General features: G+C 31.2%; 33 protein-coding genes. 8 read left to right on the forward strand and 25 right to left on the reverse strand.

The features are described 5' to 3' along the window. The 3 genes from IU405_RS15355 to IU405_RS15365 all read left to right on the forward strand — a co-directional run. Positions 1–484: T9SS type A sorting domain-containing protein (locus tag IU405_RS15355; protein ID WP_231749791.1), on the forward strand; the 484-nt coding region annotated here is incomplete at its 5' end. Between the two features lie 139 nt (positions 485–623). Further along, positions 624–3,458, forward strand: coding sequence for a TonB-dependent receptor (locus tag IU405_RS15360; protein WP_197439501.1), 2,835 nt, complete (start codon positions 624–626; stop codon positions 3,456–3,458). Positions 3,459–3,598: 140 nt separating this feature from the next. Further along, positions 3,599–5,851, forward strand: a complete 2,253-nt coding sequence (locus IU405_RS15365; protein ID WP_197439502.1) for an inorganic phosphate transporter — start codon at positions 3,599–3,601, stop codon at positions 5,849–5,851. 10 nt (positions 5,852–5,861) lie between these two features. Here IU405_RS15365 and IU405_RS15370 read toward each other — a convergent pair whose 3' ends face one another. The 8 genes from IU405_RS15370 to IU405_RS15405 form a co-directional block, all read right to left on the reverse strand. Continuing rightward, a complete protein-coding gene (locus IU405_RS15370) occupies positions 5,862–8,060 on the reverse strand; it encodes a patatin-like phospholipase family protein (protein WP_197439503.1) in 2,199 nt (732 codons plus the stop codon). Beyond that, complete coding sequence (uvrC, locus tag IU405_RS15375; RefSeq protein WP_231749793.1) at positions 8,057–9,862, reverse strand: excinuclease ABC subunit UvrC; 1,806 nt, start codon at positions 9,860–9,862, stop codon at positions 8,057–8,059. The genes IU405_RS15370 and uvrC overlap by 4 nt, the downstream gene beginning before the upstream one ends. A gap of 154 nt (positions 9,863–10,016) precedes the next feature. After that, entirely contained in the window at positions 10,017–10,616 is a 600-nt protein-coding gene (locus IU405_RS15380) for a lipoprotein signal peptidase (protein ID WP_197439504.1), read from the reverse strand. A gap of 43 nt (positions 10,617–10,659) precedes the next feature. Continuing rightward, the gene (locus tag IU405_RS15385) at positions 10,660–11,304 is read right to left on the reverse strand and encodes a hypothetical protein (protein ID WP_197439505.1); all 645 of its coding nucleotides are present in this window, start codon (positions 11,302–11,304) and stop codon (positions 10,660–10,662) included. 26 nt (positions 11,305–11,330) lie between these two features. Further along, entirely contained in the window at positions 11,331–15,377 is a 4,047-nt protein-coding gene (locus IU405_RS15390; RefSeq protein WP_197439506.1) for a T9SS type A sorting domain-containing protein, read from the reverse strand. Positions 15,378–15,481: 104 nt separating this feature from the next. Next, positions 15,482–15,859: a TraR/DksA family transcriptional regulator gene (locus IU405_RS15395; protein WP_105047338.1), complete on the reverse strand. Its 378-nt coding sequence runs from the start codon at positions 15,857–15,859 to the stop codon at positions 15,482–15,484. Between the two features lie 4 nt (positions 15,860–15,863). Further along, complete coding sequence (ileS, locus tag IU405_RS15400) at positions 15,864–19,319, reverse strand: isoleucine--tRNA ligase (RefSeq protein WP_197439507.1); 3,456 nt, start codon at positions 19,317–19,319, stop codon at positions 15,864–15,866. Positions 19,320–19,548: 229 nt separating this feature from the next. Further along, entirely contained in the window at positions 19,549–20,298 is a 750-nt protein-coding gene (locus IU405_RS15405; RefSeq protein ID WP_197439508.1) for a TerB family tellurite resistance protein, read from the reverse strand. Between the two features lie 153 nt (positions 20,299–20,451). On the opposite strand from IU405_RS15405, the gene IU405_RS15410 reads away from it, so the two are divergent. Both IU405_RS15410 and IU405_RS15415 read left to right on the forward strand, forming a co-directional pair. Continuing rightward, complete coding sequence (locus IU405_RS15410) at positions 20,452–20,862, forward strand: BrxA/BrxB family bacilliredoxin (RefSeq protein WP_197439528.1); 411 nt, start codon at positions 20,452–20,454, stop codon at positions 20,860–20,862. Between the two features lie 95 nt (positions 20,863–20,957). Beyond that, positions 20,958–21,617 carry an HD domain-containing protein gene (locus IU405_RS15415; RefSeq protein ID WP_197439509.1) on the forward strand — a complete coding sequence of 220 codons (660 nt, stop codon included), beginning with the start codon at positions 20,958–20,960 and terminating at the stop codon, positions 21,615–21,617. A 3-nt stretch (positions 21,618–21,620) separates the two neighbouring features. On the opposite strand, the gene IU405_RS15420 is transcribed toward IU405_RS15415, so the two are convergent. Then, the gene (locus IU405_RS15420) at positions 21,621–21,794 is read right to left on the reverse strand and encodes a hypothetical protein (RefSeq protein ID WP_197439510.1); all 174 of its coding nucleotides are present in this window, start codon (positions 21,792–21,794) and stop codon (positions 21,621–21,623) included. A 7-nt stretch (positions 21,795–21,801) separates the two neighbouring features. Beyond that, the gene (locus IU405_RS15425; RefSeq protein ID WP_197439511.1) at positions 21,802–22,674 is read right to left on the reverse strand and encodes a helix-turn-helix domain-containing protein; all 873 of its coding nucleotides are present in this window, start codon (positions 22,672–22,674) and stop codon (positions 21,802–21,804) included. A 412-nt stretch (positions 22,675–23,086) separates the two neighbouring features. Here IU405_RS15425 and IU405_RS15430 point away from each other — a divergent pair, with 412 nt between their 5' ends. Continuing rightward, positions 23,087–23,662, forward strand: coding sequence for a hypothetical protein (locus IU405_RS15430; protein WP_197439512.1), 576 nt, complete (start codon positions 23,087–23,089; stop codon positions 23,660–23,662). Positions 23,663–23,748: 86 nt separating this feature from the next. Here the strand turns inward: IU405_RS15430 and IU405_RS15435 are convergent, their stop codons facing one another. Next, positions 23,749–24,531 carry an enoyl-CoA hydratase/isomerase family protein gene (locus IU405_RS15435; RefSeq protein WP_197439513.1) on the reverse strand — a complete coding sequence of 261 codons (783 nt, stop codon included), beginning with the start codon at positions 24,529–24,531 and terminating at the stop codon, positions 23,749–23,751. Between the two features lie 20 nt (positions 24,532–24,551). Next, on the reverse strand, positions 24,552–25,961 hold the full coding sequence (locus IU405_RS15440; protein ID WP_197439514.1) for a sensor histidine kinase: 1,410 nt from the start codon (positions 25,959–25,961) through the stop codon (positions 24,552–24,554). Positions 25,962–26,073: 112 nt separating this feature from the next. Here IU405_RS15440 and IU405_RS15445 point away from each other — a divergent pair, with 112 nt between their 5' ends. Beyond that, the gene (locus IU405_RS15445; RefSeq protein ID WP_317193383.1) at positions 26,074–26,958 is read left to right on the forward strand and encodes a universal stress protein; all 885 of its coding nucleotides are present in this window, start codon (positions 26,074–26,076) and stop codon (positions 26,956–26,958) included. Here IU405_RS15445 and IU405_RS15450 read toward each other — a convergent pair whose 3' ends face one another. Further along, positions 26,959–29,697, reverse strand: a complete 2,739-nt coding sequence (locus tag IU405_RS15450) for a PD-(D/E)XK nuclease family protein (protein ID WP_197439515.1) — start codon at positions 29,695–29,697, stop codon at positions 26,959–26,961. An 80-nt stretch (positions 29,698–29,777) separates the two neighbouring features. On the opposite strand from IU405_RS15450, the gene IU405_RS15455 reads away from it, so the two are divergent. Then, positions 29,778–30,560, forward strand: a complete 783-nt coding sequence (locus IU405_RS15455) for an amidohydrolase (protein ID WP_197439530.1) — start codon at positions 29,778–29,780, stop codon at positions 30,558–30,560. Between the two features lie 59 nt (positions 30,561–30,619). On the opposite strand, the gene IU405_RS15460 is transcribed toward IU405_RS15455, so the two are convergent. The 12 genes from IU405_RS15460 to IU405_RS15515 form a co-directional block, all read right to left on the reverse strand. Next, on the reverse strand, positions 30,620–31,603 hold the full coding sequence (locus IU405_RS15460; RefSeq protein ID WP_197439516.1) for an acyl-ACP desaturase: 984 nt from the start codon (positions 31,601–31,603) through the stop codon (positions 30,620–30,622). Next, entirely contained in the window at positions 31,604–32,332 is a 729-nt protein-coding gene (locus IU405_RS15465; RefSeq protein ID WP_197439517.1) for a lysophospholipid acyltransferase family protein, read from the reverse strand. A 94-nt stretch (positions 32,333–32,426) separates the two neighbouring features. Beyond that, positions 32,427–32,852, reverse strand: a complete 426-nt coding sequence (locus tag IU405_RS15470) for a hypothetical protein (protein WP_197439518.1) — start codon at positions 32,850–32,852, stop codon at positions 32,427–32,429. Positions 32,853–32,950: 98 nt separating this feature from the next. After that, on the reverse strand, positions 32,951–35,566 hold the full coding sequence (locus IU405_RS15475; protein ID WP_197439519.1) for a TonB-dependent receptor: 2,616 nt from the start codon (positions 35,564–35,566) through the stop codon (positions 32,951–32,953). Between the two features lie 218 nt (positions 35,567–35,784). Continuing rightward, entirely contained in the window at positions 35,785–37,353 is a 1,569-nt protein-coding gene (gene pgi, locus IU405_RS15480; RefSeq protein WP_197439520.1) for a glucose-6-phosphate isomerase, read from the reverse strand. Positions 37,354–37,356: 3 nt separating this feature from the next. Next, positions 37,357–38,625, reverse strand: coding sequence for a M23 family metallopeptidase (locus IU405_RS15485; protein WP_197439521.1), 1,269 nt, complete (start codon positions 38,623–38,625; stop codon positions 37,357–37,359). A gap of 104 nt (positions 38,626–38,729) precedes the next feature. Continuing rightward, positions 38,730–39,494, reverse strand: coding sequence for a DUF3108 domain-containing protein (locus IU405_RS15490; RefSeq protein WP_197439522.1), 765 nt, complete (start codon positions 39,492–39,494; stop codon positions 38,730–38,732). A 103-nt stretch (positions 39,495–39,597) separates the two neighbouring features. Continuing rightward, positions 39,598–40,515, reverse strand: a complete 918-nt coding sequence (locus IU405_RS15495) for a tryptophan 2,3-dioxygenase family protein (protein WP_197439523.1) — start codon at positions 40,513–40,515, stop codon at positions 39,598–39,600. A gap of 99 nt (positions 40,516–40,614) precedes the next feature. Beyond that, positions 40,615–41,775: a 4-hydroxyphenylpyruvate dioxygenase gene (hppD, locus tag IU405_RS15500; protein ID WP_197439524.1), complete on the reverse strand. Its 1,161-nt coding sequence runs from the start codon at positions 41,773–41,775 to the stop codon at positions 40,615–40,617. A gap of 47 nt (positions 41,776–41,822) precedes the next feature. Next, on the reverse strand, positions 41,823–42,182 hold the full coding sequence (locus IU405_RS15505; protein ID WP_197439531.1) for a four helix bundle protein: 360 nt from the start codon (positions 42,180–42,182) through the stop codon (positions 41,823–41,825). 65 nt (positions 42,183–42,247) lie between these two features. Continuing rightward, positions 42,248–43,402 (reverse strand): homogentisate 1,2-dioxygenase, encoded by a 1,155-nt coding sequence (locus IU405_RS15510; protein ID WP_197439525.1) that lies wholly within the window; start codon positions 43,400–43,402, stop codon positions 42,248–42,250. 292 nt (positions 43,403–43,694) lie between these two features. Then, positions 43,695–44,372 (reverse strand): NAD(P)/FAD-dependent oxidoreductase (locus IU405_RS15515; protein ID WP_197439526.1); only part of this gene is annotated, 678 nt, incomplete at its 5' end.

Genomic DNA, 44,372 nt, shown 5'->3' on the forward strand with positions numbered 1-44,372 from the left:
TATCGTTTTCAAAGGCTTTAAAGTGGGTAGTAAAGTAAAAGGTATTGATGCTGACACTTTTGGAACTACACTTACTTTCTCTAACTTAGATTTCGTAACTACTGATGCTCTTTCAACTATTTCTACTCAATTAACAAGTACTCATGCTGAAATACTATCTGCTCAAGCTACAGGAACAGGCGCAACAGAAGATGTTTTTTATGATTGGACAGCATATTTTTCAGGTGGAAAAGGTACTTTGAGTGTTGAAGATAATATAGTTAAAACTGAGTTTTCTGTATATCCAAATCCATTTAACAATGACTTAAATGTATCAAGTCAAATTAAAGTTGAAAGCTTAAGACTGTATAATATTTCTGGCCAACTTGTAAAACAAGTTAAAAATTCTAATTCAATGAATGTATCTGAATTGGCAAAAGGAATTTATATTTTAGAAGTGACTGCAGATGCTACAAGAGAAATTAGAAAAGTTATAAAAAACTAATTATCAATAAATTATAATCTTTTAATAGAAAGAGCTTTAGTTAACTAAAGCTCTTTTTTGTTTACATTAACTTAACGTTCAATATATTGAATAATAATACTTTTGTAGCTTAATTTTTAAAAATCATAAATTTATAATTATGAAATATATTTCTATTTTATTCTTTTTAATTAGTTTTAATATGTTCTCACAATCTATAACAGGAATTGTTTTGGATGGTGATTATAATGAACCCTTGCCTTTTGCCAATGTCTCAATAAAAGGAACAAAAACCGGAGCAACTACTGATATTGATGGTAAGTTTGAAATCAAAGTTGCACCTGGAACTTATACTGTTATTTTCTCTTTTATTGGATATACAACAATTCAATTGAGTGAAGTTATTGTAAAATCAAATAAAGAAACATTTTTACAAGTAACTCTTAAACCTGAGTCAAATCAATTAGAAGATATTGTTATCACAACAACTTCAAAGAAAAATTCAGAAGCATCACTTTTAAATCTGCAGAAAAAATCTATAAGCTTAGTGGATGGTTTGTCAATACAATCCATTAAAAAAGCCGGAGATAGTGATGTTGCAGGAGCTATCAAAAGAGTACCTGGAATTTCAGTTCAAGGAGGTAAATATATATATGTTCGTGGATTGGGAGATCGCTATTCAAAAACTACCTTAAATGGAATGGAACTACCTGGTTTAGACCCAGATAGAAACACGATTCCTATGGATATTTTCCCTACCAATCTTATTGAAAATATTTTAGTTAAAAAATCAGCTTCCTCTGAAATAGGTGCAGATTTTACTGGGGGTACTGTTGATATCAATTTAAAAGACTTTTCATTTAGCCCAGAATACACAATTAATTTTACTGCAGGATACAACCCAGATATGCATTTTAACAGCAATTTTATTGCAGATGTAAAAAGTAGTAGTGATTGGAGAGGAAAAGATGATGGATTAAGAGATATACCATTTGATCAAAGCATTTCATTTGTAAGAGTTAATCCAAGTATTTCAGCCGAAGATGCAAATAACTTAACTGAAAGCACTAGAAAATTAACAAAAACATTAAAACCAATTCAACAAAGAAGTGATTTAAACTATAATTTTGGTTTTTCTGCTTCTAATGGATATAAATTTAAGAAAGATGGGGAATCAACCATAGGGTACATTGCGGCTATTGGTTACAAATCAGAAACATCATTTTTAAATGATTTTTATAGAGCAAACGTAATTAGAACACCTAATGACGGTGTGCAAAATGAATTGGTAAAAGAGGGTATTTTTGGAACTATTAACACTTATTTAAGCACATTATTAGGTGTAACATATAAAGATAGTAAAAATAAAATTGCCGTTAACTTTATTGATTTACAGAACGGAGAATCAAACGCATTAGAATTAGAAAGTCAAGGATTTATTGAAAATGTGTATTGGGGAGAGGAAAGTACAATAACATATACTGAAAGAAATTTAAGAAGCATTCCTATAAATGGAAAACATACTATTGGAGATAATTTATTTACGGTTGATTGGAAATTTGCATCTTCAAAATCTACTTTACAAGATAAAGATTTTAGGACTACAATATTCGAAACGGATGCTGATAAAACGTTTTATTTGATTGGCCCAAACCCTATTGCCTCTCCATCAAGATTGTGGAGAGATTTGGATGAAACGAGCATTGTAGGTAAATTGGATATAGAAATCCCTATTCAAGCTTCTAGTTTTAGTGGTAAAATAAGTTTAGGAGCATCAAAAATTTCAAAAGAACGTGATTTCAATTCTAGAAAATTTGATTTAATCTACCACCCAAGAGATACAGGAATATTTGGAGGTGATCCAAACGCAATTCTTGCTGAAGAAAACATTTGGGTTCAATTACCAGGCACAAATCCAAACAGTAACAGAGGAACATATATTACAGGAGGTCCTGAAAGAACAAATGTCTACAACTCAAAATCAGAAAATGACGCTTTCTATTTATCATCCGAATTAAAGTTATCAGAAATGTTTAAGGCTGTAATTGGAGTTCGATTTGAAAATTATCAATTAAGATATACTGGTGAAGACTTAGAAGGTAATACCTTTGATAATGAATTATTTATTGATGATAAAGATTTGTTTACTAACATCAACCTCATTTTTTCACCCAATGAAAAAAGTAATGTAAGAGCTTCCTATTACAAAACTACTGCTAGACCAAGTTTTAGAGAAGCTTCAGCATCTTATTTAATTGATCCTGTTACACAAACATTTTTCCTTGGAAATCCAGAAATACGATCTGCCTATATAAATAATTACGACTTAAGATATGAATTCTTTGGAGAAAAAAATGAAATGTTCGCCTTAAGTTTGTTCTCAAAAAGCTTTAAAGATCCCATAGAAATTGCTGTTGTTAGCGATGATACTCCTAATGATTTTACCGCTAGAAATAATGATAAAGCGACTGTAAGAGGAGTAGAATTTGAATTGAGAAAAAATTTGTTGACTTTAAATAACTTAACATTCAACGTTAATAGTAATGTTTCATTTATTAGTGCCAAGCAAACTATGAACGAAGATGAATATCAAGCTAGATTAGAGTTGGCAAAAGAAGCTGGTGTAGAAATTAGCAGAGAAAGAGAATTACAAGGACAATCACCTTATATGATAAATATAGGTTTATTAGCTGTTGAAAGTGAAAAAGAAATAGAAGCAGGACTTTACTACAATGTGCAAGGACCAACATTAGAATTTGTTGGTGCAGGTGGGGTTCCTGACATATACTCTGAACCTTTTCACAATCTTGATTTTTCAGCTTCAAAGGTTTTTAATGGCAAAAAGTTAACAAAGAAAATTTCATTTAGAGCAAAAAATATCTTGCAAGATAATACAGAAAGTTATTTCATATTTCACAAAGAAAAAACTAATTTATTTAGAAGTTTTTCGCCAGGAATAACATTCTCTTTAGGAGTAAGTTTAACTTTTAAATAAATTGATATTTTTTAGATTTATCTAGTTCAAAATAAAATTGATATTTTTAAACATTTGAAAAAACTATTTTTTATATATATAAAATATACCATTGTCCACAATTGTGATAATTACTTTTGTGACTTTAAATTCTTTTAAAAATGAGTGATCCATATATTTTAATGCTTGTTGCCTTAGGCATTTTAGCTATCGTTGATTTGATAGTTGGAGTAAGTAATGATGCTGTGAATTTTTTAAACTCTGCCATTGGTTCAAAAGCGATTTCTATTAGAAATATTATGATCATTGCCAGTATTGGAGTTTTTGTGGGTGCTGTAACTTCAAGCGGAATGATGGAAGTTGCCCGAAAAGGAATTTTCAATCCTGATATGTTTGTTTTTCAGGATGTAATGATGATTTTTATGGCAGTCATGATTACAGACATTCTTTTATTGGATGTTTTTAATTCATTGGGAATGCCAACCTCAACTACAGTTTCTGTTATTTTCGAATTGTTAGGAGCTGCGTTTGTGATTGCTGTTATAAAAATAACAAATAGTACTACAGAAAATTTATCTTCAATTTGGAATTACATCAATTATGAAACGGCTACTGAAATTGTGGTAGGAATATTACTTTCTGTTGTAGTTGCTTTTACTGTGGGAGCTGTTGTTCAGTATTTTTCAAGATTGATTTATACCTTCAATTTTGAAACCAGACCCGCATATATTCACTCTTTATTTGGAGGTTTTGCCATCACTGCAATCACTTATTTTATAGTCATAAAAGGATTACAAGGTACCGAATTTTACAGCACTATAAAAGGATTTTTATCAGAAAACAACACCTTAATTATTCTTGGAAATTTTGTTTTCTGGACACTATTTTCTTACTTTTTCGTTGGCATACTTAAAAAAAATATTCTTGTTTTGATCATTGGAGTAGGAACATTTTCACTAGCAATGGCATTTTCAGGAAACGATTTGGTAAACTTTATTGGTGTTCCAATTGCAGCTTTAAACTCATATCAAGCTTGGCAAGTTTCTGGAGTTGCTCCAAACGCTTTTTACATGAACAGTTTGGCAGAAGAAGTTCCTTCCAACTTATGGTTTCTATTAATTGCTGGAACAGTAATGGTTGTCACTTTATGGACTTCCTCAAAAGCGAAATCAGTAATCGAAACAGGTGTTAATTTATCAAGACAAGGAGAAGGTCATGAAAAATTTCAACCTAATAATTTATCAAGAGTTGTGGTTCGTTTTTCAATGTATATCAACAGCGGAATTAATTATGTCATTCCTTTAAAAACGCAAGAATATCTTAATTCTAAATTTGAAAAACCAATTGTAAAATTGCCTAAAGATAAAACCTATGAAATGCCTGCATTTGATATGGTGAGAGCCTCTGTAAATTTGGTAATGGCAAGTGCTTTGATTTCAATTGCAACTTCCATGAAATTGCCACTTTCTACAACCTATGTAACATTTATGGTGGCTATGGGATCTTCTTTGGCTGATAGAGCTTGGGGACGTGAAAGTGCTGTGTATAGAGTTGCAGGTGTTTTAAACGTTATTGGCGGATGGTTTTTAACGGCAATAATTGCTTTTGTAGCGGCTTCAATAGTGGCTTATTTTATTCAATTAAATATGGCTTTTATCCCTGTTTTATTGATTATTGTAATTATTCTTTTGACGAAAAATACGATTGCACACAGAAAAAAATCGAAAGAAATTCAACGAAGAACTTATATTGAGCGCTCAGAATTGATTACCATCAATGGTGTTATCGAAGAAAGTTCAGACCATATATCAGAAGTAGCTATTCGAATCAATAAATTATACACCAATGTGGTGGATGATTTGGCAAAACATGATCTAAATAAATTGCGAAAAACCGATAAATTCGTATCAAAATTGAATGATGAGATAGACGATTTGAAAGACAATGTGTTTTATTTTATCAAATCTTTGGATGAAACTTCTGTACAAGCAAGTAAGTTTTACATCATGGTTTTAGGCTATTTGCAAGATGCAGCTCAGTCAATCAGCTACGTTTCTAGAGCTAGTTTTAAGCATGTAAATAACAATCACAAAAACTTAAAAAGAGGTCAAATCAAGGATTTAAAAGAAATTAATATTCAATTAACTTCTATTTTAGGAAAAGTAAGCACTGTTTTCAAAAAGAGAGATTTTGATAATTTGAACGATATCATCAAAGAAAAAAATCAATTGTTGTTGGATGTTTCTACCTCAGTTGAAAAGCAAGTTGCCAGAATTAGAACTGATGAAACAAGTGCTAAAAACACCACGTTGTATTTTAGTATTTTATTAGAAACTAAGGATTTAATCAAAGCGTTGATGAGTCTTTTAGAAACTTATGAAGAGTTTCATTTGAGTGCTAAAGAGATTAAATAACTAGTAGATTTTAAAACCAAAAGCCTAGATTAAACAACCAATACCGTTGTTTGGTATCTGGAGACCAACTGTATTTTAGTTCAATCGGACCTAAAATACTGTTGTAACTATAGCCAATTGCATACCCAGAAAGTATATTTTTAAATACATCAATATCATTAAAAACATTGCTATCTAAACGTGCATAATTTGCAATGAATGATGTGTAATGATTTTCAAAAAATCGATATCTGAAAGTCAATTCTGATTTTAGGAAAGATTTATCTGACAATTCTGCAAAGTCATATCCATACATAGTTACAAAAGTGTTGACATAATTTTGATTATAACCTCCCAAATAAAAATCAAAAACTTCTGATGTTGGGTTGTTGAAAGAAAAACCTGCTTCATTATTCATTTGAAATGTAAACCGTTCTCCAAAAGTTTTCGCAAATCCAAGAGTTCCTTTTGCTTGTGCAAACTGCTTGAAATCTTGATTGAAATCAGAAGAAGATGCGAACCATTTCAAATTAAAATCAGCAAAATAACCCTCAGTTACAAAATATTTTTGATCATACGTATCCAATTTTAAATAGGCAAACGCACTGAAATAATTGCTTTTATCAATTATAAAATCGTTATCACCATCACTAATTGTTTGTGTACTAACATTGATAAACTTGTGTTCAACACCCAATCCTAAAGCGAATTTGCGATCAAAAGTAGTTTGAATAAACAATTGATTGGTAATATCGGTATAATTCAAATCAATCGCATTTAAGGTTGGAAGCTGAGAAACTATGGGATTGAATTTAGAATTTGCTCTAAAATGATCATATCTTGAACGAAATCCATAACTGATATAAAAACCATTATCCACAAAATAGTTCAAATTGTATCTCAAATTATCCCCTAAAACAGCATCAAAAGAAATCAAATCGTTTTTTAATAAAATATTTTTTTGTTTATAATTTAGTAAAAATCCTGACTTGTATAGCAAATCATAATGCGCTCCTAAACTTACAGTGGCATTGTCATTTGATTCTTTTACTTCAAAACTAAGTTGATACGTATTTGAAAATATATTTTGCATTGAATATGTAATTCTATCATAGTTTTTAGTAGCGTATAAAAGTTGAATTTTTTCAGATATTTTATCTCTTGTCAAGCTATCTCCTTCTCTAATATTCAGTTTTCCAAGCACATAAGCCCTTGTGTATTTTTTAGATCCTTGCAAATCAATTTTAGAAATTATCTTATAATCTTGATGAATGTCTATGTTTTTTCGTTCTTTTTTGATTACTTGCTTTTTCGCAATTTCTTTAAAAATATCGCTATATTTTTCAGCTTCAATTCTTCCTTTTTCTAAAATTTCTTCTTTTCTATCAAAATCAACCACATTAAACTCAAAAATATCTGGATGAATATAAACATCCACTTTTTCTTTCTGTTTTTGCGTTTTGTGATACATCTGATAAATCACAATTTGATTTAAAATAGCAACAACCGAATTCAATTTTTCTTTATCAACCAAGCGTCCTTCAACATCAACACCAATAATAATGTCCATTCCTTTTGATTTCATAATGTCAACAGGAAAATTATTGGCAACACCTCCATCAATTAATAATTCATCTTCAAAATTAACAGGATTTAGCAACGTTGGAAAAGAACCGCTTGCTCTTAAAGCTAAAGGAAGAGAACCATTTTCAATGATAATTTCATTGCCATTTTCAACATCAGTAGCAATACAAAAAAACGGAATTGGCAATGCTGAAAAATCTGTAATATGCTCTGTTTTGTCAAACAATTCAAACAATAGGTTTAGCACATTTTGGCCTTTAGAAATGGCTTTGGGCAATCCAATAGACCAATTATTTACTGGCAAAGTAATGCTTGATTTTTCCTCAAATTCTTTCTCAAAAAAAGTGGCTGTTTTTCTTGGTAATTGATCTCTCATTAATGTCATGAAATCAATTTTTAAAACCATTTCTTCTATTTGATTTGCAGAATAACCAGCCGCATACAAACCTCCAATTATGGCGCCCATACTTGTACCTCCAATATAATCTAGCTGAATTCCGGCTTTGTCAATTTCTTTTAAAACGGCAATATGCGCAAACCCTTTTGCACCTCCTCCACTCAAAACCAATCCTACTTTTGGTTGGTTTTGCTGTCCAAACAAAAAACAAGGAATGACTAGAAAAAGGTAAAAAAAAGTTGGTTTCACATAGACTCTTTTGGATGATAAAAATGATATACTTTTGTGGCTCTTGCGTTTCCAATTACTTCCTGAATTTCTTCAAAAGTTGCTTCTTTAACGCGTTTTGCGGACTTAAATGTACGCAATAAAGTTGTAATTGTTTGTGTGCCAATATCAGGAATTTGTTCAAGCTCTGATTGAATGGCACTTTTACTTCGTTTGTTTCTGTGAAAAGTGATGCCAAATCTGTGTGCTTCATTTCGCAAAAACTGAATAATTTTCAATGTTTCCGATTTTTTATCCAAATACATTGGAATGGAATCTCCTGGATAATAAATTTCTTCCAAGCGTTTTGCAATGCCAATAATCGCAATTTTTCCTCGTAAACCTAATGCATCTAAACTTTTTAAAGCAGAGGATAATTGTCCTTTTCCACCATCAATTACAATCAATTGTGGTAATGATTCATTTTCAGAAAGCAATCTGCTATAACGTCTGTACACAACTTCTTCCATGGATGCAAAATCATCTGGACCTTCTACAGTTTTGATATTGTAATGTCTGTAGTCTTTTTTGCTGGGTTTTCCGTCTTTAAAAACCACGCATGCAGCTACAGGATTTGTGCCTTGAATGTTCGAATTGTCAAAACATTCTATGTGTTTTGGCTCTTCAGAAAGACGTAAATCTTTCTTCATTTGCGCCATAATTCGATTGACGTGTCTTTCAGGATCTACAATTTTTATTTGCTTGAATTGCTCCTGTCTATAGTATTTTGCATTTCGTTCCGAAAGTTCTACAATGCGTTTTTTATCTCCCAATTTCGGAATGGTAACTTTGATATCTTCGCCCAAATCCACTTCAAAAGGAACATAAATTTCAGGAGATTGCGAATTGAAACGCTGTCTGATTTCAATGATAAAAAGTTCCAACAATTCTTTGTCTGATTCTTCTAATTTTTTCTTGATTTCTGTAGTGTGAGATTGAATAATGGAACCGTTTGAAATCTTTAAAAAATTGGCATAACCATGTGTTTCATCAGAAATGATGGAAAAAACATCTACATTATTGATGGACGGATTTACAATCGTACTTTTTGCTTGATAATTGCTTAATAAATTTAACTTTTCTTTGATTTTTTGAGCTTCTTCAAACTCCATTTTTGTAGCAAAATCAAGCATTTTTTCTTGAAACTTCTCTAAACTTTCTTTGAAATTTCCTTTTACAATATTCCGAATTTCTTTGATAGATTCGTTGTAATTTTGTTCAGTTTCCAAACCTTCGCAAGCACCTTTACAGTTTTTTAAATGATACTCTAAACACACTTTGTATTTGCCTTCTTCAATGTTTTTTTCAGACAAATCAAAACTGCAATTTCGTAATGGATATAAGTCTTTGATCAAATCTAGCAACACTCTAACTGTTTTTACTGAAGTATAAGGTCCAAAATATTCTGAGCCATCTTTGATGACATTTCGAGTCATAAAAACTCTTGGAAAACGCTCTTTTTTGATGCAAATCCAAGGATAACTTTTGTCATCTTTCAACAACACATTGTAACGTGGTTTGTGCTTTTTGATCAGATTATTTTCCAATAAAAGTGCATCCGTTTCTGTGTTGACCACAATGTGTTTTATATGAACAATTTTTTTTACTAAAACCCGAGTTTTGCCATTTTCTTGAGTTTTTGTAAAATAGGAAGTCACTCTTTTTTTTAAATCTTTGGCTTTGCCAACATAAATAATTTTGTTGTCTTTATCAAAATATTGATACACACCTGGAGCATTTGGCAACGTTTTTAGTTGAAGTTCTATGGATTCAGAAATGCTCATTGATCAAAAAATTACAATCGTAAAATTGATGATTTTTTATGAATTTTCCTAACCGAAAGGAAATTAAAGAAAGGTATTCTATTGCCGAATTCAAACACAAATTTCACAAATTTTTCGTGTAATTTTTGAAATTCGTGTCTTAATTTATTGCTATTTAATCCTTTGGAAAAGCTTGTTTGCTAAAAATAAAAAGAATGGCCACACCAACAGTGATAAAAGCATCAGCTGGATTGAAAATATATTGAAAAAAAGTATAGGGTTCACCACCCACAAATGGAAACCAACTAGGCAAATTCCCAGACCAAATGGGAAAATAAAACATGTCAACTACTTTGCCATAAAATAATTTTCCATAAGGTTCCTCAGCAAAAAGTGTGGCTACTTTGTGCGAAGAATCGTCAAAAATAACTCCATAAAAAACAGAATCAATAATATTGCCAACAGCTCCTGAAAAAATGAGTGAAATGGCAATAATTACAGCATTGTGAATCTTACTTTTTATAGTGGTATACAACCAATATACGATTCCACAAACTGCCACCAAACGAAATAAGGTTAGAAACAATTTTCCAGTTTCGCCACCAAATTCAAATCCCATTGCCATGCCATTATTTTCGGTAAAATGAATGCGAAACCAATCAAAAACAACAACTTCTTCACCCAATATAAAATTGGTTTTGATATAAATTTTTACAATTTGGTCTATTATAATAGCGCTAAGTATTGTAGCAATTGCAAGATTCTTTTTTGACATGCTTTTTTGATTTCTGTTTGCAAAAATAAGAATTATATTGAGTTTATTGGGTGCTTATAAAAATTATCCCTTTTATGGTATTTATGGACAATAATTGGGATGTATCTGATATCTTTTTCTGAAAATCTTTTTGATACATAACATTGTCAACAGTAATATTTCCAATATTTGAATGCAGCGTTATATTTTTGTTTTTTGCAGTGGCATAAATGGTTCCTGCATACATTTTGACAACAGTATTTGACTGAATGGTATTGAGTTTTACAATGCCTTTTTCGATATAAATGGTCAAATCTCCCCAAAAATTTTTTGATTCAATACTATGATTTTCTCCATAAATAGTGAGGTTTTTACCTTTAGGAATTTTTACAATAGCATATGCTCTTTGCAATCTTTTGGTAATGAATTTCCGAAAAACAGTTTCTTCAATAATCAAACTATCCAATTGAAATTGGATGGAAACTCTATTATTTTCTTCGGAAATGATGATTTCTTGTTCGTGCATATTTTCGGCAAACAAAATCACTTCAACGAATTTTGAGTTGGAATTTTCTATCACAAAATCATCCAAACCAACTGTTGAAATCTCAATTTCTTTTTGAGAAGTTTCCAAATCTTTCTCTACTTTTTTCTGACTAAAAAAATGAGTTGAAAAACATAAAAAAAAGAGAAAAAGACTACTTTTCATAAAATTGAATTCTTATTTATTTCTCTTTAATGAAAAATCATTTTCTTTTGAAGTGTTCCTTTTTCTGTCAAAATATGAACAATATAAGCAGCTTTAGGCCTTTTATCAACAGAAATAAAACTTTGCAAAGTTATCTTTTCATCAATCAAAAGCTTACCTAAAATATCATAAACTTTGATTGTTTTTTTTCCAGAAGGTAATCCTGAAAAATAAATTTTTGCATCCTTATAATAAATGCTACTATTGGATACATTATTTTTAGTTGTGCCTAACGTTTCTGATGATGTATGTATAAAAAATCGTCCTGAACCATGAAGGTTTTTTCCGCTTTTAAAAGTATATTTTTTTTGAAAATCATTCATCAAAGTATAAATTCCTAGTGCTCTATCCTCTAAATAGACTTTTATATTTTCATCCATATTTTTTGATTCAAAACGAATACTAATTGACTTATTTGCTGGGGCATTTATACCAATTGGAATCACCGTAAAATAATCTTTTGGGATGGATTGAATAGACAAATTACTATTTTGATTTTGACCAACTATTTTAGTGTAGATTTCAAGATTGCTTGCAATTCCTGAATATAAAGTGCTGTCAAAACCATTATCAAAATCGATTGTTGCGTTACTTATATAAAATATATCTGTTTGTTTTTCAATGGTTCCATCACTAAGAAATACCTTGATTGCTGGTTTTGTTTGTTGTTTTAAAAAATTAAATGTTTGATGACTTTGCATCAATTTTGAAAACAACACATTTCCTCCTTCTGGTTTTGATTTCACAAAAAACCCTTGTCCTGGCGCAATAAATACAGCATTTGAAGCGTGATTTATAGCATTGTATGAAGTTCCATTCCATAACCAAATAGTGATTTCGTCCAATAAATTGGCATTTGTTGTTAAAAAATTATGGATTCCATCAGCATCAATATTTAAAGGAATAAAGGAAGTATATACGTTTCCTAACAAATTGAAAGCATTGTTGGTTCCTTTAGAAATGGATTTAGTTGTATTTGTTGTTACAATTGCTCCTGAAAAACGCAAATTTCCTTGAGATGTTCTTAATGTAGAATATCCTTCTCCCTGCAAAAAAGTGGCTGTATTTCCTGACATCATATACTGCCAACTTCCAGTGTTATTATTGTAAATTGCGATTCCTTTTTGAGTTGGATTGATAGTTCCTGATGCAATGAAATTTTCAGAAACCCAATCATTATTATAAACCTGATTGATTACTGGCGAACTTGTTAAATGCCAATTTGTAGTTACATATCTATTATATGTGATATTTCCACTGGCTGTTCCTTCTACTATGAAACTCCCTGAATTTGATACACTAGAATTTATGATTAAATTTCCATTATTGGTAACATTTTCCTTTACTGTTACTGATGCTTGAGGTGTTAATGTTACTGTTGCATTGGTTTCAATGGATAAATTTGCAACAATAACTAATGAATTAATAACTGGTGAATTTACAGTATTTGGGATTTTTGCATCAATTGTATTTGAGGGCAAACCATTTGACCAATTTCCAGATTTTTGCCAATCACTATCAATAGTTCCTGTCCAAGTTGTTAAAGGATTTGCAGTAAATTTTCCTGTGTAAAGTCCTCTTCCATAACTAGATGCTAAAATGGTGTAATCTGCAGTTCGTAAACTTAATGATGTTACTGCAACATTTGACATTCCGTTGTAAGATTGATGCCAATTTGGAGAATCATCTTTAAAATTTTTCGTGTTCCAAATACCCAATTCAGTTCCAATAATCACTTCATCGTTATTTAACGGATTCATTAAAATGCATTTCACAGGAAAATCTGGTAAATCTCCTTCTTTGTTTGTCCAATTATCTCCTCCATCTTCAGAAAACCAAATACTTGTAACTCCAAAATTGTGAAAAGTTACCAAAATTTCGTTTTCATTAGTTCCAAATTCTATGGATGAAATACTTCCTAAAAAAGAATCTCCAGAGATATTTGTAATTGTTTGAGTTGCCGTATTTGCATTTTCGACTTTTGCTAAAATTCCAGTTTTAGTGCCCACAAAAACAGTAGAAGAATTAGTGGTAAAAGGCGAAACTTTGATAGCGCTGATATTTGTTAAAAGTGCATTTGAAATAGTTGTTCTTGTAGGAGAATTTGTTGTAATATTCGAAAAACGAGCCAAATGTGTTGTTCCATTTGTATATAAAATATCTAAATTTTCATCCAAATCCATTACATTCACAAAATCTCCAGTATTGCTATCTTTAGAAATTGTAAACTGACTTCCACTTGTATAAGGTAAATTGAAACGAACAATTCTATTATACAAATACGTTGCAATCATATAAGTTCCTTCTTTATCAATAAAACTATAGGTGCCATCACCACCAAAAATTCCATTAGAATTGTTTATTCCAATAGTAGGATTGTCAAAAAACTGTGTTCCATTATCTTGAGTTCCTCCTAAAAAATTTTCAGTATCAATACTTGCACCAATTGCACTATGATAAAATTGAGTAATATTATACTCTTTATTTCTCTCGGTAATTGAAGCTGGATTTGAGGACGCTGTTGATAAAGAAGTTGCATAATAAACGCCTCCATCATTACCAATAATAGCTTTGTTTGCATCTGTTGGATGAAAAACCAACGTGTGTTGATCTGCATGTACCAAAGGAACATTCAACGCATTTAAATTATTGTTATTTGACCATTTAGTAATTTGTGTCCAAGAAGTTCCACTATCTGTGGTCCTAAAAAAATCGATTCCTCCAACATAAGCAATTTCATCATTTGTTGGGTCAATTTCAACTGTTAAATTATAAAAAGCTTGCCCTCTTGTAAAATCATTTGGAGGAATATTTAAATCAGCATCATCAGGCAATGCTAAAATTGTTGGTGAAGTTTCGAAAGCATTTGTCGTTTTTAAAATTGAAACAAAAGGATCTATAAATGCAGTTTGTGCTTCATTAAAAGTAGCAACTCTTGCTAAGACATAAAGGGTATTTGCGTTTTGTTTAGATACTGCAATTTCTGTTCTTCGTGCATTTGGAATCGAATGTTTCAATGTAAACGTATTTCCATCAGAACTACTATAAATACGACCCCCTCCAAGCCCAAAAACATTTCTTCTTGTCGCTAGCCATAAAGTATTATCTATTCCTATTTCAAAATCATTTGGAGCAACAGTAGTTCCATCAACATCTAAAGTAATTTTGTTCCAATTATTGCCATTATTTGTAGACTTATAAATTCCATATTCGTTGAATCCTAAATAAGTATCAATGGGATTTCTACTATATCCTGCAGCACCAATAGCCGCAAAAACTTCAGAGTCGTGAGTTGTTGCCGAGTTTCCATCAGCATCTCTTACTATAATATCATTTACATAATATGTTCCTGGCACAAAACCTTCAGTTGTAACACCTCTAACTTTATATACATTTGTCCAAGTATTTCCTCCGTCTATAGATTTCCAAATTCCATTTCCTAAAGCTTGGTCAGGAGTATGCACTTCTCCTGTTCCTAAATACATTATTTGAGAATTGTTTGGGTCAACTGCCATACAAGTAACTGAAAGATTTTCATCAATACCAACTCTTGTCCAAGAAGAATTTTCGTCAGTAATATCATTATTTACCCATAATCCACCACTAACTCCGCCTGCAAAAACACGTTTGTGAGTAACATCATTTGGATCAAATAGTACCATTCGTGTTCTACCACCAACATTATTTGGACCTCTTTCTATCCATGAATTATCTATTCCATCTCCAGGAGTTCTTTGTTGTAATTTTCTAAGCTCTTTTAAATCTTGTTGAACCTTGTATATATTTTCAGGATGTGTTCTGCCTGTTTTTGGATTGATTTCCAACAAATATTTTTCTTCAAAATATTTATTAGGTGGAATTCCTAGAGCCAATCTTTCTTCTTTAGAAAGTTGTAAGGTATTTTGTAAAGGATGATTTTTAATAAGTGCTAAATGCTTTTCTTGTAGATTTTGATGGTTGTTTTTTGTGGATGTTATTTTATATAAAACAACACTTAAAACAATGAATATTAAAATAATAGTAGTCTTTTTCATACTATCAAAGATAATACACTTCTCTATTTTATGAAACAAAAAAAAAGTCGCCATTCAAAAAAAGTTTTTTGACTGGCGACTTAAAATAATTTTAAATGCTATTTTTACTGACGTCTTTTCGCTTCAATGCTCAATGTAGCATGAGGCACTAATTTTAAACGCTCTTTTTGGATTAATTTTCCTGTAACTCTACAAACTCCATACGTACCATTTTCGATTCTTTGCAACGCATTTTTCAAATCTCTAATGAATTTTTCTTGTCTGATAGCCAATTGTACATTCGCTTCTTTGTTCATCACATCTGAACCTTCGTCAAAAGATTTGAATGATGGTGAAGTATCATCAGTACCATTATCCGCATCGTTTTTATAAGCACTTTTCAAGATATCTAAATCTTCTTGCGCTCTTTTTATTTTCTTTTCAATAATTTGTCTGAACTCTTTTAAGTCCTCTTCTGAATATTTTAATTTTACATCTGACATAATCTTACATTTTTTCAATTACTATTTTACTTACAATACTATCAAATTCAATAGGTGTTCCTAATGTTAATTCATCCACAAAAACCAATTCTTGCGTCAATGTTTCGCTCATGATATAGGTTTTATTTTCTGAAATTGCTTCTTGCAAATTCTCAAAGTTTAATACTGTTAATTTTATTTTATCTGTAACTTCTAAACCTGAATCTTTTCGGGCATTTTGAATTCTATTAACCAATTCTCTTGCAATCCCTTCTTTTCGCAAATCTTCAGTGATGGTAACATCTAACGCAACTGTATAAGAACCTTCGTTCGCAACTAACCAACCTTCAATGTCTTTGGATGTAATTTCAACATCTTCAAGTCCTAAATTTATGTTTTTTCCTTGAATGTCAATGGAAATGTTTCCTGATTTTTCAATTTTGTTAATATCTTCTTTTGAGAAATTTTGTATTTCATTCGCAATCAATCTCATATCTTTTCCAAACTTTGGTCCTAAGGTTTTAAAATTCGGTTTTATTTGCTTGATGAGTATGTCTGATGCGTCTTCTAGTAATTCAATTTCTTTGATATTTACTTCGTGTTTTATCAAATTTGATACCGCTAAAATGGCTTCTTTTTGTTGAAAACTATCCACAGGTATCATGATTTTTTGCAATGGCTGACGCACTTTTATTTTCTCTTTTGCGCGTAAAGAAAGTACTAAAGATGAAATTTTTTGTGCACTTTCCATTTTTTGTTCCAAATTTTTATCCACAAAAGCAGCATCAAAAGTTGGAAAATGTGCTAAATGAATACTTTCAAAAGCTTCTTTTTGAGTCACAGAATTCAAATCTTGATACAATTTATCCATGAAAAAAGGGGCAATTGGTGCGCCTAATTTGGCAATCGTCATCATGCAAGTGTACAAAGTTTGGTAGGCAGAAATTTTATCTGTTTCATAATCGCCTTTCCAAAAACGTCTTCTGCTTAATCGCACATACCAATTGCTCAGATATTCTTGCGTAAAATCGGAAATGGCTCTTGCCGCTTTTGTGGGTTCATATTCTGCGTAAAATTGATCTACATTTTGAATTAAAGTGTGTAATTCTGACAAAATCCATCTGTCTAATTCTGGTCTTTCATTTAATGGAACATCAACTTCTTTGTATGAAAATCCGTCAATATTTGTGTATAAAGAAAAGAAAGAATACGTATTGTAAAGCGTACCAAAAAACTTGCGTTTTACTTCTTCAATGCCTTCTAAATCAAATTTTAAATTGTCCCAAGGATTTGCATTTGCAATCATGTACCAACGAGTAGCATCTGCTCCAAAAGTTGATAATGTGGTAAAAGGATCAACAGCATTTCCCAAACGTTTAGACATTTTTTGTCCGTTTTTGTCCAAAACCAAGCCATTTGAAACTACGTTTTTATACGCAACTGAATCAAAAACCATGGTTGCAATGGCATGCAATGTATAAAACCAACCACGAGTTTGGTCAACTCCTTCTGCAATAAAATCTGCTGGGAAAGCTTCATTTTTATCGATAAAATCTTTATTTTCAAATGGATAATGCCACTGAGCGTAAGGCATTGCACCAGAATCAAACCAAACATCAATCAAATCACTTTCGCGTTTCATCGATTTTCCTGATGCGGAAACCAAGATAATTTCATCAACAATATTTTTGTGCAAATCTATTTTTGCATAATTTTCTTCGGAATTGTTTCCAATTTCAAACTCTTCAAAAATATCTTTAGTTAACAATCCTGCATTAACGGCTTTTGCCATTTCATTTTTTAATTCTTCCACAGAACCAATACAAATTTCTTCTTTGCCATCTTCTGTTCGCCAAATTGGCAAAGGAATTCCCCAATAACGAGATCGTGATAAGTTCCAATCATTGGCATTTGCCAACCAATTTCCAAAACGTCCTGTTCCTGTTGATTCTGGTTTCCAGTTGATTGTCTTGTTCAATTCATGCATTCGCTCTTTTACTTGAGTTGCTTTGATGAACCAAGAATCTAATGGATAATATAAAATTGGTTTGTCTGTTCGCCAACAATTTGGATAACTGTGTTTGTATTTTTCTACTTTGAACGCTTTGTTTTCAAATTTCAGTTTGATGGCAATTTCAACATCCACTGATTTTTCAGGAGCTTCTCCATCAGGATAATATTCGTTTTTCACATATTTCCCTGCGAAATCTGTTACTTCTGGTCTGAATTTTCCTTGCAAATCAACCAAAGGAACCAAATTACTATGTTCGTCTTTTACCAACATTGGCGGAATTTCTGGAATGGCTTGTTTGGCAACAAAAGCATCATCAGCGCCAAAAGTAGGAGCAGTGTGCACAATTCCTGTTCCATCTTCTGTGGTTACAAAATCGCCAGAAATTACTCTGAAAGCATTTTCTGGATGGTCATTTGGTAAGACATAGTCCATTAATTGCTCATATTTGATGCCAACCAAATCTTTTCCAACGCATGTTGCCATGATTTTAAAAGGAATCAATTTGTCTGATTCTTTAAATGCTTCTAATTCAGATTGATGTTCAACTTCTTTGAATTTCCCAGCAAATTGTTTGGAAACCAAATTTTTAGCCAACACAACTTTTGTTCGTTCAAACGTGTATTGATTAAAAGTATCCACTAAAACATAGTCAATTTTTGGACCAACAGTCAAAGCTGTATTGGAAGGCAACGTCCAAGGAGTAGTTGTCCAAGCTAAAAAATAAGCCCATCCTAAATCCTTCCCTAAGGGAAGGACTTCAGATTCGTTATCTAATTTAAATGCATTTAAAAACGCATTCCTGTTACCCCCTTTGGGGGAAAGGGGGAATTGCGCAACAACAGTAGTATCAGTCACATCCTGATAGGTTCCTGGTTGATTTAATTCGTGCGAACTCAACCCTGTTCCCGCTTTTGGAGAATAAGGCTGAATTGTATAGCCTTTGTATAATAAATTTTTAGTGTAAATCTGTTTTAATAACCACCAAACAGATTCCATATATTTAGGTTCGTAAGTGATGTATGGATCTTCCATATCAACCCAATACCCCATTTTTTGCGTTAAATCGTTCCAAATATCTGTGTAACGCATCACCGCTTTTCGGCAAGCTGCATTGTAATCTTCTACCGAAATTTTTTTGCCAATATCTTCTTTGGTAATCCCTAATTCTTTCTCAACACCTAATTCTATTGGCAATCCATGCGTATCCCATCCAGCTTTTCTTTTTACTTGAAAACCTTTCATGGTTTTATATCGAGGAAAAATATCTTTGATAGCTCTTGCTAAAACGTGATGAACTCCAGGCAAACCGTTGGCAGATGGAGGTCCTTCAAAAAAAACAAATGGCGTTGCATTTTCTCTGGAAGTAACACTTTTATAAAAAATGTTATTTTCTTCCCAATACTGTAAAATTTCTTCCGCTATTTTTGGTAAGTCAAGTGCTTTATATTCAGGAAATTTCGCTTTCATTTTGTCTCTTTTCTTATAAGGTTGCGAAATTAAGGAATTTCTGTAAAATGAAAGGCTTTAAGTGTAAAAAATAGGCAGACACAAATTTCACGAAATTTCACGTATTCATCTCGTTATGATTTGATTAAAATTTTTGAGAAATTATAACTGTTTTATTAGAGATTGAAAATAATCCGTTTTGTCGGATTTTAGATTTGTGCAAATTTGTGAAATTGGTGTCTTAAAAAAATTAAAACCCTCTTTCTTTCTTAATTTTTTCATAGGCAGCCTGAATACTTTGGAATTTTTCTTGTGCGCCTTTTAAATGTTCTTCGCCCAAATCTTGCAATTTATCAGGATGATGTTTTTTTGCCAAAGTTCTGTACGCTTTTTTCACTTCCTCATCAGAAGCTGTTTTTTCGATTTCCAAAATTTTATAAGAATTTTCTGATGCATCATAAAACATGGCTTTTATAGATTCAAAATCATGTTGATTGATGTATAAATAACCTGCAATTTTTCTGATTTCATCAATTTCTTTTTCGATAACAAATTCGTCAGCTTTGGCAATTCCGAACAAAAAATGAATCAGTTGCAAACGTGAAGCATGAGGCATGTGTTCGCGAATTTGGAAACAAACTTGTCGTGCAGAAATTTCTTTTTTGATGACTCCTTTAAACAATTTAAATGCATTATTAGCGCGTTGTTCACCATACATCGCATAAAATTGACTTCTTACAAAATTCAATTCACGCTGATCAATTTTCCCATCAGATTTGATGACAATGGATGCCAAAACTAGCAAACTGATTTCAAAATCGCCAGATTGTGTATTTATTTGTTGCGATGAATTTTGTTGATATTCTCTTTGTTCGGTAATAATATCATCGGAAGTTATTCCATCAACAAAACTTCCAATGGCAAAACCAATTGCAGCTCCAATTGGACCTCCTAACGTAAATCCCAAACCTGCTCCTAACCATTTTGTAAAATTTCCCATACTTTTTTTACCTATTTTAAAGACCTCAAAGAAAGTAAAAAAATGAAGCATAACATCAATTTTTTTGATGTATCTATCAAAAAATCTATTCAAAATGAACTTGAATGCTTTTATTTTTATAAGTATATTTGCAATTCAAAAAATGAAGAAATTATGTATCCAGAAGAATTAGTAAAACCAATGCGTGATGAGTTAATCAACGCTGGTTTTGAAGCATTATATACAGCAGCAGACGTTGAAAACGCAATAGCAAAAAAAGGAACAACTTTGGTTATGGTGAATTCAGTGTGTGGTTGTGCAGCAGGAACAGCAAGACCAGGAGCGATTGCTTCTTTGAGAGCTGATAAAACTCCTGACAATTTAACGACTGTTTTTGCAGGTGTAGAAAAAGAATCTACGCAAAAAGCAAGAGAATTCATGGTACCATTTCCTCCATCTTCTCCAGCAATTGCGCTATTTAAAGATGGAAATTTGGTGCACATGTTAGAGCGTCATCATATTGAAGGAAGATCTGCACAAATGATTGCTCAAAATTTAGCAGCTGCTTACGAAGAGCATTGTTAATTTTTAAGAAATAAGATTTTAGAATCAAGAAACAAGATAAAAATCCACGAAAAATTCGTGGATTTTTATATTTTACATCATCAGAAAATCTAAAAATGAAACCAGAAAAAATCATAGAGAATACTATCAAATTTGTAAAAAATGAACTAAAAAATGCTGAAGGTGGTCATGATTGGTTTCATATTGAACGCGTTTTTAAGAATGCCATTTTAATTTCAAAAGAAGAATCTGTGGATGTTTTTGTGGTTTCATTAGCAGCATTATTGCATGATATTGCAGACCCAAAATTTCACAATGGTGATGAAACTATAGGTCCTAAAAAAGCAGCAAAGTTTCTTGAAAATCAAAAAGTTGATTTAAAAACTAGTGAACATGTTGTAAGTATTATCAAACATGTTTCTTTTAAAAATTCTTTAGATAAAAAAGCGCCAAAATTTAGCTCAAAAGAATTGGAAGTTGTGCAAGATGCTGATCGATTGGATGCCATTGGTGCTATCGGAATTGCACGTTGTTTTCATTATGGAGGTTTTAAAAATAGGCAAATTTATAATCCTGAGATTATTCCAAATTTGAACTTATCAAAAGAAGCCTATAAAAATTCGGATGCACCAACAATCAATCATTTTTATGAAAAATTATTGCTTTTGAAAGACAAAATGAATACCAAAACTGGTAAAAAAATAGCATCAGAAAGACATCGTTATATGGAATTGTTTTTAGAGCAATTTTATAACGAATGGAATGGAAAGTTGTAATAGTTAACTTGCTTTTGCAACTTCTAAAGCTGTTATTTTATACTCTAAAATTGCCAATTCTTGTCCATTTTCTATAATTTCATCCACTGTCAAATTGTTACTTGTGTTGATGTGATCGAGTATTTTTTTGCTTTTAAACGTATAATACTCAATGGCTTTGTCGATTTTGGTTGCCATAATTTGCTTATTGAATTAAGTTTTTCATTTCGCTTCGATATTTTGAAGCGCTTTTTCCAGTAATAGCATTGAATAATTTGTTGAAATGTGAAAAATTATTAAATCCACATTCAAAACAAATATCAGAAATACTCATTGTGCTTTCCGCCAATAATTTTGTGGCATGCACCACTCTGTATTCATTGACCAATTGCGTAAACGTTTTTCCTGTTGATTTTTTAAAATACCTACAAAAAGCAGGTACTGTCATGCTTACAAGTTCCGCAATTTCATCTAAACTGATGTGTTCTTGGAAATGTTCATTGATATGTTTGTAAATAATTTCGATTTTATTGCTGTCTTGAGGAATGGTTTCAAAAGCAAAACCATTGGCATTCAACAACGTATAATCATCAGTGTTCGCTAAATCTTTTAAAATATTTAAAAAAGCTATGATTCTTTCAGCTCCATCAATTTCAACCAATTGTTCAATTTTTGCGCCAATTCGTTGTTTGATATCAATATTAAAACGAACTCCTTTTTTTGCTCTTTCAAAAAGTGCCTCAATAGGCAACATTTCTGGAATTTTAAAAAAATGTTCTCCTAAAAAATCGGGTTTGAACTGAATTAATGTTTCAGAACCATTAGTTGTCAATCTATCAATATAACCAACATGAGGAAGATTTGAACCAATTAAAACCAATTGACTATTGTTAAAATAACTAATATGATTGCCAATATGTCTTTTTCCACGACCTTTATTTACATACACCAATTCAATTTCAGGATGAAAATGCCAAAAAGGAGTATTGGTTTTTAAAAACTCAACATGTTTCTTCACCAATAAAGAACTACCAAAATTGGGCGTAATCTTTTCTAATGTTGGTTTGATTTGTTTCATTTGTTGATCTTAAAGGTATTTTGTCTATCATTTGCAATTCACCTATGATTTTTTCGTATTTGACATCAGTTTCAGTGCATGCTCTTTTCTAATTAAGTACAAAATTACGATAGAAAGATAGGATAATCTATATAGAATTATCTTTTATGTGTTCTATTTTAACTTTAATCCATTTTAACAAAACATTTAGAGTTAAAATAGGACATAAATATACCAATTTTGTTGTAATATAAACTATAGTTGCACCATAACTTTGCACAAAAATAATACATGGTAAACAGTAATAGTATTTTATTTATTTCAGTAATCGCCATTTTTATTACAATGTACATTTTCCAAATTGTGGTATTAGGCATTATATTGAAGAAAAACGGAGGAAAAACAATACAGTAAACCCCAAAAAAGTAAAAAAATGAAAAAACAAATTATAACAATAGCATTATTAATCAGTTCATTAGTAAGCTTTTCAAACACAGAAATTAAAAATAATTTCACAGACAAAACAAAAAAAGTAACAGTAGAATTCAAAAATGTAAAAAAAGGACATTCTTTAACCATTAAAGATAAAAACGGATCAGAATTGTATTCAGAAACGATATCAGAAAATGGAAATTTGTCTAAAATTTTAGATGTAACTTCTTTAGATGAAGGAAATTATGTAATTGAGATGGACAAAGATTATGAAATTGTCATCAAAAGATTTCAAGTTTCTCCAAATCAAGTGATTTTATTATCAGATGAAGAAAAAATAATTTTTAAACCTGTCATCAGAAATCAAGAAAACATTGTAATGGTTTCAAAGATTGAATTTGATGCTGAACCTACTCAAATCGCTATTTATTTTGAAAATGAGGTGATTTTTTCAGAAACAGTAAAAGCTGAAACAATATTAAACAGAGTTTATAAATTAGATTCGGAAAAGAAAGGTGCTTATACAGTAGTGGTTTATAATCAGGATAGAAAATACAGGAATTCCTTTAAAATATAAAGATTTCATAGATTAGATTAGTTAAGTAGATTGTAGATTTGATTAAAGCGGGTGTGATTAGCCCGCTTTTTTCTTTGCCTACATTGCTAAAATCCTGGAAAATTTGGTTTTCTTTTTTCTAAAAATGCTGTAGTTCCTTCTATAAAATCAGGAGTCCCAAAACAGTTTCCAAATGCTTCAATTTCAACTTCAAAACCATTTTTTGCTGTGTCAAAATTGGCATTAATTGCTTTGATGGCTTCAGCAATTGCAACTGGCGAATTTCTCATGATTTTTTCAGCAATTTTTTTAGTAAAGCCCATTAATTCCTCTTGAGTTGTCACATGATTTACCAATCCTACATCTTTAGCTTCATTTGCAGAAATCATTCCTGCAGTCATAATTAGTTCCATCGCTTTTCCTTTTCCAACCAATTGTGGCAAACGTTGTGTGCCTCCATAACCAGGAATTACGCCCAAAGAAACTTCAGGTAAACCCATTTTTGCATTGTCTGAAGCAATTCTGAAATGACATGACATTGCCAATTCTAAACCACCACCCAAAGCAAAACCATTGATGGCAGCAATAACTGGTTTTTTGAGGTTTTCAATAAAGTTAAATAACATTTCTTGTCCTTTTCTAGCTAAATCTTTTCCTTCCGAAGTTGAAAAATTGGCAAATTCTGAGATATCTGCACCAGCAACAAACGCTTTTTCTCCACTTCCAATGATGATCATTACTTGTATACTAGCATCAGATTCAAGTGATTTTAAGGCTGTGTGCAATTCAAAAATAGTGGTTTTGTTTAAGGCATTTAATTTTTGAGGTCTATTGATGGTAATTGTTGCAATTCCCTCATTTTTATCAATTAAAATCGTTTCAAAATTCATTATTTTCAATTTAAAATTAGTTATTTTTTTGGTAAAATTACTGTAAAAGTAGTTCCTTTATTTTTTTCTGAAACAAAACTAATTGTTCCATCATAAGCTTCAATAATACTCTTAATCATTGCCAATCCTAATCCCATTCCACTTGTTTTGGTGGTGAATTTAGGTTCAAAAATCAATTCTTTCATTTCGTCAGCAATTCCTTTTCCATTATCAAAAACCGTTATTTTCAATGAATTATCCAGAGAAGAAACAGCCACTATAACCATTGGATTTTCAACTTCTTCAGTTGCTTGTAAGGCATTTTTAACCAAATTCGTTATAATTCTGATTAACTGTGTTTTATCTAAAAAAGCATAAATTTCTGATTCCTCGCACTGAAACTGAATATTGTCTTCGTTGAAAATATCAATCGCTAATTTTATAACATTTATTACCTCAATTTCTTCCTTATTTTGTGTTGGCATTTTCGCAAAATCAGAAAAAGCGGACGCAATTGAACTCATTAAATCTATTTGTTGAATCAAGGTTTTTGTATATTCTGACAACTTTTGCTTGATATTTTCATCTTCAGGATTGAATTTTCTTTCAAAACTTTGAATTGTCAATCGCATTGGAGTTAACGGATTTTTGATTTCATGAGCCACTTGTTTTGCCATTTCTCTCCAAGCTTGTTCTCGTTCACTTTTTGCCAATTTTGAAGCACTTTCTTCCAATTGATCAATCATATTATTGTACGCTTCCACCAAAATTTCAATTTCTGAACTTGATGCATCCAATAAAATTTTTTCATTTCGCTGATTCAAACGTGTTTGATGCATTTTTTCAGAAATAGATTTGATGGATTTTGTGATGTAACTTGACAAAAAATAAGCCAATGAAATTGCGATGATAAACATCAACAAATACACCAAACTCAGTCTTGAAATGAACTCTCGTAATTCGTACTCAACTTCGGAATTGTCCTGTGTTAACTGCATTTCAACAATACCAATTCGCTTAAATTTGATATCGTTAATATACATAAAAGAGGTTTGAAAACTAGAACCATCTTCTTCTTTCGTTTTTAAAATTCGATGATTTGAGTTTTGAGCCAATTCATTCAATAAATCATATTCAAGAGGTTCAATTGCTGTTTTTTCGAAAGCATTTGTTTTAGAAGAAACTAATAAATTTCCATGCAAATCATACATTGAAATATTCAATTTATTGATAGATGAAATCTCGTAAATACGTTCTTTAAAGATTTTATATAGGTTTTCGGTATTGATTGGATAGGTTGTTTTATTGGTCAATTCTAGCTCAATAATTTGAAATGCTGTAGATTCTTTTCGCTCAAAACGCTGTAAATTATAATCGTGAGTTTGTTCATCATATTGATAAACCGTAACTAACAAAATGAGTATTGACGCCAAGAATACCAATAAAATCATTGATATAAATATACGTATTCGAAGAGAAATTTTTTGGAAGGATAACAATAATTACAGCTTTAAAATATTGTCTAAAAATAGTGCTTTTTAGTCTTACTTTATCTTTTGATGATTGTTAAATAATCGAAAAAATATCAATCTCATCAAACAAGAAGCAAAAGAAACTGAAAAATCAGTAACTTTGCAACCTAAAAACGACTCTATGCAAAATATTCTTGTACCTATTGGATCTACTGAAAGTGCTCAAAATAACTTGCAATATGCTATTGATTTTGCCAATGAAATTCAGGCAAATATTTTTGTTTTCAGAGCATATAGTTCTTTATCAAAAGCGGGAACAATCATCAATGTGGATAGCATTATTGAACGTGAAACTAATCTTTATTTAAAAACATTGGTGAATGCTGTTGATACTAAAAATGTAGAAGTGAAAATGATTTCTGCAAAAGGATCAGTAATAGAAAGCGTTCACTCCATTGAAGAAGAAATTGGTATCGATTTAATCATTATTGGAGCAAAAAGTAATTCTATTAGAGAAGAAATTTATTTGGGAAAAACAGCAGGAAGTTTGGTAAAACAAACCGAAATTCCCATGCTAGTTGTGCCAGAAAACTATAAATATCAACCCGTAAAAACGATTTTAATGGCTTTTAGATCGGGAATTGTTAGCAAAAAAGCCGCTTTAAAACCGTTGCATTTTTTTGTGCAAACATTTCATCCAACAGTAGATTTGCTTTTGGTGAAAACTCCTGATTATACAGAAGAAGATTTAGTGCTAGACAAAGAGCTTGAAAAAGTAAAAAATACACTGACAATCACAGAAAACACGACTACTTATATGGGGGTTTTAGAACATTTAAATTCTTTTAATCCTGATATTTTGTGTGTTTTTAGACGTAAAAGAGGGTTTTTCAGAAAATTATGGGAAAAAAGTACCATTCAAAAATCTGAATTTTACGCGAACATGCCTTTATTGATTTTGAAAGGAAAGAAATAATCAATATCTCAAATCAGAAGGCTCTAAAAAAGGCACTTCAGGATTGAACATTTCTTTGATATAAACTTTTAAAATAGCCAAAAAATTATCTAACTTTTCCTCAGAAATCAAGGTTTCTGGGGATTTGTATTTTTCAGCAAAGTCAACTTGCAAAAACCCTTCTTTCAAATTTTTGAACGAATAAATACCAGCTTCTAAAGGTTTTGAGAAATCAAATGAAGTACTTTTTGTAAATAAAAAAGCATACATCAACACTTGAATTGCTTTGTGAAATTTCTCTTCGCGCAATTTTTCAAAATCACTCGCCTTTAAATTTCCTTTCACCACCTTTCCCGTTTTGTAATCAATAATTCGTAAAACGCCATTCAACTCATCAATTCTATCTACATTTCCATGAATTTTTACAGGGAACTCAAAACCTTCCATCTCAATTTCGATGGCTAAATTTTGTTCAGTTGCTATAATTTTTAACTGATTTTGTTCATCCTCTAATAACTCTTTTTCTTTTGATAAAAAATTACTTACAAATCTATTCGCAACTTCAAAAATCAGCCGATTTTTTCCTGTAGTAATATTTCCGTTCATAAAATGCTTTGAAAATTTTGCAATGACCAAATCTTTTGCCTTTTTTTCCATTTCAATAATATCCGTGGATTTCAGATAATTTCCAATAAAAGGTCTGTACAATTCATCCAACGTTTCGTGAACAACTGTTCCCAAAGTGTTGTGTGCAATTGTCTCTTCAACCTCAGAAAATTCTTTAATTTTCAACACTTTTTGTTTGTAAAACTGAATAGGATTGTATAAAAAACTAGTGATTGTTGAAGGAGAAATTCCATTTTTTGCCATTTCAATGATGCGATTTTGAATAGCTGTATTTTTATGAATTTCCTTTAATTTTATAGGTTTTGAAATCACTTTTGGAGAAATGATTTTATGTGAAATATCTTTTTTCATCATTTCCAATTGTGTAATAAATCGACTTTTTTCTCCACTCCCAAAATGATCTTGTTCTGTGTTATAAAGAATAAAAACGTTTTTAGCTCTTTGCAACAATCTAAAAAAATGATATGAAAAAATGGCGTCTTTTTCTTTGTAAGTAGGCAATCCAAAAGTAATTTTCACATCAAAAGGAATGAAAGATGTTTGTTGTTTGTTTGCAGGTAAAATTCCCTCGTTTGCCGAAGCTAAAATAATGGTTTCAAAATCCAACACACGGGTTTCTAACATTCCCATCAATTGCAAACCTTGCAAAGGTTCACCCTGAAAAGAAAGGTTTTCTGTAGCTATCAACTGTTTAAAAAACTGAACAAACACCTTTAAATCATTGAAAAAAGAAAACTTCTGATGCAATGATTTGAGTTGTGTAAAAATGGTATAAAATCGAAATAAATATTCTTTTTCTAGCGTATTTGCTTCTTCTTTTAAGAAAAAAATCAATGATAAAATAGTTTCGATAAACTGAGCAATCGTTGAAAATGGTTGAAACAAATCGAGTATTACTTTTTTTGCTTCATTCGATTGAAATTTGAGCAAAGATTCCAACTCCTTTTGAGAGAGAAACAATCTATTTTCATGGATTACTTTCTTAAAAAATAAGTCATTATTTTCAATGAATTTCCCCAAAAACGGATGTTTCAAAACACGAAAAGAATCTTTGTAATAAAATTGATTTGTAACAGTTTTCTGAAGTTTTTCTTGCGATAAAAATAACTGGAAAATAGCCAAAAATAGTTGACTTGCAGGAACATCTTTCAAAGGATATCCCATAGTAATATTGATTCCGTTTACATTTTTTGGCAAAGAATTCAGCGCAATTGGCAATAAGGTTTCATCTGCTAAAACCAGTGCTGTGTTATTCAAATTTGGCAGATTTTCAAGAATTTCTGCGACATATTTTTGCTGTGTGATGCTTTTTGAAGCGCCAATAATTTGGATATTTTTTTCAGAAGAAAAATAATTTACAGGCGATTTAAAAGGACTCTTTTCAAAGTATTTCCAGGTACTTTTATACTTCCTCATAAAATTTCCTGCTTGATGATTGGAATGTAAAAATTCCTCATCAATATCCCAATAGATAGCAGCATTATTTGATTCCAACATTTTTTTAAAAATAAATTCCTCAACTTTATTAAGCGCATTGAATCCTATAAAAAAATACTTTTTATGTTGGTTTTTAGCTGCAAATTGATCTATTTTTTTACAAGATTCTCTGTATAACATTCCTTGATAACCAATACTTTTATTGATTAAAAATTCATAAAAAGCTTCATAATATTGGTATAATTTTTCTAAAAAATGGTGATGGTTTTTTATCAAATCCGTTTCAGAAAAGGTTCCTTTAACGGACCATTTTTTCAAACGTTCAATATCTCTGATGTACACAAAAATATCCTTACTATCCACAAGATGTTGGTCTATTTCATTAAAATCTTGTAAAACCGTAAATGCCCATGAAGCAAAAACATCAAACGAATCTGGATTTTTTTCGATACTTTTATACACTTCATAAAATTGGAATAACAAGTAGATAGTATCTGCTTTTTCAATTTCTGAAATTTGTTGAATCAATTGTTCAATGGTGATGATTTCTGGCAAAAAACCAACTGTAAGATGTTCTTTACAAGCTTGTTTTACAAATACTTTCGCTCTTTGAGAAGGCAAAATAAAAACTGCATTTTCAAAAGATTTTGATGTTTTTATGATGTCTAGTAAGGTATCAGAAATGAAAGATTGCATAGAATTTTTTGATTCAAATTGGAATTTCTAAAGTACAAAAACTTACTTTTATAGTCGCATATTATTTTACGCTTATTTTTATGAAAAATGAATTGATGATTGCAGGAATTCAATCGCATTTAATTTGGGAAAATCCAGCAGAGAATAGAAATTATTTTGAAGAAAAAATAAATTCACTTTCTGATGAAATTGATATCGTGGTTTTACCAGAAATGTTTACTTCAGGATTTACGATGAATGCTCAAAAAGTTGCGGAAAAAATGGATGGAGTTACCATTTCTTGGATGCAAAAATTGGCTTCTAAAAAGAATTTGGCAATTGTAGGAAGTTTGGTCATTGAAGAAGAAAATCATTTCTATAATAGATTGGTTTTTGTTCATCCTTCAAAAAAAATTGATTTTTATGACAAACACCACACATTTACATTGGCTGGAGAGGATAAAATATACACTTCTGGAAAGAAAAAAACAATCATTGACTTTCAAGGTTGGAGAATTTGCGGTTTGATTTGCTATGATTTACGATTTCCTGTTTGGGCTAGAAATACTGAAAATTATGATTTGTTATTGTATGTGGCAAGTTGGCCAATTGCACGCATAAAAGCTTGGGATACGCTTTTAAAAGCTAGAGCTATTGAAAATATGAGTTATGTAATTGGTGTGAATAGAATTGGTAAGGATGATAATGGATATGAGTATTGTGGAAATTCGTTAATTATTGATTATTTAGGAATCCAACTTTCTGATTTGCAATACAATGAAGAAGGAATTATTGTTTCAAAAATCAATAAAAAAGACCAAGAAAACACAAGAGAAAAATTGGGATTTTTAAAAGACAAAGATTCATTTTCTATTGATTTGTAAACAAAAAAGCCCTTTTAAAAAATTTAAAGGGCTTTTTTGATTTTGTTATATTATGGAAATTAACTTGGTTGAATCATCCATTTAAATTCGAATTTAGTATCAGGAATAATCATTCTTTCTGTAATTCTGGTCATTCTATCTGGCAAATTCATCAAGAAATCTCTTGCTTTTTCTGCTTCAGGAGTTAAGTTCGTGATTTTATCAATTTCCCAAGAGGCAATTAATTTTTTCAAAATATCGATATAATCATAGCCAGTGTAAACGCCAATTCTTTGAGCAACTGTAGAAAAATCGTTGAACAGACTGCCTTTTCCGTTGAAAGATTCTCTTAAATGCATTGCTGGCATCACAATTTTATGTTTCATCATGTGTTGAAAAGCCAACATCATTTCACTTGCATCGATTTTAAAAATTTCTTTTACAAAATGTGTATATGCCAAGTGATGTCGCATTTCATCACCTGCAATTATTTTTGACATTTTTGCCAATGCTTTATGACCTCTTTGTTTGGCAATTTTAGCCACATTATTATGAGAAACGTAGGTTGCTAATTCTTGAAAACTGGTATAAACAAAGTTTTTGTAAGGGTCTGTAGATGTCCCAATATCAAAACCATCAGTAATTAAATGTTGGGTTGAAATTTCTACTTCACGCATGTTTACACGTCCTGATAAATACAAATATTTGTTCAAAACATCACCATGTCTGTTTTCCTCTGCAGTCCAAGCTCTTACCCATTTCGCCCAATTATTATCAGGATCTTGTGTGATTCCGTCCAAATCTAATAACCAAGATTCGTAAGTTGGCAAAGCTTCTTCAGTGATGGTATCACCTACTAAAACTACCCAAAAATCGTCTTCCAATTCTTTAGAAATTTCACGAATTTCTTCTATTTCACTGATGAAATTATCGCTTTGTGAATTGGGTAAAAAATCGGTTGGCTGCCAAATTTTTTCAGCAGGAATTAAATAGTTGTTAAAAATAGTATTGATGCTTTTTTCTAGGGTAAGCATCACTTCTTTTCTGATATTTTGTATTGACATTTATAAAATTGATTTTGTAATAATTGTTTCTGTTTTTGCGAATAATTCTTCAAAAGGTAAAGAATCTATTTTGATAGGTTCGTGCGTTTTGATAGAAATTGTACTTCCAATTCCTAAAGGAAACTTACCATATTTGAATACTTTCCAGGAATTATTGATGGTTAAAGGTACAACAAATCCTTCTTTATTGTATTTGGTGAGCACTTTTAACCCATTTACAGCGAATTCTTTTGGTTGACCGTTTCTACTTCTTGTGCCTTCAGGAAAAATAACTGCAGACCATTTATTGGTATTTATTTTTTTTGCAAAAGCAGTGAGCTCAGCAATCGCTTGTTTGCTGTCTTTTCTATTAATCAGTGCTGCACCTCCATGTCTTAAATTGAAGGAAATACTTGGTATTCCTTTGCCTAATTCTACTTTTGAAACAAACTTTGGATGGTGTTTTCTGAATTTCCAAATGATGGGTGGAATGTCAAACATTCCTTGATGATTGGCAACAAAAATGAGTGTTGTGTTTTCTGGTAAGTCCAGCTTATTTTCAAATTTTACGGGAATTAAAAGTACTAAAAGAGATTTTATAAGCGTAAAATTCATGTAATCAACCACAAATTTATGCCCTTTATATCCAAAAAGTTTTAATCCAAGCCATTGAATTGGATGAAAAATAATCAGCAAAGCATAGAAAACCAATGCAAAGATTGGTGAAAGAATGTAACTTAAAATTTTCATATGTGTAAATTATATTTTTTATCGGTCACATATGCAATCGCATATTTATTCATTGGTGTTTGCTTAAGCAAACGCTTTATTAATGGCGATTTCATTAATTAAACCAATTAGTCCATGGAATTTTTGACAAAATGAATACCAATCCTAATCCATAAAAAATTATAAAAGTTTTGAATTTAGCTGCATCTGTAGTTTTCTTTTTGTGTTTAGACCAACCTATTGTAATCAAAACAAGTGCTAAAATCATCATTACTGGATGTTCTAGAGCCAATAATCTTAATTCTTTGGTTTTCATTACTTCTGCTGTATTGGAAGTTAACATGCTAAAATATGGAGACATAAAATACCACGTTAAACCTATAAGCAATTGAATATGAGAAACTATCAATGTAAAAAGTCCAATTCGCAAATCTTTGTCGGTAAATTGTTTTTTTTGAGTAAGTCCGATAATGGCATTTACAACAGCGATAACTAATAAAATAACTACTAAATATGCCCAATAAGAATGAATATCTATCATGATTGTCGTGTTTTTTAAAAGTTGTAAAGTTAGGGATTTTAAATAAAAAAAAACCACCTCAGTTGAGGTGGTTTTTGAAAATATACTATAAATTTTGATTAGAAATTGTAACGAACACTTGCGTTCCAAGTTCTTCCCCATCCAAAGAAACCATTGTTTGTAACATTTATACCTCTGTATAAAGTTGCTCCTGAAGTTGCTTGGTTTGCAGTAGTTAATTCAGAAATATATCTTCTGTCTAAAACGTTGTTTACATTAGCTCTAAAATCTAAAGATTTTGAGTTAGATTTTCCTAAATTTAATCTATAAGAAACTCCCATATCAAGTAATCCATATGAAGGCAATTGTAATTCTCCTCGAGTTGGACTTACATTTGAGAATAATCTGTCATAAAATCTGAAATCAGAATCAACACTTAAGTTTTCAATAATTGTATAGTCAATACCTAAACCATAAGAAGTTTGTGCAGCATCACCTACATTGATTCCGTCAACATTAACTGGTGCAGCCTCGCTAATTACATTTCTGTTTTCGTCTAGTTGTCTTGAAATAAGTTCTCCAACATATTTCCAATCACCAATAGATGCAAAACCTTTTAATTTTAATTGACTAGTAATATTTGCAACAAAATCAAACTCAATACCTTTATGTAATTGGCTTTGTCCTGTAGTTTCTGTAATAGTTACCACATTATTTGCAACATTTGTAAATCCATTAATTCTATCTTTCCAGCTTGTACTATACAAATTTACGCTTCCAGAAAAGAATTCTGATTTGAAGTTATAACCCAACTCTAAACCAAAGATTTTTTCATTTTGAGAACTTGGGTTGATGGCATTTGTAAAGTTGTTAAAAATATTGTCATGATATGGTTGACGAGAATAATAACCAGTGTTCATGTAGATAGTACTTGCGTCTGTTACTTTAAAACTTGCACCAAATTTTAAGTTGTAACCAGCATTACTTACTTTTGGTGAATCTTTAAATTCTGGCAAATAATCATATCTATCAAATCTTTGGTGAGATTGATTAGAAACTGACCCTTGGAAGAATGCAGACATAAAATCATTAGCATACTCTAACTGAGTAAATAATCCAGCATAAGAAATTCTTTCACTATTATCATAATCTATTCTTTGGTTTTCAGCCATTGTATTAAAAGTAGCTACCCAAGGATCTGCTTTACCAGTTTCAGTAACTGTATTTGATATAGGATTTCCTGTTGTAAGGTTAGAACCATCTCTTAATCTTCTATCTTCGGTCCAAGAAGTTAATCCATGAAAATTTGAAATTTGTCTGAAGTGAGTACCGTAGTATGTTCTTAAATCAGCACCAATATTCCAAGTTAAGTTGTCATTGATTTTATGCTCAAAATTTGATACAACACCATACCAACTATGTAAGTTCATAGAAGCTCTTGTTGCGTAAGCATTATTACCGAAAGTACCTTCACCATTAGGTTTAGCAGAGTTATTAGCGAAAATTGCATCATAATCAATTAAACCATCAGCAGTTCTAATTCTTGCAGCAGATCTACCATAGTTTCCAGTTCCCCCACCACGTCCAAATGAAGCATATACAACTGTTGATAAACTTGAAGCATCAGAAATTTGGTAATCCCAGTTTAAATTGATTACTGGTTTGTGATAAAAGTTTCTTCTTTCTGACAAATATTCACCTTGGTAAAAGCCATAGTTATTGTTAAATTTATAACCATTGGTTAAATAGTCAGAAATTCTTTTTGTAAAGTTTTGATCATGCCACTGAGGAGCACCAGTAATCAAAAAGTTAAAGTTGTGATTTTCGTTAGGTTTGTAACCAAATGAGATAAAGTAAGTTTGACCTTGACCTCTTGTTCCGTTATTATAACCATTTCCTTGCCAGTGAGATAACATTACGCTAGTTCCCCAACCACTTTTGCTAACTCCTGTGTTATACATTGCAGTAGTTTTGATGTAACTGTCATTTGCAGTTCCAACATAAAAAGATCCTCCTTCTTCTTTATCAGTAGTTTTAGTTACAAAGTTCATTGTACCTCCCACTGAAGAGATTGCCAATTTAGATGCTCCTAAACCTCTTTGGATTTGAACTGCACTAGCAATATCATTTACTCCAGACCAGTTAGACCAATACATTCTACCATCTTCCATACCATTGATAGGTTGTCCGTTTAATAAGAATGCTGTGTTTGTTTGATCAAAACCACGAACAGAAATTCTAGAATCTCCAAAACCCCCTGCTTGACCTGATACATAAATAGATGGAGTATTTACAAGCGCCATAGTAACGTCTTGAGTTCCAATCTTTTTTTGAATTTCTGCAGCTTTAATAGTTGACACTGCTACAGGAGTAGTTCTACCTCCTGATAAATCGATTACTCCTTTTCCAATAATAACTACTTCTTCTAAAGAGTTTTCATCAACTCTTAATTTTAAAGTACCTACATTCGCACTTGATGAATTGAAGGCAACTTCTCTTGATTTGTATCCAATATAAGAAATTACTAAAACTCCAGATTTAGATTTTGCCTCTAAAGTAAATTTTCCGTCAAAATTTGTTTCTGTTCCGTTTTTAGTTCCTTTTTCTAAGATACTTGCTCCAGGTAAAGGTTGATTTGTTTCGTCAACAATAATTCCTGAAATTTTAGTTTGTCCTAAAACTGTAGCTGTTATTAAAAACAAAGCTACAAATAATACATTTTTAAAATTTTTCATTGTTTAATTTTAAGTTGTTTTAATTTGTCGCAAAATTCATGCTTTTGAAGTATTGCAATGTTAATTTAATGTTAAGTTTTAACAAGAAATTAAGACACTCAAAACTAAAGAAAATCAAGATTATTGTCTAATAATCAACTACTTACTTATAAACAGGTTTATTAACAAATTTTTAGGAATTCATTAAATTTTGTTTTGTCAGAAAAAGAAAGGAATATTTATTGATTTTTCAACAACTTATTGGCTAATTCTTTTCCTAATTCAACTCCAAATTGGTCATAACTATAAATATTCCATAAAATTCCCTGTGTGAAAATTTTATGTTCATACAAAGCGACTAATTTGCCCAAAGATTCAGGTGTAAGCTTGTCAATAAGAATTGCGTTGCTTGGTCTATTTCCCTCAAAAACTTTGAAAGGTAACAACGTTGCGATTTTATCCTCTTTTCCAGAAGATTTTAATTCCAAATGCACTTCCTCTGCTGTTTTACCAAAAGCCAAAGCATCCATTTGACCATATAAATTTGCCATCAGTTTTTTGTGATGATCTGTCAAGCCATATAAAGATTCTTTAAATCCTATAAAATCTGCTGGAATTAATTTCGTTCCTTGATGCACCAATTGCATAAAAGCATGTTGCATATTGGTCCCAGTACTTCCCCAAACAATCGTTCCTGTTTGATAATCAATTTTATCACCATTTCTATCCACTCCTTTTCCATTACTTTCCATAATGGCTTGCTGTAAATAGGCGGGAAGTTTTGATAAATATTGTGAATATGGCAACACAGCTTCTGTTTCTGCGTTATAAAAATTATTATACCAAATGCTAATTAATGCTAAAATTACTGGAATATTATTCTCAAAATCTTCGTTTCTGAAATGGATATCCATTGCTTCTGCACCGTCTAAAAGTGCTTTGTAATTTTCAAAACCAACAGACAAACTGATAGATAACCCCACTGCTGACCATAATGAAAAACGACCTCCAACCCAATCCCACATTGGGAAAACATTCTCTTTTGAAATTCCGAAATTGTCAATTGCTTCTAAATTGGTAGAAACTGCCACAAAATGTTTTGGAATATCAAAAATAGTAGCTGATTTTAAAAACCAATTTTTAATGGTTTCTGCATTTGAAAGTGTTTCTTGAGTAGTAAACGTTTTTGAAACAATCACAAAAAGTGTCGTTTCTGGATTCAGTTTTTTGATAATTTCTGAAACATGATCTCCATCAACATTTGATACAAAATGAGTATTTAACTGATTTTTATAGAATTTTAAAGATTCCACAATCATATCTGGCCCTAAATCAGAACCACCAATTCCAATATTTACAATATCAGTTATTGGTTTTCCTGTATATCCTTTCCATTTTCCAGAGGTTACTTTATTGGTAAAGCTCTTTATTTTTCGAAGTGCAGCCTGAATTTGTGGCTTTATGTTTTTTCCATCTACCAAAATTGGTTCATCAGAATTGCTGCGCAAAGCCGTATGTAAAACTGCTCTGTTTTCTGTAACATTGATTACTTCTCCTGAAAACTGACTTTCAATAGCTTCTTTCAAACCAACTTCTTTGGCTAAATTTACTAAAAGAGAAATGGTTTCTTTAGAAATTCTATTTTTCGAAAAATCAACGAATACATCCTGAAATTGAATAGAAAAATCTTGTTTTCTATTCGGGTCTTTATAGTATTCTTTGATGGTTGTATGTTGAATATCTTGAAAATGATTTGTAAGTTTTTCCCAAGAAAGTGTTTTGGTTGGATTGATATTATGTAGACTCATTTGTTATTTTTTTGCAATCGTTTCTGTGATATTGTCTGGTTTTTTTGCAGGCATTTTTTTGTTGTCTAATTGATATTTTAAAGGTGCAATAAACTTTAAAAATCTTGGTTTTATGCTTTGATCTATTGGTTGTGCTGTTGGTAATTTTTCTCGTAAAGGATCAACTTGTTTTCCAAATTTCCAAAAACGATAACAGACGTGAGGCCCTGAAGTATTTCCTGTCATACCAACATAACCAATTACATCCCCTTGCCTTACATATTCGCCAACTTTTGCTTTTCGTTTACTCATATGCAAATACTGTGTAGTATACGTACTGTTGTGTTTTATTTTTACGTAATTTCCATTACCACCTTTCATAGCAGATTCTATGACTGTACCACTTGCAGTTGCAATGATTGGAGTATTGTAATTTGCAGCAAAATCTGTCCCTTTGTGGGGTCTTGCAATATTTCCGTACAAGGCAATTTTTCTGTTTAAATTGTATCTTGATGAAATTCGATATTGGAATTTGATGGGGGCTTTTAAAAACTGACTTCGCAACATATTACCAAGTTCGTTGTAATATTCTGCAGAACCCTTAGTTGAATCTGCTAAAAAACGAAACGCGTATAATTTTTTTCCATTGTGTTTAAAAACGGCAGATTTTATTTTTCCATATCCAGCATGTATGGTATCATCAATAAATTTTTCTTCATAAACAATTTTAAATGAATCGCCTTTTTGCAATCTATAAAAATCCAACGTCCATGCATAAATATCAGCAACTTCCCAAGTTAAATTTGGTTTCAATCCCAAACTATCCATGGTTACTGAAAGGTTATAATTGATAACACCTGTTGCAATTTTTTCGACAATTTTTATAGGTTTTTGGTGAAGCTTTGCTGTGATGATTGAGTCTTTAAAATCTAATACAGTGGCCTTACCATTACCATGTTTATAAATAAAAACCTGTGCTTTTTGAATAGAATCTTTGCTTGTTAAAATAGTATATGGTTTTCCAGCTTTTACTTTTGTAACATCAAAAACTTCTTTTACAGAAGTAGCAATATCATTAATTTGAGGGTATAAAACATGATGTCTGTCAAGTATCACCCCAAAACTTTCTCCATTTTTTATGGTATCCTGAATTACGTTATAATCATCTAATTTATAGCCAAATCTGATTTCGGATTTTTTTTCTTTTTTCTGAGGTTCAACTTCTTGTTTTTCCTCTTTTTTACAAGATGAAAATGAAAGAATAAAAACAAGTAAATACAGTACTTTTTTCAAGAATTTGTTACTTTTTTGATAATTTTTCAAAAGTACAAATAAAATTGATTTATAAAAACCAATAGCAGTAAGATGTTATAATAGATTTGTTAAAATTTTGAAAGCTATTTTAAAAAAGGATTTGCCAAACCTCTATACTCTTCTAATTCAGCTGTTAAAGAACCCACTCGCAAATCTGCCTTTAGTTTTAAAGGGATTTTATTAGCATCATTGGAAATCCAAATGGTAACGCTTTCTTGCTCCTTAAATACCCTTCCAGAGAGAACATAGGGTCTAAAAACCAAGGTTTCTATTTTTCCTAAGTGAGTTCTAAGTGATTGTTTTCCTAAAAACTTCAACCTGAAAGGAAAGGTTTCTTCGTCAAAAAACATGTCTAATTTTATTTCATCTCCAACTTTAATTTTAGAAACATCTAAACTTCTTAAATAATAAAAAGAAGAAAGCATGTCTTGAACCTTGTTAAATGCTACTAAAGTGTCTCTTTGAAGTGTAAAATCTTGCACATAAGCTTTTCTTACATCATGATTGAATGTAGTTATCGTGTGCTTTTTATAGCCTCCTTCGTAAATCTTTCTTTTGAAAACATAGGGTTTTATGTTTTCTTTATCAAAATATGATTCATAATAATCATCTACTTCAAAAAACCATTTGATCATTCCTGAAGTCCAACCTGTACCTTTTGTGTGAAATACTTTTTTACCTTGGTATTCTTTTTCTTCTACTTCTAAAACAGCTGTTCCTGCTCTTAAAAAACCGCTATAACTCATTTTATAACGAAGCCATTCTCCGCCTTTAAAAGCAGGTTTTTGTTCTTGACCTTGAGCTGTCAAAAACGAAAGAAATAAAAAAATTGTTAGGTACTTTTTCATATTGGAATCAAACATATAAAAAAGGATTGACAAATCTCGTTCCAAAAAAGAAAAAGTAACTATTTATTCATTTTCATATCTCTTTTTAACGTTTTTTTTAACTTTAAAAAGTTCCCCAGTTTTTCAGTTCGTCTTCACTCCATAAATAAGGGTAAAAAATTCTTCGCTGATACTTTGGATGCATGTATTTGCGCCAACTACTACCTCCTGTTGCTTCTAAATCTTTGTCATTTCCGCCTAAATATTTTGCTGCGGCATTGTAATGTGCCATCACCCATTTTACATTTACGGTGTAATCATAATGACGCATTGCTTTGATCAAACTTTCATTTTGCTGCACTTTAACCGGAAGTTGTTTAAATTTTAGCGATAAATTAATGTCATTATAATCTTCCATAAAATCAATAAAATCTCCCATGTATTTTTTTTCAAAAAGATTTAATAAGGTTGATTTTTGACCAGTGGTATAATTTTTTCCTGCAGCTTGCCAATACAAATGATTGTAAGCATTCTTAAAAGAGGAATTTCTATCAATAGTTTCTCTGTAACGCGCATCAATTAAGTTGATGAGTTCTGTAGAAGCAAATTCAATTTTACGATATTGCGCTGATTGAAAGCCACTTGCAGGAGTTAACGTATTTCTAAATTTTAAATATTGTTCAGGTTCCATTCCATCAGCCATTACCGAAAAAGAACTGCATAACATATCAAAATAACGACTGATTCTTTGCAAATGCATTGTGAATTTATCTGCAGAAATTTCATCAGATTTTGCTACTTGATCAATTTCCCACAACACCATTTTAAACAACAATTCATTTACTTGATGATACATGATAAACACCATTTCATCTGGTTGTGTGGTTCTTGGTGTTTGCAATCCTAGCAAAGCATCTGTTTGGATATAATCCCAATACGTAATTGGTGTGCTCCACAATAAACCCTCTAACATCGCATCAACAGGAACGCCAAGTTCGTTGTATTTTTCTTCGATTGCTTTTAAAATTTCGTCTTTGTTCATTTTAGTAAGAATCTAAATTGTAGAACAAAGATAAGAGAATCAAGAAAAGAGATTTGACATCACCCAAAACTTTGAATTTAAAACTTTAAATATTGAACCTTATAGCGTTCCTCTTTTGGCTTGTTCTCTTTCAATAGATTCAAACAAAGCTTTGAAATTTCCTGCACCAAAACCTTTTGCACCCATTCTTTGAATGATTTCAAAAAACAAGGTTGGCCTATCTTCAACTGGTTTTGTGAAAATTTGCAACAAATAGCCTTCTTCATCAGCATCTATCATGATGCCTAATGCTTTTAGTTTTTCAATGTCTTCTCTTAATTCATGACTAAAAGCTTCTAATCTTCCAGGAACCGATTTGTAATATTCTTCTGGTGGTGTAGATAAAAATTCGATTCCGTTTGCCTTTAGTTGCGAAACTGTTTTGATGATATCATCTGTAGCCATGGCAATATGTTGCACTCCTGCACCTTCGTAAAAATCTAAATATTCTTCTATTTGAGATCGTTTTTTACCTTCTGCTGGTTCGTTTATTGGGAATTTAATTCGTCCATTTCCATTCGACATTACTTTACTCATCAATGCAGAATATTCAGTATGAATTTGTTTGTCATCAAAAGACAAAAAATTGACAAATCCCATCACATCTTCATAGAATTTTACCCAAGTATTCATTTGATTCCAACCCACATTTCCAACCATATGATCTATGTATTTTAAACCTGATGTTGGCGGATTGTAATCTGATTCCCATTTTTGAAATCCTGGTAAAAAAACACCATTGTAATTTTTGCGTTCTACAAACATGTGCACGGTTTCTCCATACGTATAAATTCCAGAACGAACTACTTCTCCAAATTCATCTTTTTCTACAGTGGGTGTCATGAATGATTTTGCTCCTCTAGAAACCGTTTCTTTATAAGCCCTTCTGGCATCTTCTACCCAAAGTGCTACTACTTTTACACCATCACCATGTTTTACAATATGCTCATTGATTGGCGATTTACTATTTAGCGGAGTTGTAAGCATTAACTTGATTTTATCTTGCGTTAACACATAACTTACGGAATCTTTTGAGCCAGTTTCCAATCCACGATACGCATGTGATTGAAAACCGAATGCAGTTTTATAAAAATGGGCAGCTTGTTTGGCATTACCCACATAAAATTCTACATAATCTGTACCTAACAGTGGAAGGAAATCTTGCGCTCCTTCAAATATTTTTTCTAAACCGTAGTTTACGGATTGTATTTCTTTTGCCATCTTTTCTGATTTATAGAAGAAAGAAAAAAGAATAAAGAAAAAAGAGATTAGAGTTTATTTTGAAAACCCATTGTCATTTTCTGAAATTCTTGTATTTTTTCTTCAATACTTTTTAATTGTGTTTCTGATAAATAGTTTCTTTTTTGAGCAATTATTAATTGTGTTTCTAATTCAAAAGAGGATCCAAGTGAAATATCTAAAAAATGTGAAAAAGATTTATCTGTTCTTGATGAACCTTCTGCAATATTACTAGGGATTGAAATAGAACATCTACTTATTTGAGATGTTAATCCATATTTTTCATCCTTTGGAAATTCACTTAATAATTCAAAAACATCATCAACAATTTCAATGCCCAAATTCCAAATTTTTAAATTCTTATAATTATGTCTTTTTCTTTTTTCTATATTCAATTTTATACAACTTTTATCTCTTCTCTTTATTCTTTATTCTCTCCTCTTTTCTCTAATTTTTAAAGCCACGACTGATAATACGTCTCATCCGCAATTTTCATAGCTTCTTCTGTAAGCATCAGTGGTTTAAATGTATCCACCATAACAGCCAGTTCTTCTGTGGAAGTTTTTCCAATACTTCTTTCAGTCGCTCCTGGATGTGGTCCATGAGGAATTCCAGCTGGATGCAACGAAATATGCCCAGCTTCAATGTCGTTTCTGCTCATAAAATCACCATCAACATAATACAACACCTCATCAGAATCAATATTACTATGATTATAAGGTGCAGGAATTGACTGTGGATGATAATCGTACAAACGCGGCACAAAACTGCAAATTACAAAAGCACTCGTTTCAAACGTTTGATGCACAGGTGGTGGTTGATGAATACGCCCAGTAATAGGTTCAAAATCATGAATTGAAAATGCATACGGATAATTGTAACCATCATAACCAACTACATCAAATGGATGAGAAGCATAGACCATTTCTATGATTTCTCCTTGTTTTTTTACTTTGATGATAAAATCTCCCAATTCATTATTGGTTTCTAATTCATAAGGTCTTCTGATGTCACGTTCACAAAAAGGAGCGTGTTCTAACAATTGTCCAAACCAATTTCGATAACGTTTTGGAGTGTAAATTGGGTGATAACTTTCTACAATAAACAACCTATTTTCAGCGGAATCAAAATCGATTTTATAAATGATTCCACGTGGAATTACTAAATAATCTCCGTATTTAAAATCGATATTTCCCAAGTGCGTTCTCAGTTTTCCTGATCCTTTATGGATAAAAATGACCTCATCAGCATCTGTATTTTTATAAAAATAATCTTGGATTGATTGTTTTGGCGCTGCCAAAATAATATTGCAATCTGAGTTGGTCAGCACCACTTTTCTACTTTCCAAATAATCATTTTCTGGCGAAACTTGAAATCCTCGCAAACGATACGATTGGATATTATTTGCTTTGGCAATTTTTGGCGCTACAGAATATTGTTTGCGAATTTCTTTGACCATGGTAGGTCTTTGTTCGTGATAACTATTGGTTGACATTCCGTCAAAACCAATGGTTCCAAACAATTGTTCGTAATATAAACTTCCGTCTTTTTTTCGGAATTGGGTGTGTCTTTTTGGTGGAATTTTTCCTAATTGATGGTAAAAAGGCATAGTTTTAATGTAATAATGAATTAATGAAACGATGTAGCAATCTTTGTCGCAACAAAATTGAACCATTTTTACATTGGTAAATTGCTACATAAATAAAACTTCAATCGATTTCGTTATTTGTACAAAGATAGGAAAAGTAGTTTACTTTTTAGTTGAGGAAAAAGCTTTATAACTTATTAAGGAACTTGAAATTCTCATGAAAGCACCGCTTTTTATCAAAAACGAAATATGAAACTCTCAATAACGAATCCAAAACTTTGAATATTGAGTCCTGAACTTTGAATATCCCTTCCTAATCAATAGATTTAATAACCTGTTTAGGTGCTTCTTTTCTAGTGCCATCAAAACCGTCTACACCACCAACTGTGGTGTATTTCATCACATATTTTTTGTTCGGAAAAATGCGTTGATAGGCACTTTGACACATCAACGTTGCTTCGTGAAAACCACATAAAATCAACTTTAATTTTCCAGGATAGGTATTGACATCGCCAATCGCGTAAATTCCAGGAATATTCGTTTGATAATCCAAAGCATTGTTCACTTTGATGGCATTTTTTTCGATTTCTAATCCCCAATTGGCAATTGGTCCTAGTTTTGGCGACAATCCAAATAGCGGAATAAAATGATCCGTTGCTAAATCGAAAGGTGTTTCCCCATCTTTGGTAATGGTAATTGCTTCTAATTTTTCATTTCCAACAATTCCAGTAACTTCTGCTGGAGTTATCAAATTTATCTTGCCTAAATTTTTCAATTCTTGTACTTTTTCAACAGAATCTAAAGCGCCTCTGAATTCATTTCTTCTGTGAATCAAGGTAACTTCGGAAGTAACATTTGTCAAAAATATGGACCAATCCAAAGCAGAATCTCCTCCTCCAGAAATGACCACTTTTTTATTGCGATACAATTCTGGATCTCTGATAATATATTCAACGCCTTTATCCTCAAAATCAGCAATGTTGTCAATCAA

The sequence above is a fragment of the Polaribacter sp. BAL334 genome, from assembly GCF_015767435.1.
Classification (GTDB): domain Bacteria; phylum Bacteroidota; class Bacteroidia; order Flavobacteriales; family Flavobacteriaceae; genus Polaribacter.

Excerpts from the sequence above, each read along its gene's own strand:
- IU405_RS15380 (WP_197439504.1), bottom strand. The coding sequence starts at position 10,616 with ATGTCAAAAAAGAATCTTGCAATTGCTACAATACTTAGCGCTATTATA.
- IU405_RS15465 (WP_197439517.1), bottom strand. The coding sequence starts at position 32,332 with ATGAAAATTTTAAGTTACATTCTTTCACCAATCTTTGCATTGGTTTTC.
- IU405_RS15410 (WP_197439528.1), top strand. The coding sequence starts at position 20,452 with ATGTATCCAGAAGAATTAGTAAAACCAATGCGTGATGAGTTAATCAAC.
- IU405_RS15430 (WP_197439512.1), top strand. The coding sequence starts at position 23,087 with ATGAAAAAACAAATTATAACAATAGCATTATTAATCAGTTCATTAGTA.
- IU405_RS15440 (WP_197439514.1), bottom strand. The coding sequence starts at position 25,961 with ATGATTTTATTGGTATTCTTGGCGTCAATACTCATTTTGTTAGTTACG.
- IU405_RS15450 (WP_197439515.1), bottom strand. The coding sequence starts at position 29,697 with ATGCAATCTTTCATTTCTGATACCTTACTAGACATCATAAAAACATCA.
- IU405_RS15490 (WP_197439522.1), bottom strand. The coding sequence starts at position 39,494 with ATGAAAAAGTACCTAACAATTTTTTTATTTCTTTCGTTTTTGACAGCT.
- IU405_RS15475 (WP_197439519.1), bottom strand. The coding sequence starts at position 35,566 with ATGAAAAATTTTAAAAATGTATTATTTGTAGCTTTGTTTTTAATAACA.
- IU405_RS15415 (WP_197439509.1), top strand. The coding sequence starts at position 20,958 with ATGAAACCAGAAAAAATCATAGAGAATACTATCAAATTTGTAAAAAAT.
- IU405_RS15495 (WP_197439523.1), bottom strand. The coding sequence starts at position 40,515 with ATGAACAAAGACGAAATTTTAAAAGCAATCGAAGAAAAATACAACGAA.
- IU405_RS15405 (WP_197439508.1), bottom strand. The coding sequence starts at position 20,298 with ATGGGAAATTTTACAAAATGGTTAGGAGCAGGTTTGGGATTTACGTTA.
- IU405_RS15510 (WP_197439525.1), bottom strand. The coding sequence starts at position 43,402 with ATGCCTTTTTACCATCAATTAGGAAAAATTCCACCAAAAAGACACACC.
- IU405_RS15390 (WP_197439506.1), bottom strand. The coding sequence starts at position 15,377 with ATGAAAAAGACTACTATTATTTTAATATTCATTGTTTTAAGTGTTGTT.
- IU405_RS15470 (WP_197439518.1), bottom strand. The coding sequence starts at position 32,852 with ATGATAGATATTCATTCTTATTGGGCATATTTAGTAGTTATTTTATTA.
- ileS (WP_197439507.1), bottom strand. The coding sequence starts at position 19,319 with ATGAAAGCGAAATTTCCTGAATATAAAGCACTTGACTTACCAAAAATA.
- IU405_RS15425 (WP_197439511.1), bottom strand. The coding sequence starts at position 22,674 with ATGAAACAAATCAAACCAACATTAGAAAAGATTACGCCCAATTTTGGT.
- IU405_RS15385 (WP_197439505.1), bottom strand. The coding sequence starts at position 11,304 with ATGAAAAGTAGTCTTTTTCTCTTTTTTTTATGTTTTTCAACTCATTTT.
- hppD (WP_197439524.1), bottom strand. The coding sequence starts at position 41,775 with ATGGCAAAAGAAATACAATCCGTAAACTACGGTTTAGAAAAAATATTT.
- IU405_RS15365 (WP_197439502.1), top strand. The coding sequence starts at position 3,599 with ATGAGTGATCCATATATTTTAATGCTTGTTGCCTTAGGCATTTTAGCT.
- pgi (WP_197439520.1), bottom strand. The coding sequence starts at position 37,353 with ATGAGTCTACATAATATCAATCCAACCAAAACACTTTCTTGGGAAAAA.
- IU405_RS15360 (WP_197439501.1), top strand. The coding sequence starts at position 624 with ATGAAATATATTTCTATTTTATTCTTTTTAATTAGTTTTAATATGTTC.
- IU405_RS15455 (WP_197439530.1), top strand. The coding sequence starts at position 29,778 with ATGAAAAATGAATTGATGATTGCAGGAATTCAATCGCATTTAATTTGG.
- IU405_RS15395 (WP_105047338.1), bottom strand. The coding sequence starts at position 15,859 with ATGTCAGATGTAAAATTAAAATATTCAGAAGAGGACTTAAAAGAGTTC.
- IU405_RS15435 (WP_197439513.1), bottom strand. The coding sequence starts at position 24,531 with ATGAATTTTGAAACGATTTTAATTGATAAAAATGAGGGAATTGCAACA.
- IU405_RS15420 (WP_197439510.1), bottom strand. The coding sequence starts at position 21,794 with ATGGCAACCAAAATCGACAAAGCCATTGAGTATTATACGTTTAAAAGC.
- IU405_RS15460 (WP_197439516.1), bottom strand. The coding sequence starts at position 31,603 with ATGTCAATACAAAATATCAGAAAAGAAGTGATGCTTACCCTAGAAAAA.
- uvrC (WP_231749793.1), bottom strand. The coding sequence starts at position 9,862 with ATGAGCATTTCTGAATCCATAGAACTTCAACTAAAAACGTTGCCAAAT.